43 protein-coding genes, 8 tRNA genes and 2 pseudogenes (1 of these 53 only partly in view) are annotated in these 57,671 nt (G+C 60.1%); 16 read left to right on the top strand and 37 right to left on the bottom strand.

The window, feature by feature from the left end; translation table 11 throughout:
* The 6 genes from HX818_RS24240 to HX818_RS24215 all read left to right on the top strand — a co-directional run.
* A protein-coding gene (locus HX818_RS24240) for an APC family permease (protein ID WP_177020887.1) crosses the window boundary here: on the top strand, positions 1–746 show its 3' end. The gene continues 871 nt to the left of window position 1, outside the view; only the last 746 of its 1,617 coding nucleotides appear in the window; its start codon lies off the left edge, out of view; its stop codon occupies positions 744–746.
* A gap of 30 nt (positions 747–776) precedes the next feature.
* The gene (locus tag HX818_RS24235; RefSeq protein WP_177020886.1) at positions 777–1,703 is read left to right on the top strand and encodes a 4-hydroxyproline epimerase; all 927 of its coding nucleotides are present in this window, start codon (positions 777–779) and stop codon (positions 1,701–1,703) included.
* A 38-nt stretch (positions 1,704–1,741) separates the two neighbouring features.
* Positions 1,742–2,689 (top strand): dihydrodipicolinate synthase family protein, encoded by a 948-nt coding sequence (locus HX818_RS24230; RefSeq protein WP_177020885.1) that lies wholly within the window; start codon positions 1,742–1,744, stop codon positions 2,687–2,689.
* 179 nt (positions 2,690–2,868) lie between these two features.
* On the top strand, positions 2,869–4,440 hold the full coding sequence (locus HX818_RS24225) for an aldehyde dehydrogenase (NADP(+)) (protein WP_177020884.1): 1,572 nt from the start codon (positions 2,869–2,871) through the stop codon (positions 4,438–4,440).
* Positions 4,441–4,443: 3 nt separating this feature from the next.
* The gene (locus tag HX818_RS24220; protein ID WP_177020883.1) at positions 4,444–5,703 is read left to right on the top strand and encodes an FAD-binding oxidoreductase; all 1,260 of its coding nucleotides are present in this window, start codon (positions 4,444–4,446) and stop codon (positions 5,701–5,703) included.
* A 169-nt stretch (positions 5,704–5,872) separates the two neighbouring features.
* Positions 5,873–7,009, top strand: a complete 1,137-nt coding sequence (locus tag HX818_RS24215; RefSeq protein WP_177020882.1) for an alpha/beta fold hydrolase — start codon at positions 5,873–5,875, stop codon at positions 7,007–7,009.
* Between the two features lie 23 nt (positions 7,010–7,032).
* Here the strand turns inward: HX818_RS24215 and gltS are convergent, their stop codons facing one another.
* Entirely contained in the window at positions 7,033–8,244 is a 1,212-nt protein-coding gene (gene gltS, locus HX818_RS24210; RefSeq protein ID WP_008438737.1) for a sodium/glutamate symporter, read from the bottom strand.
* A 439-nt stretch (positions 8,245–8,683) separates the two neighbouring features.
* The gene (locus HX818_RS24205; protein WP_177009384.1) at positions 8,684–9,724 is read right to left on the bottom strand and encodes a hypothetical protein; all 1,041 of its coding nucleotides are present in this window, start codon (positions 9,722–9,724) and stop codon (positions 8,684–8,686) included.
* Between the two features lie 818 nt (positions 9,725–10,542).
* Here HX818_RS24205 and HX818_RS24200 point away from each other — a divergent pair.
* Entirely contained in the window at positions 10,543–11,871 is a 1,329-nt protein-coding gene (locus HX818_RS24200; protein ID WP_177020881.1) for an O-antigen ligase, read from the top strand.
* 222 nt (positions 11,872–12,093) lie between these two features.
* Here the strand turns inward: HX818_RS24200 and HX818_RS24195 are convergent, their stop codons facing one another.
* From HX818_RS24195 to HX818_RS24180, 3 genes and pseudogenes are all read right to left on the bottom strand, one after another.
* Positions 12,094–13,131: a right-handed parallel beta-helix repeat-containing protein gene (locus HX818_RS24195; RefSeq protein ID WP_177020880.1), complete on the bottom strand. Its 1,038-nt coding sequence runs from the start codon at positions 13,129–13,131 to the stop codon at positions 12,094–12,096.
* Positions 13,132–13,330: 199 nt separating this feature from the next.
* Positions 13,331–14,456, bottom strand: a pseudogene (locus HX818_RS31305) (IS3 family transposase); the annotation flags it as partial.
* A 120-nt stretch (positions 14,457–14,576) separates the two neighbouring features.
* Positions 14,577–14,653, bottom strand: a tRNA-Val gene (locus tag HX818_RS24180).
* A gap of 183 nt (positions 14,654–14,836) precedes the next feature.
* Here HX818_RS24180 and HX818_RS24175 point away from each other — a divergent pair.
* Positions 14,837–16,120 carry an FAD-binding oxidoreductase gene (locus HX818_RS24175; RefSeq protein WP_177020877.1) on the top strand — a complete coding sequence of 428 codons (1,284 nt, stop codon included), beginning with the start codon at positions 14,837–14,839 and terminating at the stop codon, positions 16,118–16,120.
* A 166-nt stretch (positions 16,121–16,286) separates the two neighbouring features.
* On the opposite strand, the gene HX818_RS24170 is transcribed toward HX818_RS24175, so the two are convergent.
* The 19 genes from HX818_RS24170 to leuC form a co-directional block, all read right to left on the bottom strand.
* Positions 16,287–16,363: transfer RNA gene (locus HX818_RS24170), tRNA-Asp, on the bottom strand.
* A gap of 105 nt (positions 16,364–16,468) precedes the next feature.
* A tRNA-Asp gene (locus HX818_RS24165) sits at positions 16,469–16,545 on the bottom strand.
* Between the two features lie 55 nt (positions 16,546–16,600).
* Positions 16,601–16,676 (bottom strand) — tRNA-Val (locus HX818_RS24160).
* A 107-nt stretch (positions 16,677–16,783) separates the two neighbouring features.
* A complete protein-coding gene (locus tag HX818_RS24155; protein WP_003212687.1) occupies positions 16,784–17,548 on the bottom strand; it encodes an SDR family oxidoreductase in 765 nt (254 codons plus the stop codon).
* An 11-nt stretch (positions 17,549–17,559) separates the two neighbouring features.
* Positions 17,560–18,771, bottom strand: a complete 1,212-nt coding sequence (locus tag HX818_RS24150; RefSeq protein ID WP_008438742.1) for an O-succinylhomoserine sulfhydrylase — start codon at positions 18,769–18,771, stop codon at positions 17,560–17,562.
* 66 nt (positions 18,772–18,837) lie between these two features.
* Positions 18,838–20,343 (bottom strand): amidophosphoribosyltransferase, encoded by a 1,506-nt coding sequence (purF, locus tag HX818_RS24145; RefSeq protein WP_003212683.1) that lies wholly within the window; start codon positions 20,341–20,343, stop codon positions 18,838–18,840.
* 41 nt (positions 20,344–20,384) lie between these two features.
* Positions 20,385–20,942, bottom strand: coding sequence for a CvpA family protein (locus HX818_RS24140; protein ID WP_003212681.1), 558 nt, complete (start codon positions 20,940–20,942; stop codon positions 20,385–20,387).
* A gap of 254 nt (positions 20,943–21,196) precedes the next feature.
* Positions 21,197–21,856 carry an SPOR domain-containing protein gene (locus tag HX818_RS24135; RefSeq protein WP_102606395.1) on the bottom strand — a complete coding sequence of 220 codons (660 nt, stop codon included), beginning with the start codon at positions 21,854–21,856 and terminating at the stop codon, positions 21,197–21,199.
* A complete protein-coding gene (folC, locus tag HX818_RS24130) occupies positions 21,840–23,147 on the bottom strand; it encodes a bifunctional tetrahydrofolate synthase/dihydrofolate synthase (protein WP_177020876.1) in 1,308 nt (435 codons plus the stop codon). The genes HX818_RS24135 and folC overlap by 17 nt, the downstream gene beginning before the upstream one ends.
* The gene (accD, locus tag HX818_RS24125) at positions 23,144–24,064 is read right to left on the bottom strand and encodes an acetyl-CoA carboxylase, carboxyltransferase subunit beta (protein WP_003212675.1); all 921 of its coding nucleotides are present in this window, start codon (positions 24,062–24,064) and stop codon (positions 23,144–23,146) included. Before accD ends, folC begins: the two co-directional genes overlap by 4 nt.
* A 243-nt stretch (positions 24,065–24,307) precedes the next feature.
* Positions 24,308–24,940 carry a phosphoribosylanthranilate isomerase gene (locus HX818_RS24120; protein WP_003212673.1) on the bottom strand — a complete coding sequence of 211 codons (633 nt, stop codon included), beginning with the start codon at positions 24,938–24,940 and terminating at the stop codon, positions 24,308–24,310.
* Positions 24,941–25,003: 63 nt separating this feature from the next.
* Positions 25,004–25,828, bottom strand: a complete 825-nt coding sequence (gene truA, locus HX818_RS24115) for a tRNA pseudouridine(38-40) synthase TruA (protein ID WP_003212671.1) — start codon at positions 25,826–25,828, stop codon at positions 25,004–25,006.
* A 156-nt stretch (positions 25,829–25,984) separates the two neighbouring features.
* Entirely contained in the window at positions 25,985–28,522 is a 2,538-nt protein-coding gene (locus HX818_RS24110) for a FimV family protein (protein ID WP_177020875.1), read from the bottom strand.
* A gap of 160 nt (positions 28,523–28,682) precedes the next feature.
* Complete coding sequence (locus tag HX818_RS24105; protein WP_003212668.1) at positions 28,683–29,693, bottom strand: aspartate-semialdehyde dehydrogenase; 1,011 nt, start codon at positions 29,691–29,693, stop codon at positions 28,683–28,685.
* A 248-nt stretch (positions 29,694–29,941) separates the two neighbouring features.
* The gene (gene asd, locus HX818_RS24100; protein ID WP_003212667.1) at positions 29,942–31,054 is read right to left on the bottom strand and encodes an aspartate-semialdehyde dehydrogenase; all 1,113 of its coding nucleotides are present in this window, start codon (positions 31,052–31,054) and stop codon (positions 29,942–29,944) included.
* A gap of 64 nt (positions 31,055–31,118) precedes the next feature.
* The gene (leuB, locus tag HX818_RS24095; RefSeq protein ID WP_134326074.1) at positions 31,119–32,201 is read right to left on the bottom strand and encodes a 3-isopropylmalate dehydrogenase; all 1,083 of its coding nucleotides are present in this window, start codon (positions 32,199–32,201) and stop codon (positions 31,119–31,121) included.
* Between the two features lie 53 nt (positions 32,202–32,254).
* Positions 32,255–33,019 carry a class I SAM-dependent methyltransferase gene (locus tag HX818_RS24090; RefSeq protein ID WP_003212662.1) on the bottom strand — a complete coding sequence of 255 codons (765 nt, stop codon included), beginning with the start codon at positions 33,017–33,019 and terminating at the stop codon, positions 32,255–32,257.
* Positions 33,020–33,165: 146 nt separating this feature from the next.
* Positions 33,166–33,810, bottom strand: coding sequence for a 3-isopropylmalate dehydratase small subunit (gene leuD / locus HX818_RS24085; protein ID WP_003212660.1), 645 nt, complete (start codon positions 33,808–33,810; stop codon positions 33,166–33,168).
* Positions 33,811–33,820: 10 nt separating this feature from the next.
* The gene (leuC, locus tag HX818_RS24080; protein ID WP_008438759.1) at positions 33,821–35,239 is read right to left on the bottom strand and encodes a 3-isopropylmalate dehydratase large subunit; all 1,419 of its coding nucleotides are present in this window, start codon (positions 35,237–35,239) and stop codon (positions 33,821–33,823) included.
* 145 nt (positions 35,240–35,384) lie between these two features.
* Here leuC and HX818_RS24075 point away from each other — a divergent pair, with 145 nt between their 5' ends.
* From HX818_RS24075 to HX818_RS31545, 3 genes and pseudogenes are all read left to right on the top strand, one after another.
* On the top strand, positions 35,385–36,275 hold the full coding sequence (locus HX818_RS24075; RefSeq protein ID WP_003212656.1) for a LysR family transcriptional regulator: 891 nt from the start codon (positions 35,385–35,387) through the stop codon (positions 36,273–36,275).
* 64 nt (positions 36,276–36,339) lie between these two features.
* Entirely contained in the window at positions 36,340–39,645 is a 3,306-nt protein-coding gene (locus tag HX818_RS24070; RefSeq protein ID WP_008438761.1) for a bifunctional diguanylate cyclase/phosphodiesterase, read from the top strand.
* A 107-nt stretch (positions 39,646–39,752) separates the two neighbouring features.
* A pseudogene (locus HX818_RS31545) lies at positions 39,753–39,830 on the top strand (Hsp70 family protein); the annotation flags it as partial.
* Positions 39,831–40,216: 386 nt separating this feature from the next.
* On the opposite strand, the gene HX818_RS24060 reads toward HX818_RS31545, so the two are convergent.
* The 3 genes from HX818_RS24060 to HX818_RS24050 form a co-directional block, all read right to left on the bottom strand.
* Positions 40,217–42,181: a hypothetical protein gene (locus HX818_RS24060; protein ID WP_177020873.1), complete on the bottom strand. Its 1,965-nt coding sequence runs from the start codon at positions 42,179–42,181 to the stop codon at positions 40,217–40,219.
* A 221-nt stretch (positions 42,182–42,402) separates the two neighbouring features.
* A complete protein-coding gene (locus tag HX818_RS24055; RefSeq protein ID WP_256346359.1) occupies positions 42,403–43,371 on the bottom strand; it encodes a hypothetical protein in 969 nt (322 codons plus the stop codon).
* A 64-nt stretch (positions 43,372–43,435) separates the two neighbouring features.
* Positions 43,436–44,539 carry an adhesin gene (locus HX818_RS24050; protein ID WP_177020872.1) on the bottom strand — a complete coding sequence of 368 codons (1,104 nt, stop codon included), beginning with the start codon at positions 44,537–44,539 and terminating at the stop codon, positions 43,436–43,438.
* A gap of 162 nt (positions 44,540–44,701) precedes the next feature.
* Between HX818_RS24050 and HX818_RS24045 the strand changes: the two genes are divergently transcribed.
* Positions 44,702–44,908 carry a hypothetical protein gene (locus HX818_RS24045; protein ID WP_134326072.1) on the top strand — a complete coding sequence of 69 codons (207 nt, stop codon included), beginning with the start codon at positions 44,702–44,704 and terminating at the stop codon, positions 44,906–44,908.
* 176 nt (positions 44,909–45,084) lie between these two features.
* Here HX818_RS24045 and HX818_RS24040 read toward each other — a convergent pair whose 3' ends face one another.
* From HX818_RS24040 to gltX, 9 genes are all read right to left on the bottom strand, one after another.
* Entirely contained in the window at positions 45,085–46,050 is a 966-nt protein-coding gene (locus HX818_RS24040) for a tRNA-dihydrouridine synthase (RefSeq protein ID WP_003214454.1), read from the bottom strand.
* Between the two features lie 40 nt (positions 46,051–46,090).
* Positions 46,091–46,540 (bottom strand): thioesterase family protein, encoded by a 450-nt coding sequence (locus HX818_RS24035; protein WP_177020871.1) that lies wholly within the window; start codon positions 46,538–46,540, stop codon positions 46,091–46,093.
* A gap of 50 nt (positions 46,541–46,590) precedes the next feature.
* Complete coding sequence (locus HX818_RS24030) at positions 46,591–47,424, bottom strand: alpha/beta hydrolase (protein ID WP_177020870.1); 834 nt, start codon at positions 47,422–47,424, stop codon at positions 46,591–46,593.
* 28 nt (positions 47,425–47,452) lie between these two features.
* Positions 47,453–47,992, bottom strand: coding sequence for a TetR/AcrR family transcriptional regulator (locus HX818_RS24025; protein ID WP_177020869.1), 540 nt, complete (start codon positions 47,990–47,992; stop codon positions 47,453–47,455).
* Between the two features lie 184 nt (positions 47,993–48,176).
* A tRNA-Glu gene (locus tag HX818_RS24020) sits at positions 48,177–48,252 on the bottom strand.
* Between the two features lie 80 nt (positions 48,253–48,332).
* A tRNA-Ala gene (locus HX818_RS24015) sits at positions 48,333–48,408 on the bottom strand.
* A 50-nt stretch (positions 48,409–48,458) separates the two neighbouring features.
* A tRNA-Glu gene (locus HX818_RS24010) sits at positions 48,459–48,534 on the bottom strand.
* 80 nt (positions 48,535–48,614) lie between these two features.
* Positions 48,615–48,690, bottom strand: a tRNA-Ala gene (locus HX818_RS24005).
* Positions 48,691–48,837: 147 nt separating this feature from the next.
* Positions 48,838–50,319 carry a glutamate--tRNA ligase gene (gene gltX / locus HX818_RS24000; RefSeq protein WP_003214464.1) on the bottom strand — a complete coding sequence of 494 codons (1,482 nt, stop codon included), beginning with the start codon at positions 50,317–50,319 and terminating at the stop codon, positions 48,838–48,840.
* A gap of 196 nt (positions 50,320–50,515) precedes the next feature.
* Between gltX and HX818_RS23995 the strand changes: the two genes are divergently transcribed.
* Both HX818_RS23995 and HX818_RS23990 read left to right on the top strand, forming a co-directional pair.
* The gene (locus HX818_RS23995) at positions 50,516–51,562 is read left to right on the top strand and encodes an HlyD family secretion protein (protein WP_008438770.1); all 1,047 of its coding nucleotides are present in this window, start codon (positions 50,516–50,518) and stop codon (positions 51,560–51,562) included.
* Entirely contained in the window at positions 51,552–53,102 is a 1,551-nt protein-coding gene (locus tag HX818_RS23990; protein ID WP_102368517.1) for an MDR family MFS transporter, read from the top strand. Before HX818_RS23995 ends, HX818_RS23990 begins: the two co-directional genes overlap by 11 nt.
* Positions 53,103–53,340: 238 nt before the next feature.
* Here HX818_RS23990 and uvrB read toward each other — a convergent pair whose 3' ends face one another.
* Entirely contained in the window at positions 53,341–55,356 is a 2,016-nt protein-coding gene (uvrB, locus tag HX818_RS23985; RefSeq protein ID WP_008438773.1) for an excinuclease ABC subunit UvrB, read from the bottom strand.
* A 343-nt stretch (positions 55,357–55,699) separates the two neighbouring features.
* On the opposite strand from uvrB, the gene HX818_RS23980 reads away from it, so the two are divergent.
* Entirely contained in the window at positions 55,700–56,896 is a 1,197-nt protein-coding gene (locus HX818_RS23980) for an amino acid aminotransferase (RefSeq protein ID WP_177020868.1), read from the top strand.
* Positions 56,897–57,206: 310 nt separating this feature from the next.
* Positions 57,207–57,416, top strand: coding sequence for a hypothetical protein (locus HX818_RS23975; protein WP_017478782.1), 210 nt, complete (start codon positions 57,207–57,209; stop codon positions 57,414–57,416).
* The last annotated feature ends 255 nt before the right edge of the window (positions 57,417–57,671 follow it).

Here is a 57,671-nt window from a genome sequence, read left to right as displayed (position 1 = left end):
CGTACCTGGTGGTCGCCGACGCCGTGATCTCCCCCAGCGGCTGCGGCAATATCTACATGAACGCCACGCCACGGGTGATCTACGGCTGGGCGCAAACCGGAACCTTCTTCAAGATCTTCACCCGCATCGACGAAAAGTCCGGCATCCCGCGCCCGGCGCTGTGGCTGACCTTTGGCCTGTCGGTGTTCTGGACGCTGCCCTTCCCGTCGTGGGAGGCGCTGATCAACGTGGTGTCCGCCGCGCTGGTGTTGAGCTACGCCGTGGCGCCGGTATCCGTGGCCGCCCTGCGCCGCAATGCGCCTGACCTGCCGCGCCCGTTCCGGGTCAAGTGGATGGGCCTGCTCGGCCCGCTGTCGTTCATCATCGCCGCGCTGATCGTCTACTGGTCCGGCTGGAGCACCGTGTCGTGGCTGCTCGGCCTGCAAATCCTGATGTTCGTGGTGTACCTGCTGTGCGGCCGTTTTGTGCCGACCCTGCACCTGAGCCTGGGCCGCCAGGTTCGCTCCTCCGCCTGGCTGATCGGCTTCTACGCCGTGACCATCATCCTGTCGAAACTCGGCAGCTTCGGTGGCCTGGGCATCCTCAGCCACCCGTTCGACACCGTGGTCGTCGCCGCTTGCGCGCTGGGGATTTATTACTGGGGCGCGGCCACCGGCGTGCCGGCGCACCTGGTTCGCCTGGAAACCGAAGACGACGAAAGCGAAGCCCCTGAGCCCGATATCGGCCGGGCACAGCTGGCTTCCTGAGCCTCAGCCAACCACTGGATGGATTGTTCTATGAAACGAGTGCACATCATTGATTCCCACACCGGCGGCGAGCCCACGCGCCTGGTGATGACGGGGTTCCCGACGCTGGCCGGCGAGACCATGGTCGACAAACTCGACGACCTGCGCACCCGGCATGACCAATGGCGCAGGGCGTGCCTGCTGGAGCCCCGTGGCAACGATGTTCTGGTGGGCGCGCTGTATTGCGCGCCGGTCTCGGCCGATGCCACCTGCGGCGTGATTTTCTTCAATAACGCCGGCTACCTCGGCATGTGCGGCCACGGCACCATCGGCCTGGTTGCCTCGTTGCACCACTTGGGGCAGATCGCGCCGGGGGTGCACAAGATCGACACGCCGGTCGGCCCGGTGAGCGCCACGTTGCACGCCGACGGCGCGGTCACGTTGCGCAATGTGCCCGCCTATCGCTATCGCCAGCATGTCTCGGTGCAAGTGCCTGGACATGGCTTGGTCTACGGCGATATCGCCTGGGGCGGCAATTGGTTCTTCCTGGTTTCCGATCATGGCCAAGCGCTGGAAATGGACAACGTCGAAGCCCTGACCGACTACACCTGGACAATGCTCAAGGCCCTCGAAGCCCAGGGCATCCACGGCGAAGACGGCGCCCTGATCGACCATATCGAACTGTTCGCCGACCACCCCCAGGCCGACAGCCGCAACTTTGTCATGTGCCCAGGCAAGGCCTACGACCGCTCGCCCTGCGGCACCGGCACCAGCGCCAAGCTCGCATGCCTGGCGGCCGACGGGAAACTCGCCGCCGGTGAGCCGTGGATACAAGCCAGCATCACCGGCAGCCAATTCGAAGGCAGCTATGAATGGGAGGGCGAACGTGTGCGCCCTTCCATCACCGGCCGCGCCTACATGACCGCCGACAGTACCTTGCTGATCGACGAACAGGACCCTTTCGCGTGGGGCATCTGAACCGCCCCCGCCCCTTCAATCAAACTGGAGCTGAAACAATGAATACCACTATCTTCACCGGTTGCATCCCTGCATTGATGACGCCGTGCACCGCCCAGCGCAAACCGGACTTTGACGCACTGGTCGCCAAGGGCCGCGAACTGATCGATATCGGCATGAGCGCGGTGGTGTACTGCGGCTCCATGGGCGACTGGCCGTTGCTGACCGAGGCCGAGCGCCAGGAAGGCGTGGCGCGCCTGGTGGCCGCCGGTGTGCCGACCATCGTCGGCACCGGCGCGGTCAACAGCCGTGAAGCCGTGGCCCATGCAGCGCACGCGGCGAAGGTCGGCGCCCATGGTTTGATGGTCATCCCGCGGGTGCTGTCCCGTGGCGCATCGGCGACGGCGCAAAAGGATCACTTTGCAGCCATCCTCAAGGCCGCGCCAAACCTGCCGGCGGTGATCTACAACAGCCCTTACTACGGCTTCGCCACCCGCGCCGACCTGTTCTTCGAACTGCGTCGCGAGTACCCGAACCTGATCGGCTTCAAGGAATTCGGCGGTGCTGCAGACCTGCGCTACGCGGCCGAACACATCACCTCCAAGGACGATGACGTGACCTTGATGGTCGGCGTGGACACCCAAGTGGTGCACGGTTTCGTCAACTGCAACGCCACCGGCGCAATCACCGGCATCGGCAATGCACTGCCACGGGAAGTCCTGCAATTGGTGGCCCTGAGCAAGAAAGCCGCCAAGGGCGACGCCACTGCACGTCGCCAGGCGCGGGAGTTGGAGTCGGCGCTGGCGGCGCTGTCGTCCTTCGACGAAGGCTGCGACCTGGTGCTGTTCTACAAGCATCTGATGGTGCTCAACGGCGACAAGGAATACACCCTGCACTTCAACGACACCGATGCCCTCAGCGATGCCCAGCGTCGTTATGCAGAGAACCAGTACGCGCTGTTCCGCCAGTGGTACGCCAACTGGTCGGCCGAGCAGAACGTCGTTTAACACTATTCAAGGCAGCAAAGATCAAATGTGGGAGCTGTCGAGTTCCGGCGAGGCTGCGATGGGATCACTGCGGTGTACCTGCCAGACCGCAGCGCCTGCATCGCAGCCTCGCTGGGGCTCGACAGCTCCCACAGTGGATTCTCTTCGCCAAGCCCATCTTTACTTTCCAGGACTACGCCATGACTCTGACGGGCACCATGCTGATTGGTCAGCACTCCATTCCAGGCAGCCGCGAGGCCATCCGGGCGATCAATCCTGCCACCAACCTTGCGTTGGAACCCGCCTACGCCGGCGGCACCGCCGAACATGTCGAACACGCCTGTGCGTTGGCCTGGAGCGCCTTCGATAGCTATCGCGAAACGCCGTTGGCCGCTCGCACCGAATTCCTTGAAACCATCGCCAACGAAATCGAAGCCCTGGGCGATGAACTGATTGAACGGGCAATGGCCGAGACAGGCCTGCCCCGCCCACGCATCCAGGGCGAACGCGGGCGCACCTGCCAGCAATTGCGCACCTTTGCCCGCACCGTGCGCGCGGGTGAATGGCTGGATGTGCGGGTGGATACTGCACAACCGGACCGCCAGCCGCTGCCTCGCTCGGACCTGCGTCAACGCCACGTACCGCTGGGGCCGGTGGCCGTGTTCGGCGCGAGCAATTTTCCGCTGGCATTCTCGGTGGCGGGCGGTGATACAGCGTCGGCACTGGCGGCCGGTTGCCCGGTGATCGTGAAGGCACACGGCGCGCATCCTGGCACCAGCGAACTGGTGGGCCGCGCGGTGGCCCGGGCCGTTCAGCAATGTGGCCTGCCTGAGGGTGTGTTTTCGCTGTTGTATGGCTCGGGCCGCGAGGTCGGTATCGCGCTGGTCTGCGATCCGCGCATCAAGGCCGTGGGTTTCACCGGCTCGCGCAGCGGCGGTATTGCCTTGTGCCAGGCGGCCCAGGCGCGCCCCGAGCCGATCCCGGTGTATGCAGAGATGAGTTCGATCAATCCGGTCTACCTGTTTCCCGCTGCGCTGAGCGCACGCGGTGAAGCATTGGCACAAGGTTTTGTCGCGTCCCTGACCCAGGGTGCCGGCCAGTTCTGCACCAACCCCGGGCTGGTGATTGCCGTTGCAGGGCAAGCGCTGGACCACTTCGTCGGCACGGCTGCCAACCTGCTTCGATACAGCACTGCCCAGACCATGCTGACACCGGGGATCTTCAAGGCTTACGAAGACGGCGTCAGCGCCCTGACCCGGCATGCTCAGCTCGCAGGTACCGGTCTGCCGGCCGAAGGGCCGAACCAGGGACAGGCCCATTTGTTCGTGACCCAGGCCCGGGACTTTCTCGCCAATCACAGCCTGCAAGCCGAGATATTCGGCGCCACGTCATTGATCGTGCAATGTGCCAACGTCGATGAGGTCCGCCAGGTCAGCGAACACCTGGAGGGCCAACTGACCGCAACCCTGCATCTGGATGACGACGACCTGGCAACTGCCCGCGCGCTGCTGCCGACCCTGGAACGCAAGGCCGGCCGCCTGCTGGTCAACGGCTGGCCGACCGGCGTTGAAGTGTGTGATGCGATGGTGCACGGCGGACCATTCCCGGCCACCTCGGACTCACGCACCACCTCGGTGGGCACCGCCGCGATCCTGCGATTCCTGCGGCCGGTGTGCTACCAGGATTTCCCGGATAGCTTGCTGCCGACGGCCCTGCAACACGGCAACCCATTGCTGCTGCGGCGCTTGCTCGACGGTCAGAGGGAAGCCTAGAACATGTCCGATAACGTCATGCCAGACGTCGCCGTAGTGGGCGCCGGCATCATCGGCGTCGCCTGCGCGCTGCAACTGGCGCGCCAGGGCCGGCGGGTGGTCATCATCGATCAGCAGGAACCCGGCCACGGCGCCTCGTTCGGCAATGCCGGCCACCTGGCGACCGAGCAAGTGTTCCCCATCGCGGATGCGTCGATCCTGTCGCGTTTGCCCGCCATGCTCATGGACCCGATGGGCCCGCTGCGCCTGGACTGGAAATACCTGCCGCGTGCACTGCCATGGTTTACCCGGCTGCTGCTGAACCTGCGCCCGGCGCCCTTCCAGCGCACCGTCGCCGGGATCCGCGCGCTCAATGAAGGCAGCCTGGGCGCCTGGCACCGGCTGCTGGGCAGCATCGAGCGCCCGCACCTGATGCGCGAAGACGGCTCGTTGCTGGTCTTCGAGCGCGCCGAGTCGCGACAGGCCATTGATGCATTGCAGGCACGCATGAGTCAGCAGGAAGTGCCGGTGGACCACTGGCACGCCAGCGTGGTGCAGGACGCGGCGCCACAACTCAGCAAAGGGATTCAGGGCGGGTTGTTCTTTCCTCGCACCGGGCATTTTCTCGATCCCTATGGGGTGGTTTGCGAGCTGATGGAAGCGGCCAAGGCCAGCGGGGTGCAATTTCTCAAGCGCCAGGTCGTGGGCGGGAAGCTGGACGAGCACGGTGTTTCATTGCGGACCGACCAAGGCACCGTGGCCGCGCGCCAGGTGTTGATCGCATGCGGTGCGCACTCAGCCAGCCTGACCGGCGCACTGACTGGCAAAAAGGTCCCGCTGGATACAGAGCGCGGCTATCACCTGATGTTGCCCCATGAGCATGGACGGTTGCCGTTTGCGGTCACGTCATTGGAGCGCAAGTTCATCATGACGCCAATGGACGGCGGATTGCGGCTGGCAGGTACCGTGGAGTTCGCCGGCCTTGATCGCCCACCGAACATGGAACGCGCGTGGCAGTTGCATCGACTGAGCCAGGGGCTGTTTCGTCGTGACTTGAGTGCCGAGGACGCGACGCCGTGGATGGGGTTTCGCCCTTCCCTGCCGGACTCGCTGCCGATTATCGACAAGGTGTGCGAGGGCAAGGTGCTGCTTGCCTTTGGGCATCAGCATCTGGGCCTGACGCAGGCTGCGGTGACGGCGGAGTTGATTGCACGGCTGGCATCGCCTGCGGCCGCGTCCAACGGGCTGCCGGCGCTTGAGCCCTACCGGCTGGATCGTTTCTGAGATCATCGGAAACGTCTTGCTACTGTTTCGCACTTTCGGCGATACAAGGCAGGTCATTATCGTGCATGACCTTACGGTTACGCTCCGTTGAGAACCTGCCTTGAACAACCACACCTGTATGCAGCCCCGTCCATCGATGCGCAGAACGCTCCGAAGCGTTGCTTGCGGCATGCTCGCCCTATTGCTCTGCACGACAGCCCTGGCAGAACCGGGCATGCCGCTTGGCCAGAAATCATTCGAAGCGTATCGCACCGCTACCTTGCAATGGCTGCGGGACCATCGTGATTTCCAGGGCATCGACAAGGATGCCGAACTCAACTGGAACGCCCCGCAGGAATGGCGCCCGGCTGGTGCCCCCAAGCGCGGGATCATTCTCGTGCATGGCCTGGGCGACTCACCCTGGTCTTTCCACGATATCGGCAGCGCACTGGCCGCCCGCGGCTTCCTGGTCAGGACCGTGCTGCTGCCTGGCCACGGCACGCAACCGGCCGACATGCTGCAGGTGCGCATGGAAGACTGGCGCCGGGTGGTGGACGAACAGGCTGCGATCCTTCGCGCAGAGGTGGGAGAAATCTACCTCGGCGGCTTTTCCACCGGCGCCAACCTGGTACTCGACTACGCCTACAAACACGACGACGTCGCGGGGCTGCTGCTGTTCTCTCCCGCGTTCCAGTCCAGCATGACCTACGACTGGCTGACACCCCTGATCAGTTGGGCGCGCCCCTGGCTGCTGGCGCCAGACGCCAGCCGGCCACAACAGAGCCTGGTGCGCTACATGACAGTGCCCACCAACGGTTTTGCCCAGTTCTACCGCAGCAGCCGGCTAGCCCGCCAGGACCTGGAGCGGCGCCCCTATGACAAGCCGGTATTCATTGCCGTCGCAGCCCACGACTCAGTACTCGATACGCACTACGTGCTGGAGACCTTCCAGCAACGCTTCAGCAACCCCCATAGCCGCCTCGCCTGGTACGGCACATTGCCAGAGAGCGCCTGGGATACCCGCCGTGTAAAAGCGCGTACCGACTACCTGCCGGAGTTGCGGATCAGCCAGTTCTCCCACATGGGGTTGCTGTTCTCACCCGACAACGCTCTGTATGGCGAACAGGGCAGCCTGCGGTTTTGCTGGAACGGCCAGACGGACGACGCAACCCGCGCCTGCGAACAAGGGGCCGACGTGTGGTATTCGGACTGGGGCTACCGTGAGCCGGGCAAGATGCACGCGCGGTTGACGTTCAATCCGTATTTCACCTGGCAGCTTGGGGTGATTGACGAGGTCCTGGGCAAGCAGGACCTGGCGAGTCATTAAACGGCAAATCCGGTAAACCGCGTTTATCCCGCGACGCCCAGGAACGGCAGCGCCAGGTACAACTTGATCACGATCGCATTGGTGATATCGATGAAAAAGGCGCCCACCATCGGCACCACCAGAAATGCAATCTGCGATGGCCCGAAACGCTGGGTCACCGCCTGCATGTTCGCAATGGCAGTTGGCGTGGCACCGAGCCCGAAACCGCAGTGCCCCGCCGCCAGGACCGCCGCGTCATAGTTGCTCCCCATCACCCGGAACGTCACGAAAATCGCAAACAGCGCCATCATCAACGCCTGCGCAGCCAGCAGGATGAAAATCGGCAGGGCCAGCGCGGCGAGGTCCCAGAGCTTGAGCGACATCAATGCAATCGCCAGGAACAACGACAGGCTGACATTCCCTAGCACCGAGACTTCGCGCTCGAATACCTGGTGCCAGCCCAGCGCCGACAGGCCATTACGCAACACCACACCGACAAACAAGACACACACAAACGTCGGCAGCTCAAAGGCCGTGCCCTGGATAAAACCGCTGAGGAACGTGCCCACTTGCAGGCTGATGGCGAGCAGCGCCAGGGTCTCGATAAAGGAGAAGGAGGTGATCATGCGCTCTTGATTCGGCTGCTCGAATCCTTTTGGCCCACGCGGTTGTACCGGCGCCAGGGCGGGCGTCTGGACGCGCTTGATCAGCAGGCGAGCGACCGGGCCGCCAATCAGGCCGCCGAGCACCAGGCCAAAGGTCGCGGAAGCAATGGCCAGTTCGGACGCCGACGCCACGCCATACTTCTCGCTGAACACCGCGCCCCAGGCCGCGCCGGTCCCGTGCCCACCCGACAGCGTAATGGAGCCCGCCAACAACCCCATCAACGGATCGAGCCCCAGCGCCTTGGCCAGCGCAATCCCCATCGCGTTCTGGACCACCAGGAGCGCCGTCACCACCAGCAGGAAAATCCCCAGCACCCGCCCGCCTTTCTTCAGGCTGGCGAAATCCGCATTCAAACCAATGGTGGCAAAGAAAGCCAACATCAGTGGCGTCTGCAGCGACGAATCAAACCGGACCTCAATGCCAGCGAGCATACGCAGGACCAGGAGCAGCACCGCCACCACTAAACCGCCGGCCACCGGCTCCGGAATATTGTAAGTGCGCAGGAAACCGACTCGAGCGACCAGCCCGCGCCCAAGTAAAAGCACCAGGGAGGCGGCGACCAGCGTTGAATAGAAGTCGAGTTGAAGCATGGGGCAGCTCTCTGTAGTTATTTATGACGAATCGGGGCAGGCCTATCGATCCTTCGGAACAACACAGGAAGAGTAGTAGTACGACGCCATCTTTAACCTCGGAAAAGTCCTAACGTTGCCGAACGGAATCCCCAAGACATTCAGGCGAAAGACTTGCGAAGCGCAATCTGAAGGGGCAAGACGAGAAAATCGAGTGCATGACAAGGGCTGCAGAACTGCGTCTGGACGGGCGCTTTACAGGTCCGCGGCATCCTGCCGACTCAGCGCCCATTCGAATCTGCCCTACCTGGCCGTGCTTCTGTGTTGGCCAATGATTACCAAGGGACAATTGCGGCCGCTCTGTTGCTGGGCGTCGCAACGGCGCTGGCCGCGAACCTATACCCTGGGAATAAATATTCCCAATAAAAAAGCCCGCTCAATGCGGGCTTTTTTTCCATGATTATCCGGAAAAAGGTATGGGTTCAACCATATAGCAATCAACGCAGTCTGAAGTGATGACGTTATCCAGGATCAGAGGGGATTCGGTCGCAGGTCGAAGGAACCCCGTACGAATGGATGCGGTATAGACCCCAACGTTTACTGTATTGAGGCGAGCCCTTGCGTTAATCGACACACAATCAATGCTGTAATTCATCCCCATCCCCAAGCCGCAATTTTCACCACCTGAATTAATCACGCGGGTAGAGTCCTGCCCCTCGATGACGACACCCCAGGCGGTCTGTTCAGGATCGACACCTGGCTCTGTAGCCGTGCAATAACTATCAAGAATGGTGTTGTACTCACCACCGTTGTCCAGCAGCAGCATGCAGCGCCCAGTCCAGTCGACCGACGTGATGTTCTCGATCACACAGTGTTGTGCGTAGTGCAGATGCAGCCCTACCGCAGCGTCCCCGGTGAATTCAAGGTTGCGGATGTACACGTTTTTAATCGGGTCACATAAAGCCACGATTGCGCCCTGGGGATGATCACGTTTGATTACGCGATTAACAATCAATGAGTTAGCCAGCACATAAATAACCTGGCGAACCTCCAGCGGGCCGTCGAGTGGCATCGGGTAGGTTGCAAAATCGGTTGAAGCATCCGAGATGACGATCCAGGAACCGTTTGTGTACGGAGTGGTATCAGCCACGGAGATTTCGGTCGTATTGACGTAGGCCGGCGCGGTCAGATAACTGCCCGGGCGAACATTACCCTGGTAGTCGATGGCGGCATAACTCGGATCTGTTGGGTCCAGCGGGTTACGACCGATCCCTGAAACGTCGATAGTGACCTTATCGATCCCTGGTGCTGGCTCGATGATCTGCCCACTGTAGGGCCAATTGTCATCACGGTTTAGCAGGACTGTTGTCCCGATTGGGCAGTCAGTGCCATTGATTTGAATCCAGCGGTATCCGGCCTTCATCACCGACTGGAGTTGAGGACCGTTATCCGCAGAGGGATCCGGCGTAAAAACATAAGGGGTATCGCTGTAAATTGACATATGACTTCTCCTGATTTCCCATGGCCATTTTTTGGCGAAACAACTGTACATGCATACAGCTAAAAATTCTACGAAAGCAGCACCCTCTAGCTATTGCCCACCGACGCCGACATACGCATCACGCGTATCGGGCGCGTGATCTACGTTGTGGCGTTCAGGGAGGCTCATGGGAGACGGGAAAAGAAGATGCCGAAGCACGCTCGAAAGAAGCACAACGGGATAAATCGACAAGCCAGGAAGGGACGCCGAATTGTCATTTTGAGGAGGTAGGTTGCAAAGGCTTCGCAAATCGCAACAAAAAAGGGCGCACCTTTCGGTGAGCCCTTCCAGACCGCCCAGCAAAGCGGATTCTGTTTGGTCGGCGCGATAGGACTCGAGCCAGCGCCCCCCACCATTTGAAGGTGATCCCGAGAAATCTGCAACCGATTGATCCATAGGGGAAAATTCGCCCTTTGAAAGGCTACGAATTTCCCGTTTAACCTTACAAGAATCATTAACTTAGCGTTGTCTATTCCTACAGTAATCAACCATTCACAGTGTCCTGCCGAACCGAGCAACTCGAAATCCTCTCACTACACCGAAACACGTCTACAATTTCAGCAATTCGAACGGATCTTCGATTACCGCGATACAAAGGAACCATCATGCCACTTATCAATTTTCGAACACGTTTCGCGCTTTCGGCAAGCTTGCCATGACAAGTTGACTATTCTGGCGCGCAGATGGGCGGCATGATGCTGCCTCAAAAGGCGCTCAAGACAATAAATAATGCATGAAGTGTGCTTTTTTAAGTTTTGTTACTACAGGGATAGTCGAACATGCTTTTATTTTTATCAGCTGTTTTACTGTGCATTCCACTAAGAATATTCGTGCCTGCTCTTGGCGTTGAAATTGCGCCGTCTGACTTGCTATGCCTACTTATCCTCCCTTACATACTAATCATTCACCACAAGATAAATAAGTGGCTTCTGCTCAGCATAATTTTCTCTTTCATCTCACTTATATACATACAATTATTTATCCAGCCGGGAAACATCGCCAGATCTATTTTATCCATAGCGTTTTTCTTCAAGCCATACCTGGTCTATTTGCTGGGTAGAAACATTGGAGAGTCAAGCATTCACCCTGACAGGTTCAACAAGACATTAATCTATCTACTCACGGCAACCGCGCTTGCAGCAACGGTTGACGCGATTTTCATGAAGGGCCACGTTACTATATTTACTGAATTTGAGCGTATCCCAGGCGAAGTCATTTACGGCGCCGTCTTCGACCCTACATTTTTCGGTATGAAATTTCATGGTAGCAATGGAATAAATGGAATAGCTGTATTTTTTTCGACGGCATTCATGATTTGTCTAGCGCTAGGCGTAATCATGAAACCCAAAAAAAGCATACGGATTATTTCGTACACTGGAATGTTGTGCAGCTTGATACTCGTCCTAGGCAGTGGATCTAGACAAGCTGCATTTGGTTTAATCGTTAGTTGCTTATGTTGCTTCTTCGCGGGAAAAATGACAGTCGGCAGGATATTTAGAGCTGCTCTATACATCACGCTTGCCATCGTTACATCTGCAACCATAATAGCGATTTTTTCAGACTACTTTATTGAATTATTCGCCAAAATACTTTTGATGACAGACAACATCTACTCTGGAAATTGGGATGGGGTTTCATCAGGAAGATTAGGCCTGTACATGATAATTATTGATGACTTAATAAGCAGCCCGATATTCGGTACTGGCTTTGGTGGCTATGGGCTTTTTAACTCTGAGCTTGGCTACTTCGATAACGATGTGAGCACATCAGGTTATACGCCACACAATCAATATTTAGGTGCCATTTGGAAAATGGGAGGTCTTGCTGGATTGTTCTATCTGATATTCCTGTGGAGCATCGTAAAACCTTTCTTCAAAATCCCTCAAAGCGATGAATTTCAAAAGAGATTTTACATTGCAATGATGGCAATGGTCATACCATTCTTTACTGTATTCAATGTATTTCAAGATGGTCTTTCTTCCCCATCTACAGGCCCTATATTTCTGCTGATAATGGGTTTCTACTGGCGACGCGCATTCAACTTAAGCTCAAAAAATAATTCAACAATGCCTGCCCAACCTCACGCTGCACTCCATCCGTTAAATTAAAATAAAAGCATAAGCGGTACTATGCGAACGTATAGTCTTTTTAGAGCGCCTCGCGAGAAGTTATGACTGCCAGTCTTAGGCAGCCTTCGTGTCGGGGGAAATAGAAAGCCATTCAGGGGTTAATTTTTGAGAGAAGAAGGCCAAGACTCGGCCTTCTTCGCACTACCTCTTAAATGACATTAAAACATTGAGAGGCGAACAAACTCATAACACAGCTAGAGCTTATGATAAACCCCGCTTGCTAAAGATAAAGCAATCAACGTTCTCTGGACTCTCGTATGTGTCAAGAATTAGAGGACGTTCCGTTCTCGGCCGGATATAACCACTTCGGATAGAGTGGGTATATACGCCGACATTTACATTATTCCTGCGTGCTCTTGCATCGACAGCTACGCTATCAATACAGTAATTCATTGCACTGCCATTACCGCAAAATTCACCGCCGCTATTCACCATCCGGGATGAATCCTGACCTTCCATGACTACACCCCAGGCATTTTGTGTTGGCCCACCACCAGCCTCTGTCCCGGTACAGTAGCAATCAATGACTGAGTTATTACTACCGCCGTTATCAATGAGAACAAGCGACCGCCCAGTCCAGTTAACAGAGGTAATATCTTGAATAGTGCAATGCTGGCCGTAGTGAATATGAACTCCGACAGCAGAGTTCCCAGTGAACTCCAGGCCTCGAATTATAACGTTACGAATCGGCACGCACGTAGCAACAATGGCTCCATCCGGATGTCCTTTTTTGAGAACATTGTTGATCACCAGCGACCCGCTGAATACTCGAATAACCTGCCGAACTTCCATAGGTCCATCAAGTGGAAGCGGCTGCTTATGGAAGTCTGTTGAAGCATCGGAAATTACAATCCAGTCCCCAGCCACATATTTTGTCGGATCATCGACAAAAATTTCATTCTGATTCAGAAAAGCTTCCCGCGTTAAAAAACTTGCAGGCCGGACCTTCCCTTGATAATCAAACGCTGCATAGCTCGGATCGGTAGGTACTTCCGGATTTCGACCAATTCCGCTTGAGTCAATAAGCACCTTCTCGATGCCTGGTGCGGGCTCAATGACCAGACCGTGAACCGGGGTTAGGTCGGCCTTATTCAAGGGCACGGTAGTCTTGATCGGGCATACGTCGCGGTTAATTTGAATCCAGCGATATCCGGCTTGAATAATTGATCTGAGCTGAGGCCCATTGTCGAGCGTGGCGCTTGGCGTGAATACATATGGTGTTGCGTAGTACATAGACATGACTTCTCCTGATTAGTGGCTATCCTTAACCACTCGATATACTGTACATACATACAGCATAAAATCAAAGCGAAGCAGCCATATTTTTGTTTCGAGATTTCTCCGGCGTACGCCTGCCAAGCCGCAGCGCGGTCACGGCGTTCCCCCCATTCGTCGGTGATGGCGATAATTCGTTGAGCATGCGCTGAGTAAAGTTTGGCTCTACGGACTGCATGAAATCCTGTTGTCGCTCAGGCAGAAGCGCCGCCTTCAAGATCCCGTTGACCCGCTCTGCCAAAGCATTTTGGTAGCAGTCATAGCCGCCCGTCATGGAACACCGGATGCCGTGTTTCGCGTGCTGTTCCTGGTACATTCCCAAGCGATACTGGCCGGCTCTGTCCGAGTGATGAACCAGTGGCTGCGCGGTTTGAGCCTGATTCACGGCTCGACGTAACCTGCACTACCGACTCGGTGTGCAGACTTTCATGGACCTGGTAACCACGACCTTTCGCGAAAAAGCATCCGTCACAAGTCTCAGATAGGCCACACCTTCCTGAACGGGCAGCTAGGTGATGTCAGCTACCCGGATTTTTTCCGGACCGATTGGAACAACCTGATCAGGACCCGGTTTAAGTAGGTGCGGATAGCGCAGAAAGCGATGATGACTGTCGGTCGTCTTGTGCTACGCCCGCTCGCGGACCACCAGTAAACGCCTTCGGTGCAGGATCGAAAACAGCCGATCTCGCCCCACTTGCAGTTCAGTTGAGGCTGGCAACGCAGCAAGTGGTGCGGCTTTCGGGTACCCAGACGCGGCCGACGCTGACTTTTTTGTTGAACGAAGTCGGCAACTTTCTGATCCAGAACCAGGCGAGTTGCATCGGTGCGATTGCGTTTGCAGTAAGCCTGTCGGCTTATCCCCAAGCACTGGCAAGCCCTGCTGATGCTCAGGTTCTGGATTGGTTTATGCGCGAGGAATTGCCGGGACGCTTTTTTTACGACAGAGAGACCATAGGCGTTTTTCAAGACAGCCACGACCGCCTCGAAAAACTGCGCTTTCTGATTGGAAAACGCCAACTGTTCTTCAAGCATCTTTGATGCGTTGCCATGGCGTTAGTGGTCGGTTTCTGTCGGGCACAGAACCCATCCCGGCGAGCCAATCGATGTGCCGGGGCTCCACTCTTGCCGACCACGCTTGCGTAACCACGTCAGAACGGTGGTTTTGCCTTGAATCCGGTAGCGCTCTTGAGCCTATTTGCAGCCCAGCTCGCCGTTTCGACTTGGTCGACGACCGACAATTTAAAGGTCAGCGTGTAGTCTCGATGGCTACGCCTTTTTCCTGTCTCCATTACGCCCTCCTGGAAATAGATCAGAAGGTGTAGACCTCATTCAGGACGAAACACAGGCAACAAAAAAGGGCCCACCTTTCGGTGAGCCCTTCTAGACCGCCCAGCAGAGCGGATTTTGTTTGGTAGGCGCGATTGGACTCGAACCAACGACCCCCACCATGTCAAGGTGGTGCTCTAACCAACTGAGCTACGTGCCTGCTGTGAGGCGGCATTCTACGGAATTCCCGAGGGGTGTCAACACCTTTTTTGCAGCTAAGCCTATGAATATGCGAATTTTTTATTTGTGGCCAGCACAACGGTATTTTCCGGCGGCTGGCAGCGGATTTTCAACTCAGGTAGGATCGGCGCACTCGTAAAAAATATAAAACAGAGGTTCCAGGATGGCGAACACCCCCTACCCCCAGTCGTATTACGCCGCGTCTGCGAATGCGGTACCTCCTCGCCCAGAGCTGCAAGGTGAAGTTGAAACCGATGTGTGCGTGATTGGCGCCGGTTATACCGGCCTGTCCAGCGCGCTGTTCCTGCTGGAAAACGGCTTTCGCGTGACAGTGCTGGAAGCTGCCAAGGTAGGCTTTGGCGCGTCGGGCCGTAATGGTGGGCAGATCGTCAACAGCTACAGCCGTGATATCGATGTGATCGAGCGCAGTGTCGGCCCCCAGCAGGCGAAATTACTCGGCGACATGGCATTTGAAGGCGGCAGGATCATTCGGGAGCGGGTGGCCAAGTATCAGATCCAGTGCGATCTGAAGGACGGCGGTGTGTTCGCGGCACTGAACAGCAAGCACATGGACCACCTGGAGTCGCAGAAGCGCCTGTGGGAGCGCTACGGCCACACCCAGCTGGAGTTGCTGGACGAGCGGCGCATTCGCGAGGTGGTCGCCTGTGACAACTATGTGGGCGGCCTGCTCGACATGAGCGGCGGGCACATTCACCCGCTGAACCTGGCGCTGGGCGAAGCGGCAGCCGTGGAGTCCCTGGGCGGCACCATTTATGAGCAGTCGGCGGCGACTCGCATCGAGCGCGGCGCCAATCCGGTGGTGCATACGGCGCACGGCAAGGTCAGGGCCAAGTTCATTATTGTCGCGGGCAACGCCTATCTGGGGAACCTGGTTCCGGAACTGGCGGCCAAGTCGATGCCGTGTGGTACGCAGGTGATTACCACCGCGCCACTGGGCGATGAACTGGCGAAGACACTGCTGCCACAGGATTACTGCGTCGAAGACTGCAATTACCTGCTGGACTACTACCGCCTGACGAGCGACAAGCGCCTGATCTTCGGCGGTGGCGTGGTGTACGGCGCGCGTGACCCGGCGAATATCGAGGCGATCATCCGGCCGAAGATGCTCAAGGCCTTCCCGCAACTCAAGGACGTGAAGATCGACTACGCCTGGACAGGCAATTTCCTGCTGACCTTGTCGCGCCTGCCGCAGGTCGGTCGCCTGGGGGATAACATCTACTACTCCCAGGGCTGTAGCGGCCATGGCGTGACGTATACCCACTTGGCGGGCAAGGTACTGGCGGAAGCGCTAAGAGGCCAGGCAGAACGTTTTGATGCGTTTGCCGGCCTGCCGCACTACCCCTTCCCCGGCGGACAACTGTTGCGCACGCCGTTTGCGGCGCTGGGGGCCTGGTATTACGGGTTGCGGGACAAGCTGGGATTCTGAGCCCGGACCACGGGGCTGGCTTGCCGGCCCCTGTACTTGCCGCGCCGGCACCCAATCGCAGACACAAAAAACCCCGGTCTTTCGACCAGGGTCTTTGCTATCGATCCAACCAAGCCAGCGGCTTGCTTTGGCGTCTCAGGGCGTTCAGTGGGCCCTGGAACAGATATGGCGCAGCGGACGGGACTCGAACCCGCGACCCCCGGCGTGACAGGCCGGTATTCTAACCGACTGAACTACCGCTGCGTATCGCTCAGACTGCTGAAGTGTCACCTTCAACCGCCTTCAAACATCTGACTGACCAACCTTGGCTGTTCAATCTCAAATCTGAAACATCAGACCTGGAAAATATGGCGCAGCGGACGGGACTCGAACCCGCGACCCCCGGCGTGACAGGCCGGTATTCTAACCGACTGAACTACCGCTGCGCGTCGGTGCAACCTTTAACGTTGCGTCTTGCCCTAGGGCAAAACTCTCAAGAAGTGGTGGGTGATGACGGGATCGAACCGCCGACCCTCTGCTTGTAAGGCAGATGCTCTCCCAGCTGAGCTAATCACCCTTTGCTTCGTTGAGGCCGCGAAATTTACGCAGGTAGCGGACCTAAGTCAATAGCCTGCTTGAAGTTTTTCTGAAAAAGACAAAATTGCTTCAGGACCGCGACCCGCCCTACTCGGTGTAAATCATCTTCTTGCTCATGCCGCCGTCGACGACGAACTCTTGCCCGGTGACAAACCCGGCATTGCGCGACAGCAACCACGCCACCATCGCCGCTACGTCTTCCACAGTGCCTACCCTGCCCGCCGGGTGCTGGGCGTGATCCGCATCCGTCAGCGGCTCGGCACGGCGTGCAGCCGGGTCACGGGCATCGATCCAGCCCGGGCTGACGGCATTGACCCGTACTTCCGGCCCGAGGCTGATAGCCAACGCGTGGGTCAGGGCCAGCAAACCGCCCTTGCTCGCCGCATAGGCTTCGGTGTCCGGTTCCGACTGGCGTGCCCGGGTCGACGCCAGGTTGACGATGGCGCCGCCGTGGGCCCGCAGGTAGGGCGCACAGTGCTTGGCCAGCAACATGGGACCACTGAGGTTCACCGCCAGTACACGATTCCAGTAAGCCAGGTCGAGACTTTCCAGGGTGATGTTGCGCGGGTCGGCCACGGCGGCATTGCACACCAGCGCATCCAGGCGCCCGAACTGGCCAAGTACCTCGGCCACGCCCTGGGCAACCTGCCGCTCATCGGCCACGTCCATGGTAATAAACCAGGCGTTGTCGCCGAGCACCTTGGACACCTTGGAACCGCGCTCACGGTCCAGGTCCGTCAATACCACCTGCCAGCCTTCGCTGATCAACCAGGCGGCAATCCCCAGGCCGATGCCCCGCGCCGCGCCGGTCACCAGCGCGACCCGCCCGTTACTGGCGCTCGCCGCCTCCATGGACCACTCGATCACAGGGCAGCCAACCCACGGGCCAGGTCGGCCTGCAGGTCAGCGACGTCTTCCAGGCCCACGGCAATGCGGATCAGGCTGTCACGAATCCCGGCAGCTTCACGCTCCTGCGGCGCCAGGCGGCCGTGGGAGGTGGTGCTCGGGTGAGTGATAGTGGTCTTGCTGTCACCCAGGTTGGCGGTGATGGAGATCAGGCGAGTCGCATCGATAAAGCGCCAGGCGCCCTCTTTGCCGCCCTTGACCTCGAAACTCACCACGGCGCCGAAGCCACGCTGCTGGCGCTGGGCCAACTCGTGTTGCGGGTGGCTCTTGAGGCCGGCGTAGTGGACCTTCTCGATACCGTCCTGCTGCTCCAGCCACTCGGCCAGGGCCTGGGCGTTGGCACAATGGGCCTTCATCCGCAGGCTCAGGGTCTCCAGGCCTTTAAGGAAGATCCAGGCGTTGAACGGGCTCAGGGTCGGGCCGGCGGTGCGCAAGAAGCCCACCACTTCCTTCATCTGCTCGCTGCGGCCGGCAACCACGCCACCCATGCAACGGCCCTGGCCGTCGATGAACTTGGTGGCCGAGTGCACAACGATGTCTGCGCCCAGCTTCAGCGGCTGCTGCAATGCAGGGGTGCAGAAGCAGTTGTCGACGATCAGCATCGCGCCCTTGGCGTGGGCCACTTCAGACAATGCGGCAATGTCCACCAGCTCGGCCAACGGATTGGACGGCGACTCGACGAACAGCAATTTGGTGTTGGCCTTGATGGCCGCGTCCCAGCCGGACAGGTCCGCCAGCGGCACGTAGTCGACTTCAATACCAAAACGCTTGAAGTACTTTTCGAACAGGCTGATGGTCGAACCAAACACGCTGCGCGACACCAGGACGTGGTCGCCGGCGCTGCACAGGCTCATGACTACCGCGAGAATCGCGGCCATGCCCGTGGCAGTGGCGACAGCTTGCTCGGCGCCTTCCAGCGCGGCGATACGCTCTTCGAACGCGCGCACGGTCGGGTTGGTGTAACGCGAATAAACGTTGCCCGGCACTTCACCGGCAAAACGCGCAGCGGCGTCGGCCGCAGTGCGGAACACATAGCTGGAGGTAAAGAACATCGGGTCACCGTGCTCACCTTCCGGGGTGCGGTGCTGGCCGGCGCGCACAGCCAGGGTATCGAAAGCTACGCCATCGAGGTCGCTGTCCAAGCGACCGGCATCCCATTCCTGACTCATGCTCTACTCCTCAACTCGAATGCTTTATCAAAGATACAAAACCGGCCCCTCAGGGCCGGTGTCTACTCAGTTGTTGTACAGGTCGATGATCGCGCTGACCGCCTGGGTCTTGATCTTCGAGGAATCGTTACGGGCCTGCTCGATCTTGTTCAGGTAGGCCTCGTCGACATCGCCGGTGACGTACTTGCCGTCGAACACCGCGCAATCGAACTCCTCGATCTTGATCTTGCCACCACCGACGGCTTCGATCAGGTCCGGCAGGTCCTGGTAGATCAGCCAGTCGGCGCCGATCAGGTCCGCAACGTCCTGGGTCGAACGATTGTGGGCGATCAGTTCGTGGGCGCTCGGCATGTCGATGCCGTACACGTTCGGGTAACGCACGGCAGGCGCGGCGGAACAGAAGTAAACGTTCTTCGCACCGGCTTCGCGGGCCATCTGGATGATCTGCTTGCAGGTGGTGCCGCGTACGATGGAGTCATCCACCAGCATCACGTTCTTGCCGCGGAACTCCAGCTCGATCGCGTTGAGCTTCTGGCGCACCGACTTCTTGCGCGCAGCCTGGCCAGGCATGATGAAGGTACGGCCGATGTAACGGTTCTTGACGAAGCCTTCGCGGAATTTCACGCCCAGGTGGTTCGCCAACTCCAGCGCAGCGGTGCGGCTGGTGTCCGGGATCGGGATAACCACGTCGATGTCGTGATCCGGGCGCTCGCGCAGGATCTTGTCCGCCAGCTTCTCGCCCATGCGCAGGCGCGCCTTGTACACCGAAACACCGTCGATGATCGAATCCGGACGCGCCAGGTAGACGTGTTCGAAGATGCACGGGGTGAGTTTCGGGTTCAGTGCGCACTGACGGGTGTGCAGCTTGCCGTCTTCAGTGATGTAGACCGCTTCGCCCGGCGCCAGGTCGCGAATCAGGGTAAAGCCCAGCACGTCCAGGGACACGCTTTCGGAAGCGATCATGTACTCGACGCCTTCGTCGGTATGACGCTGGCCGAACACGATCGGGCGGATGCCGTGGGGGTCGCGGAAACCGACGATACCGTAGCCGGTCACCATCGCCACTACCGCATAGCCACCGACGCAACGGTTGTGCACGTCAGTCACGGCAGCGAACACGTCTTCTTCGGTCGGCTGCAGCTTGCCGCGCTGGGCCAGTTCGTGGGCGAACACGTTCAGCAGTACTTCGGAGTCCGAGTTGGTGTTGACGTGGCGCAGGTCAGATTCGTAAATCTCCTTGGCCAGTTGTTCAACGTTGGTCAGGTTGCCGTTGTGCGCCAGGGTGATGCCATAGGGCGAGTTGACGTAGAACGGCTGGGCTTCGGCCGAGGTCGAGCTGCCCGCTGTCGGGTAGCGCACGTGGCCAATGCCCATGTGCCCGACCAGGCGCTGCATGTGGCGCTGATGGAACACGTCACGCACCAGACCATTGTCCTTGCGCAGGAATAACCGGCCGTCGTGGCTGGTCACAATACCGGCAGCATCCTGGCCGCGGTGCTGGAGGACGGTTAGCGCGTCATACAGCGCCTGATTCACGTTCGACTTACCGACGATACCGACGATGCCACACATGCGACGCAACCCCTACTTAATGAATCTTGACTGAACACAACTTACTGAGGCGTTTTGGCCGGCAAGAGGTGTTCCTTGAACGGAAGATCAGCGGGTACGCTGATCCCGCTGGCCAGCCACTGACTGCTCCACCCCAAAATGAGGTTTTTGGACCAATCTGCAACCAATAGAAATTTTGGCACGAGTACCGACTCCTGCCACCACGAATCCTGCTGTACCGGCCCCAGGCTCAACAGCCCGACCGCCACGACCACCAGCAAGCCGCCACGCGCGGCGCCGAAGGCCATGCCGAGAAATCGATCGGTCCCGGAGAGGCCGGTGACGCGTATCAATTCGCCGATAAGATAATTGACCATTGCCCCCACCAACAACGTGGCGATGAACATGATGGCGCAGCCCGCGATGACGCGAGCCGAAGGTGTCTCGATGTATCCGGCCAGGTAGACAGACAATGAACCGCCGAACATCCAGGCTACAACTCCTGCGATGATCCATGTCAGCAGCGACAATGCTTCTTTGACGAAGCCGCGGCTCAGACTGATCAAAGCGGAGATGGCGACGATTGCAACGATCGCCCAATCAACCCAGGTAAATGGCACAGTTCAGCCTACAGACGGATAAGGCGGCGCATTTTAGCAGAGCGCTGGGCTATCGGTAAGCTGTGATTGGCAGTGCATTTGAAATCAATGAGTTATAGGGGAAACCGGCCTGTTGCGGCACACCCAAAACACTTGTGGGAGCGGGCGTGCTCGCGAAGGCGGTGGGGCAGCCAATAAATCTGCTGACTGATACACCGCTTCGCGAGCAAGCCCGCTCCCACATTGACCGCATTCCAGCTTGAATCCTTGCAGCCTCAGCCTTTTTCGGGCTGGAAGCGAACCACAAAACCCTTGAGGTTCTGCTGGCGATCCAACAGGTCCCGCAAGCGATCGGCTTCAGCCCGCTCGATCAGCGGCCCGATGAATACCCGGTTCTTGCCATCGGCGCTGCGGATATAGGCGTTGTAACCCTGGGTGCGCAGCTTCTTCTGCAACGCATCAGCACTTTCGCGGTTAGCCAGGCTGGCCAGCTGGATCGACCAACTGATCGGCAAGCCATTCGGGTCAATACGGCTCTGGCCCACGTCCGGCTTGCCCGGTGCCGCAGGTTGCGGGGCCACAGGTTTTGGCGCTGGCGCCGGCGCCGCAGGCTTCGCAGCAACTGCAGGAGCAGGCGCAGGCTTAACCACCGGCACGCTCGGCTGCACCGGCATCGACGGCGCTTGCTGTGCAGCCACTTCGTCATCGGTCGGCACCGGCTCTTCTTCCGGCAGCGCTTGCGGCTCGGGAACCACCACCGGCTCAACCTGAACCTGAGGCACCGCAGGCGCCTGGGGCGCAGCTGGCGCTTCAACGGTCACTTGGCGCTGCTCATCCTGACGGGAAAACAGCATCGGCAGGAAAATCACCGCCAACGCCACCAGGACCAGGGCTCCAACCATTCGCTGCTTGTATGCGCTATCCAGTAATGCCATGTGCAGCTTCCTCCGTGGAGCGCCGGGCCAACCATTCGAGCGCCTCGGCAACACAATAAAATGATCCGAACAACAGAATCTCATCCTCAGGCGTCGCAACCGCGCACTGGGCTTCCAGGGCGGCTGTCACGCTTGCATGGGACGTCACGGACGCGCCAAGGTTCTGCAAGGCAACCTGCAACTCGATGGCAGGACGACTGCGGGACGTATCCAGCGGTGCAACCGCCCAGGCCTGGACGTCGCCCAGCAAGGGTGCAACCACGCCGTCCAGGTCCTTGTCGGACAACAATCCGAACACCGCGAGGCGGCGACCGGCGGGCGGCGTGCGTGCCAGGCGCCTGGCCAGGTATTCAGCGGCGTGAGGGTTATGCCCCACGTCCAGCAGCAGGTTCAGGCGCTTGCCCTCCCAGTCGAACGTGCGCCGGTCAAGGCGCCCCACCACGCGAGTAGCCTGCAACGTAGCGGCAATCTGCTCGGCATGCCAGGGCAAATCCAGCAACAGGTAGGCTTGCAGCGCGAGCGCGGCGTTTTCCATCGGCAGGTTCAGCAGTGGCAAGTCGCGCAACTCGACGGTTTGACCGCGCGCGTCAAGCCCGCGCCATTGCCAGAATCGGTCGCCAATCTCGAGATTGAAATCACGCCCACGCAGGAAGAACGGGCAATCCAGCTCGCGCACCTTGTCCAGCAAGGTATGCGGCGGATCCAGGTCGCCGCACAGTGCAGGCTTGCCCTGGCGGAAGATCCCGGCTTTTTCATAGGCCACGGACTCACGGGTGTTACCCAGGTAGTCCGCATGGTCGACACCAATACTGGTAATCAGCGCCAGGTCGGCATCCACCACATTGACCGTGTCCAGACGCCCACCCAGGCCGACTTCCAGCACCACTACATCCAGCTGCGCACGCTCGAACAGCCAGAACGCCGCCAGGGTGCCCATCTCGAAATAGGTCAGGGAAATCTCGCCACGCCCGGCATCAAGTGCGGCGAAGGCTTCGCAGAGTTGCTCGTCAGTGGCTTCGACGCCATTGAGCTGCACCCGCTCGTTGTAGCGCAGCAGGTGCGGCGAGTTGTACACGCCGACCTTCAGGCCCTGGGCTTGCAGCAAGGCCGCGACAAAGGCGCAGGTAGAGCCCTTGCCGTTGGTGCCGGTCACCGTGATCACACGCGGCGCCGGCCGGCCCAACCCGAGGCGGGCCGCTACCTGTTGCGAGCGCTCCAGGCCCATGTCGATGGCTGACGGATGCAACTGCTCAAGGTAGGCGAGCCATTCGCCCAGGGTACGTTGGGTCATATGTTTGCAGGCACCGGTGGCACGACAATCGGCTCGATTTTAGGCGCGACGTACACAGGTGTCGGCAGGCCCATCATTTGCGCCAGCAGGCTACCAAGGCGCGGACGCAGTTCGCCGCGCGGAATGATCAGGTCGATCGCGCCGTGCTCCAGCAGGAACTCGCTACGCTGGAAGCCTTCCGGCAGTTTTTCGCGAACGGTTTGCTCGATAACACGCGGGCCGGCAAAGCCGATCAGCGCCTTCGGCTCACCGACGATCACGTCACCCAGCATCGCCAGGCTGGCGGACACACCGCCGTAGACCGGGTCGGTCAGCACGGAGATGAACGGAATACCTTCTTCGCGCAGACGCGCCAGTACCGCGGAGGTCTTGGCCATTTGCATCAGCGAGATCAGTGCTTCCTGCATCCGCGCACCGCCGGAGGCGGCGAAGCAGATCATCGGGCAACGGTTTTCCAGCGCGTAGTTGGCGGCACGTACGAAACGCTCACCGACAATGGCGCCCATCGAGCCGCCCATGAAGGAGAATTCGAAGGCCGAAACCACCACCGGCATGCCCAGCAGCTTGCCGCTGACGGAAATCAGCGCGTCCTTTTCACCGGTCTGCTTCTGGGCCGCGGTCAGGCGGTCCTTGTACTTCTTGCCGTCGCGGAACTTCAGACGGTCAACCGGCTCCAGGTCAGCGCCCAGTTCGGAGCGACCATCGGCGTCGAGGAAAATATCAATGCGGGCGCGGGCGCCGATACGCATGTGGTGATTGCACTTGGGGCAAACGTCCAGGGTCTTTTCCAGCTCCGGGCGGTACAGCACCGCGTCGCAGGATGGGCACTTGTGCCAAAGACCTTCAGGAACCGAGCTTTTCTTCACCTCGGAACGCATGATCGAAGGGATCAGTTTGTCTACTAACCAGTTGCTCATGCTTTCTTTCTCCAGTACCGGTGGCTTGAACACAGCCCCGCGTATGCCCTTGAGCTAAATTCATATGTGGCGATGACACAAACTGGACGGGGTCAGACGTTCGACCAGCCATTTCCTGCCTGTGCCCTCAGCCTTCCAGACAACCTGCCGTGCAGGGTTGCCACTTCATTTCCGGGCCTCCCACAGGCGGCGCCGGGCTGTTTTACACAGTGGTAGTTATGGACGGCGGCAGACTGCCAGCCGTCACATCGTCCCGCTGCTGTCGCGCACGGCCTGCATGAATGCGCGAATCCTTGCGTGATCCTTGATGCCCTTGCCCTGCTCTACCCCGCCGCTGACGTCCACGGCATACGGCCGAACCTGCTGGATGGCACTGGCCACGTTGTCCGGATTCAGGCCGCCCGCGAGGATAATCGGCTTGCTCAACCCTTCGGGAATCAACGACCAGTCAAACGCCTCGCCCGTACCACCGGGAACGCCTTCGACGTAGGTGTCGAGAAGAATCCCGCGAGCCCCGCCATAGGCAGCGCATGCCGCAGCAATATCGTCCCCGGCCTTGACCCGTAGCGCCTTGATGTACGGGCGCTGGTAGCTCTCGCACTCGTCCGGACTCTCATCGCCATGGAACTGCAGCATGTCCAGTTGCACGGCGTCGAGGGTTTCATTGAGCTCGCAGCGGCTGGCGTTGACGAACAACCCCACGGTGGTCACGAACGGCGGCAACGCGGCAATGATCGCCCGCGCCTGCAACACATTCACCGCCCGCGGGCTTTTGGCATAAAACACGAAACCGATGGCATCGGCCCCCGCCTCGACCGCCGCCAACGCGTCTTCTATGCGGGTAATCCCGCAAATCTTGCTGCGAACGGCAGACATGTCGATGAAACCTCAGGGCGTGTCCGGGAAAGTCCCGGATGGTAACAAATGCTTTTGAGGGCGTCAGCCGCCAAGTTCGCTGAAACCTGTGAGGAAGTGTGGCCCGATGAATCGCTGGGGCAATTCGAACTCGTCGCGGTACTCCACATCCACCAGGTACAGGCCGAACGGATGCGCCGTGACGCCGCCGGTACGGCGAATCCGGCTTTCCAGCACTTCCCTGGCCCATTCCACCGGGCGTTCGCCGGTACCGATGGTCATCAGCACCCCGGCGATATTGCGCACCATATGGTGCAGGAAGGCGCCGGCGCGGATATCCAGCACGATCATCTTGCCGTGGCGCGTCACCCGCAGGTGATGGACTTCCTTGATCGGCGACTTGGCCTGGCACTGGCCGGCACGGAACGCGCTGAAATCGTGGATACCTACAAGATGCTGGGCCGCCTCGGCCATGCGCTCGGCGTCCAGCGGGCGGTGGTTCCAGGTGATTTCTTCGTTGAGATGGGCCGGGCGGATCTGATCGTTGTAGATCACATAGCGATAACGCCGGGCGATGGCCTTGAAGCGCGCGTGAAAGTCCGCCGGCATTACCTTGGCCCAACTGACGCTGACGTCGTGGGGCAAGTTGATATTGGCGCCCATCACCCATGCCTTCATCGAGCGCTCGGCCTGAGTGTCAAAGTGCACCACTTGCCCGCAAGCGTGCACGCCGGCATCGGTCCGCCCGGCGCACATCAGCGACACCGGTGAGTCGGCGACTTTCGACAGGGCCTTCTCCAGGGTTTCCTGCACCGTCGGCACACCGGAGGCCTGGCGTTGCCAGCCACGATAGCGCGAGCCTTTGTATTCCACGCCCAGGGCGATTCTGAAAAAGCCTGCGGCCGCCATTTCGGCGGCCGCGTTATCTATATTTGCCAAGAACTGAGAGCCTGATGAGTTGCGCAAAGGCGGCCATTATAAGGCCGTGCGCCTGGGACGCCATGGGTTTGGTGCCTGGATGGCAAAACGGCAGCCCGAAGGCTGCCGTTGTATTTACCGCGCGTATCAAGCCAGCCGGCTGAGCATTTCCTTGGCCTCGCCCTTCTGACCGTCATCGCCTTCCTTGAGCACCTCGCCAAGAATGTCCCGCGCACCGTCGGCATCGCCCATGTCGATGTAGGCCTGCGCCAGGTCGAGCTTGGTGGCCACTTCGTCGGTACCGGAGAGGAAGTCGAATTCCGGCTCATCGCCACCCAACGCCGCGTCGTCGGCGGTGAAGGACGGTTCGATTGGCGGATGTTCCAGGCTTTGCGACAGGCGATCCAGCTCGGCGTTGACATCATCAAGCTCCGACGCAAACGCGTCCGGCTTGGCCGCTGCAGGCGCCTCGGGCTCGTCGGCCAGGGACAGGTCGAAATCCTCCGGCAGGTCGAGGTCGTCCAGGTCGGCCGGCGTCAGTGTCGGCGGCTCTACCGGCGGCAGGTCCTTCATCTGGTCTTCAAGGCCGGAGAGGAAGTCGTCGTCGGACTGGGCCGACGAGGGTGGATCGAGTTGCAGGTCCAGGTCGAAATCCGACAGGTCTTCCGCACTGGCCTTGGCCTCGGTCTGCTGTTGCAGCACCGATTCAAAGCTAAGGTCGTCGTCCGACGTCGGGCGGACCACAGCTGGCGAAGCAGCCTCCAGATCGTCCAGGCTGAGGTCGAAGTCAGTGTCAAACGCGTCCGGCGCAGGCTCAGGTGCAGGCGGTGCCGGTTCGTCCTTGAGCAGGTCCTTGACGTATTGGGCGTCGAGAGCGGCAGCGGCAACGGCAGCGCTGACGCCTGCTGCGAACACGGCCATGGCCGGGAAGCGGCTTTTCAGCTGTTCGACCTGGGCATGGTTGTCGCCATTGGCGACCAGTTGGCGCTCCTGGGTGACAAACCCGTCCTTGTTGCCCTGCAAGCCGTGGACTTCCATCAGCTTGAGACGCAGGTCACTGCGGGCGGGCTCTTGCTTGATTGCATCTTCCAGCACTTCCGCAGCCTGGTTCAGGTGGCCACGGTCGATATGCGACTGGGCTTGCGCCAGGGCGTCGGTCGGACGCTGCGCAGCAACAGGTGCGACCACCGGCGCAATCACCGGGGCAACCACCGCCGCTGGAGCTGGAGCTGGAGCCAGCTTGACGTTCGGCGGCGGCACATCAAGGCCTTCGAAACTGTCAGATGGCAGGTCGTGATCAATGTTCGGCGCAAATTCCGGCTCTTCAGCCAGGGCCCGTGCCATGCGCAGGTGCTTTTCTTCTTCAAGGCGCGCATTGCGATGACGGGCCCACAGCAGCAGAAGCAACAGCACCAGCAAACCCGCTGCGCCGCCGATCACCCCCAGCACGATCGGGTTGGTCAGCAGGTCGTTGAATTTACCTTCAGTGCTGGCAGGTGCCGCATCCGGCTTGACCGGGGTCTCGACCGGCGCAGCCGCAGGGGTTGCTGCCGGAGCTGCCGGTTGTGCAGCCAGCTCGGCCGGCATCGCCGCCGTTGCAGCAGGCTGCGCCGCAGCGCCACCCGGGGTCTGCAACTTGGCCAGTTGGTTGTTCTTGAGCTCGATCAGCCGCTGCAGCTTGTCCAGCTGACTTTGCAGGTCAGCCATGCGGCTTTTCAGTTCTTCATTCTCGCGACGGGTCGAATCCAGGCTTTCCTGGGTCACCGCCAGCTTGTTGTTCAAGGCCCGGCTGTCGCCCGCCGCGCCCTTCCCGCCTTTCCTGGCCGCTTCGGCCGAGACCAGGCTCAAATTGTCCTTGGTATTGGTCTGCGACGGCGCATTACCCGCCTGGGTACGCTTGGTCGCGTCCAGCTGCGCCTTGCCGGCGAGCTGATTGCCGCCACGGCGGCCCTCGCGCCACGCCGCGTTTTGCGCCGTCACTTCAGCAATCGCCTCGGGCTGCGGCAGGCTGGTGCTTTGCCCCGAATCCGGCAGGCGCAGGACCTGGCCGGTTTTCATGCGGTTGATGTTGCCGTCGATAAAGGCGTCAGGGTTCAGCGCCTGAATGGCCAGCATGGTCTGCTGCACCGAGGCGCCATTGCGGTTTTTCGCGGCGATTTCCCACAAGGTGTCACGGGAAGTCGTGGTGTGTTCCTTGGCCTTGGTAACTGCCGGAGCCGTCGTCGCGGGCGCACTCAAGCGTGGCGCGGGTGCAGGTGCACCGGCGGCCGGGGTCGACTGGTCGAACTTGGCCGGGTCCAGCAGCACGCTATAGTCGCGCATCAGGCGGCCGTTGGGCCATTGCACCTGCAGCAGGAAACGCACGTAGGAATCCGGCAGCGGCTTGCTGGAGGTGACACGCACCACACTGCGGCCGTTGGGATTGACCACCGGGGTAAAGGTCAGGTCGTTCAGGAACGCCTGGCGATCGACGCCCGCATCCACAAAGGCCTGGGACGACGCGAGGCTGGGGGTGATCTCGGAGGCGGTCAGGCCACCGACATCGAGCAACTCGATTTCCACCGACAGCGGCTGGTTCAGCTTCGACTTGAGGGTCATCTCCCCAAGCTGCAGTGCTTGCGCCATACCGGAGGACAGCGCCGAGGCGGCCGCTATTGCTAACACCAGTTTGCGAACTTGAACCATAGCCTCATCCTTTTTGAACACTCCCCGGCCGGCGAGAAGGTGGGTAACCGCTGCCATTAGGCATGGCGAGCCGATAGGTCACCGACGCGCAATTTTTCCAGCTTGGGGCCAAGCATAGCGCTTGGCTAGAATCAATCTACAAATTGCCGCCAAGTATCTTTTACACAAGGCCTTTTATCAACAACTGCGCCAGCTGTACGGCGTTCAGTGCCGCCCCTTTGCGTACGTTATCTGACGCCAGCCACATATTTAGTTCCGCGGGGTCATCAACACCGGCACGAACCCGGCCCACGTAGACCACGTCCTGACCGACCGCATCGCCCACAGCCGTGGGGTAATCGCCCTCTTCCACCAACTCGACACCCGGTGCCGAGTCCAGGGCACGGTTGACGGCAGCGAGATCCACCGCTGCCCCCAATTGCAGTGACACAGTCAGGCTATCGCCAAAAAACACCGGGGCTTGAACGCAAGTGACGGAAATCTTTAGCAAAGGCATTTCCAGCACGGCGCGCAATTCGTGCACCAGGCGTTTTTCCAGGGCGGTGTGGCCTTGCGCGTCAGGCTTGCCGACCTGGGCCAGCAGGTTAAAGGCCATTTGCCGGTCGAAGAACTTCGGCTCCAGCGGGCGCACATTCAGCAACTCGGCGGTCTGCCGGGCGAGTTCGCTGACAGCCTCACGGCCCTGGGCGGAAACGGCGAGGTTGGCGGTGACGTTGACGCGCTGAATGTCCAGCAAGCCGCGCAGTGGCGCCAGCACCACGGCCAGGGCAGTGGCCGACGGGCTTGGGCTGCTGACCTGATAAGGTTTTTTCAGGCCATCGAGGATCTGTGCGTTGGCTTCCGGCACTACCTGCGGCGCCTGATCGGCCGGCAAGGCGCCGGACAAGTCGATCAGGGTGCAGCCCGCAGCGGTGGCGCGCGGGGCAAAACTCAAGGTGACCGCAGGGCCGGCGGCGAAGAACACCAGTTGGACTTTGCTGAAATCGAATTCATCGACTTCCCGCACCCGCACGTTCTTGCCACGAAACGGCACCGAATGCCCGGCCGACTCGCTGCTGGCCAACAGGTGCAGGCTGCCTACCGGGAAGTCCTGCTCTTCGAGGATCTGCACCAGGGTTTCGCCAACGGTGCCGGTGGCGCCGATCACGGCAATATCAAAGGTCTGGGTCATGGGGGCTGCCTCGGGCATTGCGGGGGGAGCGGCACTTTACCGGGTGGCTGGGGGTGAGGCAATTAACCTGGGGGTTGTGGTGTGGCTGATGGCCTCTTCGCGAGCAAGCCCGCTCCCACATTCGAGCGAGTTTCTTCAGTTGAAATGCGATCAAATGTGGGAGCGGGCTTGCTCGCGAAGAGGCCCGAGCGCGCAATAAAAAACCCGCGCCTGTCACCAGAACGCGGGTTTCTTATTACCAGCAGCGATTACCGCTCCAGCAAGATCCGCAGCATGCGACGCAACGGCTCAGCCGCGCCCCACAGCAGTTGGTCGCCGACGGTGAACGCGCCCAGGTACTGCGTACCCATGTTCAGCTTGCGCAGACGGCCAACCGGCACATTCAGGGTACCGGTCACCTTGTTCGGGCTCAGTTCCTGGATGCTGATATCACGGTTGTTCGGCACCAGCTTGACCCAAGGGTTGTGCTGGCTGATCAGCCCTTCGATATCGGCGATCGGCACGTCTTTGTTCAGCTTGATGGTCAACGCCTGGCTGTGGCAACGCATGGCGCCGATGCGCACGCAGATACCGTCCACCGGGATCGGGCTCTTGAAGCGACCGAGGATCTTGTTGGTCTCGGCCTGGGCCTTCCACTCTTCACGGCTCTGGCCGTTAGGCAGTTCCTTGTCGATCCACGGGATCAGGCTGCCGGCCAATGGCACACCGAAGTTCTCGGTCGGGTAGGCCTCGCTGCGCATGGCCTCGGCCACACGGCGGTCGATGTCGAGGATCGCGCTGGCCGGGTCAGCCAGTTGATCGGCGACAGCGGCGTGGGTCGCGCCCATCTGCTTGATCAGTTCACGCATGTTCTGCGCGCCGGCACCGGAGGCCGCCTGATAGGTCATGGCGCTCATCCACTCCACCAGGCCGGCTTCGAACAAGCCGCCCAGGCCCATCAGCATCAGGCTGACGGTGCAGTTGCCGCCGATGTAGTTCCTGGTGCCCGCGTCCAGTTGCTGGTCGATCACCTTGCGGTTGACCGGGTCCAGCACGATCACCGCGTCATCCTGCATGCGCAGGCTGGAAGCGGCGTCGATCCAGTAACCCTGCCAGCCGGCTTCGCGCAGCTTGGGGAAGACTTCGCTGGTGTAGTCGCCACCCTGGCAGGTCAGAATGACGTCGAGGGTCTTCAGTTCTTCAATGTTGTAGGCGTCCTTGAGCGGAGCAATGTCCTTGCCCACGGACGGCCCTTGACCACCTACATTGGAGGTGGTGAAAAACACCGGCTCAATAAGATCGAAATCCTGCTCTTCCAGCATCCGCTGCATGAGCACGGAACCGACCATACCGCGCCAACCGATCAGACCTACACGTTTCATCGCAACTACACCTTGTTCAAAAGTGGGCCGCCTTGCAGCAACATCTGCAAGCGGGCCCGAGAGATTACAGATTCCGCAGCGCGGCGACTACTGCGTCGCCCATTTCTTGCGTACCGACCTTGGTGCAACCCTGGGACCAGATGTCGCCAGTGCGCAGGCCCTGGTCGAGCACCAGGCTCACGGCCTGCTCGATGGCATCCGCGGCATCGGTCAGGTTGAAGCTGTAACGCAGCATCATCGACACCGACAAAATGGTCGCCAACGGGTTGGCAATGCCCTGCCCGGCGATGTCCGGCGCCGAACCGTGGCACGGCTCGTACATGCCCTTGTTGTTGGCATCCAGGGAGGCCGACGGCAGCATGCCGATGGAACCGGTGAGCATCGAGGCCTGGTCGGACAGGATGTCGCCGAACAGGTTGTCGGTGACGATCACGTCGAACTGCTTCGGTGCACGCACCAGCTGCATGGCGGCGTTGTCGACGTACATGTGGCTCAGCTCGACGTCCGGGTAGTCCTTGGCGACTTCTTCGACGATTTCACGCCACAGCTGGCTGGACGCCAATACGTTGGCCTTGTCCACCGAGCAGACCTTCTTGCCACGCACACGGGCCATGTCGAAACCGACACGGGCGATACGGCGGATTTCACTCTCGCTGTACGGCAGGGTGTCGTAGGCCTGACGCTCGCCATTCTCCAACTCGCGCACGCCCCGTGGCGAGCCGAAGTAGATACCGCCGGTCAGTTCGCGGACGATCAGGATGTCCAGGCCCGCGACGATTTCCGGCTTGAGGCTGGAAGCGTCCGCCAGTTGCGGGTAAAGGATCGCCGGGCGCAGGTTGCCGAACAGGCCCAGTTGCGCACGGATCTTCAGCAGGCCGCGCTCAGGGCGGATGTCACGTTCGATCTTGTCCCATTTCGGGCCACCCACGGCGCCCAGCAGCACGGCGTCGGCTGCGCGGGCACGCTCCAGGGTTTCGTCGGCCAGAGGCACGCCGTGCTTGTCGATGGCCGCGCCGCCGATCACGTCGTGGCTCAGTTCGAAGCCCAGGCTGTACCTGGTGTTGGCCACTTCCAGCACCTTGACCGCTTCGGCCATGATTTCCGGACCAATGCCGTCGCCAGGGAGAATCAGAATCTGCTTGCTCATGCGTTCCTCATTTCATCAAGCGACCCGCCCGTGGGCAGGTCGGGAAAAATTAATCAGCGTTCGGCCCACACCACCAGCACGTCGGTGCTGAAGGTGCCGTCGGCTTGAATCTCGAAGTAATCGCGCACTTCCTGGCCCATTGCCTTTTGCAGCTCCAGGATCGCGGCACGCAATACCTCTGGGGTGCGCATGCGCTCGACCCACGAGGTGTATTCCAGGCGCAGGCGCTGGCGGCTGCTGTTGCGCACATGCAAACCGGCTTCGCTGAGCTGGCGCATCCACTCGCCGGCGGAATAGTCACGCACGTGGCTGGTGTCGCGCAGCACTTCGACGGTTTGCAGGTAAGTGTCCAACAGCGGGCTGCCCGGTGACAAGACGTCCACGAAAGCGGCCACGCCACCCGGCTTGAGCACCCGGCGCACTTCACGCAGGGCCAGGCCCAGGTCGCTCCAATGGTGCGCCGAGTAGCGGCTGAACACGAAGTCGAATTCGCCATCGGCAAATGGCAGGCGCTCGGCGGCGCCGTGCACGGTGCGGATGTTGTCCAGGCCACGGTCCACGGCAGCGGCGGCGACCACGTCAAGCATCTGCTGGGACAGGTCGTACGCCACCACTTCTTTAACCAACGGTGCAACGTTGAAACTCACGTGACCCGCGCCGCAACCCAGGTCCAGCAGTCGTGCAGCGCCCTGCCCGGCCAGTTCGGCCTGGAGCAGCGCGAACTCGGTGCCTTGAGCATGTACTGCGCTGCTCAGGTAGGCCGAGGCCTGTTCGCCGAATTGTTTTTGCACGACTTGGGTGTGGGCAGTGCTGGTCATGATGATGTCCCTGGTTTTTGTGTTGCTGTTGCTGGCCCTTTCGCGAGCAAGCCCGCTCCCACATTCGACCGAGTTCCTTCAGTTGAAATGCAATCAAATGTGGGAGCGGGCTTGCTCGCGAAGGGGCCAGTCCGGTCTACATGGAATCAAGCGTCGCGAAACAACCAAGGCTGGCTGGCCCGGTGTTTGGTTTCAAACGCGGCAATCGCATCGCCGTCCTGCAAGGTCAGGCCGATGTCGTCCAGGCCATTGATCAGGCAGTGCTTGCGGAAGGCGTCCACTTCAAAGTGATACACCTTGCCGTCCGGACGGGTCACGGTCTGCGCCGCCAGGTCGATGGTCAACTGGTAGCCCACATCGGCTTCCACCTGCTGGAACAACTCATCCACTTCGGCATCGCTCAAGATGATCGGCAGCAAGCCGTTCTTGAAGCTGTTGTTGAAGAAGATGTCGGCGTAGCTCGGCGCGATGATGCTGCGAAAGCCATATTCTTCCAGGGCCCACGGCGCGTGCTCACGGCTGGAGCCGCAACCGAAGTTTTCCCGGGCGAGCAACACGCTGGCACCCTGGTAACGCTCGGCGTTGAGCACAAAGTCCTTGTTCAGCGGGCGCTTGGAGTTGTCCTGGTAGGCGTAGCCCACGTCCAGGTAGCGCCACTCGTCGAACAGGTTCGGACCAAAACCGGTGCGCTTGATCGATTTCAAGAACTGCTTGGGAATGATCTGGTCGGTGTCCACGTTGGCACGGTCCAACGGCGCGACTAAACCGGTGTGTTGAGTAAAAGCTTTCATCGGGTATTCCTCAGATCAATTCGCGAACGTCGATGAAACGACCGTTGACGGCAGCCGCAGCAGCCATGGCCGGGCTGACGAGGTGGGTACGGCCACCGGCGCCCTGACGCCCTTCGAAGTTACGGTTGGAGGTGGACGCGCAGTGCTCGCCCGACTCCAAACGGTCCGGGTTCATCGCCAGGCACATCGAGCAACCCGGCTCACGCCATTCAAAACCGGCCTCGAGGAAAATCTTGTCGAGGCCTTCGGCTTCAGCCTGGGCCTTGACCAGGCCCGAACCTGGCACCACGATCGCCTGCTTGATGGTCGAGGCGACTTTGCGGCCCTTGGCGATCACCGCCGCAGCGCGCAAATCCTCGATCCGCGAGTTGGTGCAGGAGCCGATGAACACGCGATCCAGCTGGATGTCGGTAATCGCCTGATTGGCTTTCAAGCCCATGTACTTCAAGGCGCGCTCGATGGAACCACGCTTGACCAGGTCGGTTTCCTTGGCCGGGTCCGGCACGTTCTGGTCAACGGCCAACACCATTTCCGGCGAGGTGCCCCAGCTGACTTGCGGCTTGATCTGGGCGGCATCGAGAGTAACCACGGTGTCGAACACCGCATCGGCGTCGGAAACCAGGTCTTTCCAGGCTTCGACAGCGGCGTCCCAATCAGCACCGGCAGGTGCGAACGGGCGACCCTTGACGTAGGCAATGGTCTTTTCGTCCGCCGCCACCATGCCCACGCGGGCACCGGCTTCGATGGACATGTTGCAGATGGTCATGCGGCCTTCGATGGACAGGTCGCGAATCGCGCTGCCGGCGAATTCGATGGCGTGGCCGTTACCGCCGGCAGTGCCGATCTTGCCGATCACGGCGAGGACGATGTCCTTGGCAGTGACGCCGAAAGGCAATTCACCTTCCACCGACACCAACATGTTCTTCATTTTCTTGGCGACGAGGCACTGGGTGGCGAATACATGTTCCACCTCGGAGGTACCAATACCGTGGGCCAGGGCGCCAAACGCACCGTGGGTAGAGGTGTGGGAGTCGCCGCAAACCACGGTCATGCCGGGCAAGGTAGCGCCCTGCTCCGGGCCGATCACGTGAACGATGCCCTGGCGCACGTCATTCATCTTGAATTCGGTGATGCCATATTCGTCGCAGTAATCATCGAGGGTCTGCACCTGGAGGCGCGACACGGTGTCGACGATGGCGTCGATCCCGCCTTTACGCTCCGGGGTGGTCGGCACGTTGTGGTCCGGGGTGGCGATGATCGAGTCGACGCGCCAAGGCTTGCGCCCGGCCAGTCGCAGGCCTTCGAACGCTTGGGGCGAGGTCACTTCATGGATGATGTGACGGTCGATGTAGATCAGCGACGACCCATCATCGCGCCGTTTCACTTCATGGGAATCCCAAAGCTTGTCGTAAAGCGTTTTGCCGGCCATCACGCGGTCCTCATCAGGTGTTTCTATGCCCCGGGCCTTGAACGATTCAATAACCCTTTGGCTTGTGAGGCTGATGGTATGGCGCTACATTAAATAACTCAAATTCATATTTTTTATGCTTTGGATTACCAACTGGAATAGCACAATGGACCTGGCCAACCTCAATGCCTTTATCGCCATCGCCGAGACCGGCAGCTTCTCCGGTGCCGGTGAACGCCTGCACCTGACCCAACCGGCCATCAGCAAGCGCATCGCCGGCCTGGAGCAACAATTAAAGGTGCGCCTGTTCGACCGGCTGGGGCGTGAAGTCGGCCTCACCGAAGCCGGACGGGCGCTGCTGCCCCGGGCGTATCAGATTCTCAATGTACTGGACGACACCCGCCGCGCCCTGACCAACCTGACCGGCGAGGTCAGCGGTCGTCTCACTCTGGCCACCAGCCATCACATCGGCCTGCATCGCCTGCCGCCCGTACTGCGAACGTTTACCCGGGAATACCCGAACGTCGCCCTGGATATTCAGTTTCTCGATTCGGAAGTGGCCTACGAAGAAATCCTCCATGGCCGCGCCGAAGTGGCCGTGATCACTCTGGCGCCGGAACCCCACACGCTGGTGCGGGCCACCCCGGTGTGGGACGACCCGCTGGATTTCGTGGTGGCGCCGGAACACAGCCTGATCAGCAACGGCAGCGTCAGCCTGGCGGACATCGCCCGGCACCCGGCGGTGTTTCCCGGCGGCAACACCTTTACCCACCATATCGTGCAGCGGCTATTCGAGGCCCAGGGCCTGACGCCAAACATCGCCATGAGCACCAACTACCTGGAAACCATCAAGATGATGGTCTCCATTGGCCTTGCCTGGAGCGTATTGCCGCGCACCATGCTCGATGACCAGGTGGCACGCATCGCTTTGCCGGGCATACAGCTCAGTCGCCAGCTAGGCTATATCGTGCACACCGAAAGGACGCTGTCGAACGCTGCGCGGGCTTTCATGAGCCTACTGGATGCACAGGTCGATCTGCCAGGGAATCAGGCTTGAATCGCCGTGGCCCGTAGACCGTGGAACCCGCGCCGAACGCCCATCGAGCCAAGGCCCTTTGATAATGCGCAACCCCGTCGATACCGTGCCACCCCTGCCCCGCATCTACGCCCTGGACCCACAGGAGGCGGAGCAAAGCTGGGACAGCGCGCCGCAACTGCTCGCGGCGCTCAACGCTGCCCGGCTGGGCGCCTGGAGCTGGGAAATCGATACCGGCCGGATCAGCTGGTCCCGAGGCACTCAGGCCCTGTTCGGCTTCGACCCGCGCCAGCCGCTGCCTGAAGACCTGGAGTACCTGGACCTGCTGGCCCCCGAGGACCGCGCCAAGGTGGTCCGGGCCTTTCATGCGGTGCTGGCCGGCGAACCCGCTGTCCAGGCCATGCACCACCGTATCCAATGGCCCGATGGCAGCCTGCACTGGCTGGAAATCAACGGCAGCCTGCTACCGGACAAGGCCGGGCGTCGTCGAATGATCGGGGTGATCCGCGAAATCACCCACCAGCGCGAGCGCGAACACGCCCTCAGCCATTCGGAAAAGCGCTTCGCCACCCTGTTCCATTTGTGCCCGCTGATGGTCCTGCTGACCCGCCAGGCGGACGGCCTGATCAGCGAAGCCAACCAGTATTTCGAGAGCCTGTTCGGCTGGCCGTTGGCCGATGCCATTGGCCGCAGCACATTGGAGCTGGGCCTCTGGGTACACCCGGAACAACGCGCGCATCTGGTCAAGGCCACCCAGCGCAAAGGCGCCCCCATCACCATGGAAGTGCAGTTTCGCGCCAGCAACGGGCAGGTCCACGATGGCACCCTCAGCGCCCAGAAAGTCGAGCTGGACGGCGAGGACTACCTGATCAGCACCTTCCTCGACACCACCGAGCGCAAGAATGCCGAGCAGGCCCTCAAGGACAGCCAGGAACGCCTGGACCTGGCCCTGGACTCGGCGCAACTGGGCACCTGGGACTGGCACATCCCCAGCGGCATGCTCTATGGCTCGGCCCGCGCCGCCCAACTGCACGGGCTGGAACCCCAACCGTTCCACGAATCCTTCGAGGCCTTCTTTGAAGGCATGCCCCAGGAAGAGCGCGAGAGCATGCGCAACGCCTACCGCACCCTGCGCGAAGGCCCGGCGGGCAACTACCAACTGACCTACCGCGTACAACTGGAAGACGGCAGTTCGCGCTACCTGGAAAGCCGCGCCCGCCTGTATCGCGATGACACGGGCGTACCGTTGCGAATGGCCGGGACCCTGCTCGACATCACCGACCAGGTTGAACGTGAGCAGCGCCTGATCGCATCCGAAGAAAAATTCGCCAGCCTGTTCCTCGCCAGCCCCGATCCGATCTGCGTGACGCGCCTGGAGACCGGCCAGTTTATCGAGATCAACCCGGCCTTCACCCAGACCTTCGGCTGGACCGCCGCCGAGGTGCTCAACAACAACGCCGAGCAGATCGGCTTGTGGGAGGAGTCCAGCCAACGCCTGCAGCGCATCGAGCAGGTGATCCGCGAACAATCCCTGAGCAACGTGGCAATCACCGTTCATCACAAGAACGGCCAGACCCTGAACTGTGTGATATCCAGCCGCCTGATCCAGGTCAGCGACCAACCCTGCATCGTCACCACCCTGCGGGACATCACCCAACAGCAACGCTCGGAAGCGGCGCTCAAGGCCAGCGAAGAGAAGTTCGCCAAGGCCTTTCATTCCAGCCCCGATGCGGTGTCGATCACCGAGCGCGATACCGGGCGCTACGTGGAGGTCAATGACGGCTTCTGCCGCCTCACCGGCTACCGCGCCGAAGAAGCGATCGGCCTGACGCTGTACCAGATCGGCATCTGGGCCGATGAAAACCAGCGCGCGGCGTTATTGGCCGAGTTGCAGATCAAGGGCCGCATTCATCACCTGGAAATGCTCTGGCACAACAAACGCGGCGAAGTGCTGGCGGTTGAAGTGTCGGTGGAGCCCATCACCCTCAATGAAACCCCCTGCCTGTTGCTGACCGCCCGGGACGTCAGCCTGCTGAAAAACGCCCAGGCGCAGATTCGCCACCTGGCCTATCACGACCCGCTGACCAACCTGCCCAACCGCGCCCTGCTGATGGACCGCCTGAGCCAGCAGATCGCCCTGCTCAAGCGCCACAACCTGCGGGGCGCCCTGCTGTTTCTTGACCTGGACCATTTCAAGCACATCAACGATTCCCTCGGCCACCCGGTCGGCGACACGGTGCTGAAGATCGTCACTGCACGCCTTGAAGCCAGTGTGCGCATGGAAGACACCGTGGCACGCCTGGGCGGCGATGAGTTTGTGGTGCTGCTCAGCGGCCTGGAAGGCACGCGCCCGCAAGTCAGCACTCAAGTCCAGGAGCTGGCCGATACCCTGCGCGAACTGTTATCCGAACCGATGTTCCTGGATGGCCACCGCCTGCAAGTCACCCCGAGCATCGGTGTGGCGCTGATCCCCGATCACGGCTCAACCCCGGCAGATTTGCTCAAGCGCGCCGACATCGCCCTGTACCGGGCCAAGGATTCAGGGCGCAACACCATCCAGATGTTCCACAACAGCATGCAGAAAACCGCCAGCGAGCGGCTGCGCATGGAAACCGACCTGCGCCTGGCCCTGGCCCGCGGCGAGTTCAGCGTGCATTACCAACCCCAGGTGGATGCGCGCGGCAACACCATCGTCGGCGCCGAGGCCCTGGTGCGCTGGCAACATCCGCAGTTGGGCGCACAGTCCCCGACGGAATTCATCAAGGTCCTGGAAGACAGCGGCCTGATCCTTGAAGTGGGCACCTGGATCCTCGACGAAGCCTGCAGCACCTTCGCGCAGTTGATTGCCGAGGGGCTGGTAGACCCGCTGAACTTCAGCCTGTGCGTCAACATCAGCCCGCGGCAGTTTCGCCAGAATGATTTTGTCGAACGGGTAGAACGCAGCCTGCGCACCCACCACCTGCCTTATACCCTGCTGAAACTGGAAATCACCGAAGGCATCGTGATCCAGAATCTGGACGACACCATCAGCAAAATGCGCCGCCTGAAAAAGCTCGGCGTGAGTTTTGCGATGGATGATTTCGGCACCGGCTATTCGTCGCTGACCTACCTCAAGCGCCTGCCGGTGGATGCGCTGAAGATCGACCAGTCGTTTGTGCGCGACGCCACCCATGACCCCAACGATGCGGAGATCATCCGTGCCATTGTGGCCATGGCGCGCAGCTTGAACCTGGACGTCATTGCCGAAGGTGTGGAAACCCCTGAGCAACTGGCGTTTTTGCAGGGGCTTGGGTGTCATTTGTATCAGGGGTATCTGCACAGTCGGCCCTTGCCGGTGGAAGGGTTCAGGCAGGTACTGAAGCGAATGCCCCAGGCCACTTCATCGGAATAAGTTGCACCGGATTTTCCTGATGGGCAGCTGCTTTTTGAGCCTGTAGGTTCAGGTGCTTTCCATTTTCGGACACACCTACCATGCAGGATGCAAAGCACTCCCCGGCGCTGCTGGGCGGCGCGACGCGTATGCCTGCGGTGCAACGGATGGTTGCCGCATTGTTTGGCCGTCTCCCCTACCGTCACCCATTGATGGTAGGCCTCGTTGAGGTGACGTGCATGGCTGTTGTCCGCCAGGGACAACATGCCGAACAATTGGTCGCGATCATTGATTCCCCAGCTGCCGTCGAGATCAATAGGGGAAGGACCCGCATAGAAAGCCGGCTCGAGATAACCGGCGCCAGGGTTGATGGACACCATGGGAGCAGACAGGGCATACAGCCAATGCTGTTGAATTTCATCCATGACCAGGAGGTTCCAGAGTCGATGAGAGTAGCCGAGGCCAACTACGTATGCGGACACAGATTGCAAGGCATATGCAGCCGGCTACCATCGGACTTGTCTTTTCTGCGCGCAGAATAAAGACCACGAGATCTCGTGGCCTGTGTTTCTCAAACTCTGCACCTTTAAACCTAAACCAGCGTTAGCGCGGTGCCCTCTTCATCCATCCAGCTTGATGATTTCAGTGGGTGTTTATACCCGTAATCATCAAAAGCCCCATCAACGACGACAACAGAATGCATGAAGTTCGCCAACGTGCCGGTTGCACCATCTGCCAGCGCCTGGACGCTGCTGCTTCGGGTAAAGGCGAACAAACCCAGACGCCGCAGTGCATCACCGGGGGTCTCGCCATCATTGAGCGTGCTCATCGCCGCTTCAAAGCTCTCGCCGGCACGAAACTCGTGGTTCTCCATTTGCGCCCGCTTGGCGCTGACGGCGTACAGGAAATTCGCATCCTTGAGCAGGCCGGCGTCGGTGCCTTTGAAATTCGAGTGTTCCCGGGCTGTTTTCAGTTCTGCATGGGTCAAGCTGACCTTGCTGGAATCGCGCATCGTCACGGTGTAACCGTCGCGGGTCTCGGTGATGTTTTTATAGATGCCCCGGGGACTTTGCCCATACTTCATCATCGCCGCCTTGATCGCCGATACCGTGACACAGTTCCCCTCGACACCTTGATAGAATCCACTCCAGATATCCCCAGGCTTGACCCCGACCGGTACATTGGAAATAGGCGGGGGCCGCGAGCTTGAACCAACGGGCACTCCGTCCGGTACCTCCTCGGCGAGCATGTAGCCATAAGATTTGACGATAGATGGCTTGTCACCATTGCTGTGCTGCAGGCCATCCAGTACCAAGGCACTCGAATAGCCAAAAGTACTGACCACCCCCACCGCGCCCTGCTCCTGCATCTTGGCGGGTGGCACGATGCGCAAGAAGCCAGTCATGCCCAAGCCCTTCAACACGCGGTATTCCGTATCGCCTTTGAGCGTGTTCGATAAAACCTTTTGAAACGATGCCCCAGGGTCCTGGTCACCGCGGGTCATCTGCTTGCGCTTCGTGTACGCCGCCAGCATGAAGTTGGCCTGCTTCACCGCGTCGGGGTTGTTCCCAGCGAAACGCGAGGCCGTGGTCGCTTGCTGCAACTCTTGCCGGGAAAAATGCAGTTCGAAACCGTCCTTCATCGTGATGTCATAACCGTCTCCCGCCGGGGTGACTTTCTCGAACATATCCGTGGCGTCTGGACCAAACCTCATCATCATCATTTTTATGACGCAGGCATGGCTGCTGCCATCAACAACCTCACCGAATCCTCGCTCGGCCGCGTTAAATCCGCTGAGAATGTCAACGGGCTTGCGGCCACGCCGGGTGGACGGCGTATCGACGCGGGGGACATCGACCGGAGCAACCGGCACATCTCGCTTGACCGGCTTAGCCGTTTGCCCCTCCTTGTCCAGCACGTAGACGTAGGGACGGTCGGGGCGATATTGACGGTCAAACCGATGCGCCACCCCATCCCGAATCAACGCGGCACCGAAGTTATGCGCCTCCATGACGCCGACGGAGTTCCTGCCGACGAGTTGCTCCGAAGGGATCTGCTGCATAAAACGGCCCATGCCCATGCCCTTGAGCAGGTTCGATGCAGTCTCACCCTGTAAGGACGTGGTCAAGGCCGCGTTAAAGCTGCTGCTGATACGGCTGTCGGAACTGGACAATTGTTTGCGCTTGACGAAGACAGCCAATGCGAAATTCGCGTTTTCCACTGTACTGGCATCACCACCGACAAATCTCGACGCTGAGGCAGTGCCATGCACTTCATGATCGGAAACATGCAACTTATAACCGTCTTTCAGCGTAACGTCATACCCCGAGCCAACGCGCTTTACTTCATCAAATAGATCAGCGCGCGCAGGACCGAAGGTCGATATCATCATCTGGATAACAGCAGAATGGCTGCTCGTATCAAAATGCTCACCGAACTGTCGCTCGGTAGAATTCAAAGTACTTACACTGTCGACGGATTTATTTTCACCCCCGTATACACGCGCAGGATGATGGACCGCCGTACTCATTGCATAACCCGTATTCATCGTAATCATGGAGCACTCCTTTAAAGGGCGAACACACAATAGCCCGTGGTAAACGCTGCCACCTGCACGTTGCGTTCAGGCATAAAAAGAAAGTGCATGAACACGGCATACAGTATTTTCTGCACGCGATGAACTGCACTCAGTCAGATAATAAGTTCAACAAGATCTAATTATAGATTTAACGTGTTGCGCAGCAACGATCATCTTCTTATTGTTTTATGGACGCCCGGTTAGCCAACCAATGCAATAGCCCGTCCAAACCGCGGTCTTCCCGCTTTAGTCCCATACATCTCCTCACACCCATCAACCACTGCTACAGAGTGCCTGCTCCTGTTGACCATACCGATCAATGATTTATCAGCAAACGCACTGACCGGAACTTCTTTCATATGCTGGCGCAAGCCCAGACGCTTGAAGCCTTCCCCGGGCCCCGTTTCGTCCTCACCGTCGTTGAGGCTGTTAATCGCGGATTGAAAGCTCCTGCCTGCAGTCCCGTCATTGTTTTCCAGCATCGCTCGCTTGGCGCTGACGGCAAATAGAAAGTGCGCATCCTTGAGCATGCCGGGATCGCGCATCGGGACAAACTTCGAGCCACGCCTGGCTTGGGCCAATTCATCCTTGCTCAAATCCAGCGCGTACCCGTCACGCATGACAATGTGATAGCCATCACCCTTGGCTTGAACAGACTTGAAGATATCGGTCGGGCTTTGACCGAACTTCGCCATCGCCGCCTTGATCGCCGAAATGGTCACGCAATTACCGTCAGGGCCCTGGCGAAAACCGTTCCATATATTTGCCGGCTTGGCGCCGTTGCGCTTATCGGACAGATCAGGAAGCGGCTGCGGTGTTGGATCCGGCAGGGGTGCATCCGGCTTGGGCAGCACTGCCGGCAGGGGCGCAGGCGTTACCTTGGTCGCAACTGTATTCGCCAGTTCCTTGCCCGCCAGCAGGCCTTGCAACTGTGTAAAAAACTGGGTGAACAGTTCGAGGAGCTTTGCTAACAGCGGGGTGTCGCTGGCTGTGTTCCCTACGGTACTTTGATCGTTATTACCGAACGATGAGAGGACCTGGTTATTAACGAATACCGGCTGCACGGGAACCGATCGTCCTGGTGTGTTGCCGGTTTGCGAATGTTGATAATAGTTTCTGACCGCGCCCGCATTATTGATTTCTGAACAAGACATATAACCATCCTTCATCAAGGGCCCCCCGACGTTTTTGATCGGGAGCGCCTTGTTGAAAAAAACTGAGGAAGTGGCCGACTTACCTGCTTATCCGGCGGCCGGGATTAAACCGCCAGTCGTTGTCGAACGCTCGACGCCTGCCGCTGGTTTCGAACTCAAAGAAATCCTCAGACGGCCCTGGCGAAGTGATGTCCGGCTCCGGCTTATCCGGCTTCGGAGCATCTGGTTTAGGCGCATCCGGCTTCGGTGGGACCGGAGCGTCTGGCTTCGGCGGGACCGGTGCATCGGGCTTCGGTGGGACTGGCACGTCCGGCTTCGGCGGAACCGGTGCATCGGGCTTCGGCGGAACCGGCACGTCCGGCTTCGGCGGGACCGGTGCATCGGGCTTCGGCGGAACCGGTGCATCAGGCTTAGGCGGGACCGGTGCATCGGGCTTAGGCGGGACCGGCACGTCGGCCTTCGGCGGGACCGGTGCATCGGGCTTAGGCGGGACCGGCTTCGTTGCATCCGGGTGAGGACAATGGCAGTTCATCACTTGGACCGTGACGTTCACGTCGGAACTGCTCCGGCTGTTCGGCTGCACGTCCTTGCCCGATGCGGGGTCTGGCCTGCGGGGCTCTGGCAGGGGTTTAGGCGTTACCTTAACCTCGGAACTCGGGACCGCTGGATTGTTTGCTGGCTTGTCTTTCTGTACCGACACCTCAGGGTTGGGCCCGGACTTGTCCTTGAGTGCAGTGTTCAATACCGGCGAGTTGGTCTCGGCTTTGTCCTTGGCTACAGTGTTCGGCACTTGCGAGTCAGTCCCCGCCTTGTCCTTGGCCGCAGTGTCCGGCACATTCGATTTACTGTCCGCCTTATCCTTCACCGGAGTATCGCTACTCTTTTCGGGTTTAGGCAGCGGGCCAGCATCGGGTACCAACTTGGGCATCCCGCCCTGCCCGGACAGCATGTTCCGTATGGCCTTGAATGCATATTCAAACAACTCGAACAACTTCTCGAGTGCATCCTTGTTGAAGGTGACGGTTCCATCCGTCACCACGGCGGGATTGTTTTTCAATACTGTGCCGGGCGTATTCGCCCGGATTTCGCCGGCGCTCTTGTCGACAGACTTTGGCAGGTCTGCATTCTGCTGATTGAAGTCATTAGTCAAGCGAGGGAAATTATTGACCGACAAATTAGACATAAACAAATCCTTATTCAGTGATTGCCAAAACTCCTTCAGCGGTCTGCAAACAGACCGTCCAGGTTCTGGACTGGAAACAAACCCGAGTGCTGCACACTCCCTACTTTCGTGGGTGTTGCGAGCATCGGGTTCCGAAAATCGGCCTTCACATAAGGAAATCAAATGAAAATAGAGACTTTATCCTATGGACTTTCCGTAAAACATCATGCTTACCCGGTGGTCGCCGTGGGCAAAATGGATATATCAGGCAACAGTCAGCCGTTAAGGCAAATTGATGAAATCACTCACCCACGCCAGTCATTCATATCTGTGTTATTGCGCGCGCCCCTCATACTCCAACTAACAAAACTTAAAAATATGCGCCGCTGACACCGCAAGACTCTGTAGCAAACAAGAAACTTGCTCACATATATAAAGCAATCAAAAAGCTCTAGTCACGTGCCCACAAACACTCGCTGTTAACGATCCGTGGCCTTATTTCAAGCAAAAAAAAGGGCGCCCACGGCACCCTTTCCTACTGAATTGAAACGCTTATATATATGTACTCAATTTTGCAGCGCAACCGAATCAGGCACCCCTAACAATCGTCCTACCTGCTCCAGGTCGGTTTCCCGCCGCATCAGCGTAAATAGTTCAACTGCTTCGGGATAGTTGCGGGTCAGCATCGCCAGCCATTGCTTCAAGCGTCCCGGCGCCTGGCGCTCGGTCAATTGCTCAACGGATTGCCGCCAGAATTCCTGGAGCATGGGTTGCATCTGCGCCCAAGTCATCTCGACCACCTCTTCCCCGGCCCGCGCGGCAGCAATCTGCCGGGCCAGGTCGGGACGGGCCACCAGGCCGCGACCGAGCATGATGTCTTCGACACCACTGATTTCGCGACACCGCCGCCAGTCTTCAACGCTCCAGATATCACCGTTGGCGAACACTGGCACCTTGACCACCTCTTGCACACGCGGGATCCACTCCCAGTGCGCCGGAGGTTTGTAGCCATCAGCCTTGGTGCGGGCATGCACCACGATATGTGCTGCGCCGCCTTCGGCCAGGGCCGTGGCGCACACCAGGGCACCGTCGGGGCTGTCGAAGCCCAGGCGCATCTTGGCCGTGACGGGAATATGCGCCGGCACCGCACGCCGTACGTGTTCGACGATCTGGTTAAGCAGCTCCGGCTCCTTGAGCAGCACCGCACCGCCACGGGACTTGTTCACGGTCTTGGCCGGGCAACCGAAGTTGAGGTCAACCACCTGAGAGCCCAGCTCACACGCCAGGGCGGCGTTTTCCGCCAAACACACCGGGTCTGAACCGAGTAACTGCACACGCAGCGGCACGCCGGCAGCGGTCTTGGCACCGTGCAGCAACTCAGGGGCGAGTTTGTGGAAATAGGCAGGCGTCAGCAGGCGGTCGTTGACCCGGATGAACTCGGTCACGCACCAATCAATACCACCGACCCGGGTCAGCACGTCCCGCAGGATGTTGTCGACCAACCCCTCCATGGGCGCCAAAGCAATTTGCATGGAAAACACTCAACGAAAAACGTGGCGCAGTTTACTGGTTTCAGACGCTGGCAGGTAATTCGCCATGCAGCGCAGGGCCATAACCCTCAAGAAATTCCGACGGCATGCGCTTGGGCTTGCCGCTGGACAGTTCGATGCAGACAAAGGTGGTTTGCGCTCGCAGCAAGGTAGCGCCATCACGCGGGCGTACCAGTTGGAAGCGTCGGGTCATTTTCAGGCGCTGGTCCCAGTCGACGATCCAGGTCGCCAACTGCAGCTCATCGCCCTCGTAACCGGCGGCGAGGTAATCGATCTCATGACGCACCACGGCCATCGCGCGATCCAGCCTGCGGTACTCGCTAAGGTCCAGCCCCAGGCGCTGGGAATGGCGCCAGGCGCAGCGTTCGAGCCAGGACACGTAAACGGCGTTGTTGGCGTGCCCCAGACCGTCGATGTCTTCGGCACCGACCTGCAGATCAATGATAAACGGCGTTGCCAAATCCCAGCCCATGGGGTGCTCCCGGTCGATTAATGTCGGCGGCGAGCAGTGTAACCCATGGCTCAGGCGGTTTGGCGCTCCGGCATGTGGCGGCCGGCCAGCAGCGCCAGCACGCCCTCGATCACACGCGGATCCGCCAGCACTTTCTGGTGCCCGCCCTGCTCCAGGCGCAGCAGGCGGCTGTCGAACCAGGCGTCATGGATGACCTGGCAAGCCTTGACCGAGACGAAGGTATCGTCTTCGGCATGCACGATCAGGCCCGGGATATTCATTTGATAGTGGGCGACATCGAGGTGCTTGAGGGGCATGCCCATCGTCAGCTCGACCTCCTGGATAAACGCCGAACGCGCTCGCGCCGGCAAACCGACCATGCCGGCAAAGCCGCGCAGTACGTCGAGAAACCGCGAGGGTGCGGCGATACTGACCAACGCCTTGGTGCGCAAGCCCAACTGCACCGCCAACATCGCGCTGGCCCCACCCATGGAGTGACCGACAACCGCATGCAGCGGTGGCAGTTCGGCAGCCGCTTCCAGCATGGCACGGGCAAACAGCAGCACATGGGCTTCGCGCCCCGGCGAACGCCCGTGAGCCGGACCATCCAGCGCAACCACCGAATAACCCGCCTCCACCAATGCGCTGATCAGGCTGGCGAATTGCGTCGGGCGCCCTTCCCAGCCGTGCATCAACAGCACCGCAGGGCCCTGGCCCCACTTCAGCGCCGACAGGCCGAAACGCAAAGTGATGCGCTCGGACTGCGCCAGCAGCGGCAGCTCCCAGTCACGGGGCGGCAAATCGCGAGGCGTCATGAACACCCGACGCATCTTGCTGGCCACCGTTTGCGGCGCCAGCCGGCCCAAGGTGCCATTGACGCCACGAATCCATTTCAACGTGCCCATCGCTCATCCCTCAGGCCAGAAGCCGTTCTTAACGCACTGCGGACTTGGCCGCACGCAATACACGATCCGATAACTCACCCGGGCCCAGGGCGCGGGCCAGCGACAAGCCGCCGATCATCAGCGCCATGTCGGCCAGGGCCTTGTCGGTGTCTTCCGGGCTGGCGGCCAGCTGTGCTGCCATCAGTTCGCAGTGTTCGTTCAAGGCCTGGCGAAATTCGTCCGGCAGGCGGCTCATCTCGCCCACGGTGGCCGGGATCGGGCACGCCTGGGCGGTAGAGTCACGGTGCTTGCGCGACAGGTAGAACGCTGCCACCAGGGCGCGGCGCTCTTCACCGGTCAAGGTCGAGTCCATGTCATCGATGGACGCGCGACGCCGGGCCAGCAACTCGGTGAAGGCCTCCAGCATCAGTGCGTCCTTGCTTTCAAAGTGCGCGTAGAAACCGCCGACGGTAAGCCCCGCCGCGCCCATGACTTCGCCCACACTCGGCTCGGCCGGGCCGCGTTGTACCAGGGCGGCGCCGGCAGCTTGCAGAATGCGTTCGCGGGTTTGCGCTTTTTTATCGTTCATCGTTGCCTCCGAATCTCATGCTTCGAATATTATTACCATAATAATATTTCGCAAGCCACAGGCATGACCATTGGTCAGAAGAACATTCAGGGAAAAAGGAAGGAGGGTTGGCCAAACGCCAGACAAACAAAAGGGCCATTCAATAATTGAATGACCCTTAAAAATCCCGCAGAGCGGGTAATCGTGGCGTCCCCTAGGGGACTCGAACCCCTGTTACCGCCGTGAAAGGGCGGTGTCCTAGGCCACTAGACGAAGGGGACACAAACCTTCTGTACAACTGATCAGCGCTGAGAACTGATCGAATTCAAGGACGGTGTGGCCAGACCTTGAACCTGTAAATTGGTGGAGCTAAACGGGATCGAACCGTTGACCTCTTGCATGCCATGCAAGCGCTCTCCCAGCTGAGCTATAGCCCCGGATTTTTCGCCTCGCGGCGCAGCAGACCTTTCGAACTGCTTGTTGAAACTGGCGTCCCCTAGGGGACTCGAACCCCTGTTACCGCCGTGAAAGGGCGGTGTCCTAGGCCACTAGACGAAGGGGACACAAACCTTCTGTACAACTGATCAGCGCTGAGAACTGATCGAATTCAAGGACGGTGTGGCCAGACCTTGAACCTGTAAATTGGTGGAGCTAAACGGGATCGAACCGTTGACCTCTTGCATGCCATGCAAGCGCTCTCCCAGCTGAGCTATAGCCCCTCGTCGGTGAGGACGGGGCGAATCTTAATGGCGTATTCGAAACGTGTCAAATTTATTTTCAACAATTTTCAAAATTTTTTGCCGAGATAACAATCACTTACCGAGCAAACCCCGGAGAACCGGGGTTTGGCCGTTACAACGGCGTGCTTAAGCGATAGCGCCCAGCAGCTTTTCCCATTCCTTGTTTTCTTTCTTCGACACACCACCAAGCAAATCAAGGGCTTGGCGAAGACGGAAGCGAGTCAGGTCCGGGCCCAGAATTTCCATCGCATCGAGCACCGACACCGAACTCGCCTGCCCGGTGATCGCGGCAAACATCAGCGGCATGGCATCGCGCAATTTCAGTTCCAGGGATTCAACCACCGCCTGGATAGTCGCGGTAATCGCATCCTTCTCCCACTGGCGCAGGCTTTCGAGCTTCCACAGGATCAACTGCATCAACTGGCGAACCTGGTCACCCGAGAGTTTCTTCGACTCAAACAGCTTCACGTCCGGGTTCACGCCACCGGCAAAGAAGAAACTCGCCAACGGTGCGACCTGGCTGAAGGTCTCCACCCTGCCCTGCACCAGCGGCGCGATCTTCATCATGTACTCGGGGTTCAACGCCCACTGCTGCACGCGGCTGGCGAACTCTTCCACCGGCAGGTCACGCAGCCACTGGCCGTTGAGCCACGACAGCTTCTCGATGTCGAAGATCGGCCCACCCAGGGACACACGGGACAGGTCGAAGTTATCGACCATTTCCTGCAACGAGAACTTCTCGCGCTCGTCCGGCATCGACCAGCCCATGCGGCCCAGGTAGTTGAGCATCGCTTCGGGCATGAAGCCCATGCGCTCGTAGAAGGTCACCGAGGTCGGGTTCTTGCGCTTGGACAGCTTGCTCTTGTCCGGGTTACGCAGCAGCGGCATGTAGCACAGCTGCGGTTGTTCCCAGCCGAAGTACTCGTACAGCAGGATCAGTTTCGGCGCCGATGGCAGCCACTCTTCGCCACGCAGTACGTGGGTGATGCCCATCAGGTGGTCGTCCACCACGTTGGCCAGGAAGTACGTCGGCAGGCCGTCGGTCTTCATCAGCACTTGCATGTCCATGCGGTCCCACGGGATCTCGACGTCACCGCGCAACATGTCCGGCACCACGCACACGCCTTCGCTCGGCACCTTCATGCGGATAACGTGCGGCTCGCCGGCAGCCAGGCGCCGGGCCACTTCTTCCTTCGACAGCAGCAGTGCGCGGCCGTCATAGCGCGGGGTTTCACCACGGGCCTGTTGCTCGGCACGCATCTGGTCCAGCTCTTCGGCGGTGCAGAAGCACGGGAAGGCGTGGCCCATGTCGACCAGTTGCTGGGTGTACTGCTTGTAGATGTCGCTGCGCTCGCTCTGGCGATACGGGCCGTGGGGGCCGCCAACGTCCGGGCCTTCGGCCCAGGTAATGCCCAACCAGCGCAGGGCATCGAAAATCTGCTGTTCCGACTCGCGCGTGGAGCGCAGTTGATCGGTGTCTTCGATCCGCAGGATGAATTCACCGCCATGCTGCTTGGCAAAGCAGTAGTTGAACAAGGCGATGTAAGCAGTACCTACGTGGGGATCCCCAGTAGGCGATGGCGCGATGCGCGTGCGGACGGTGGTCATGGCGGGTCTCGAATTGGCGATAAAACTGAAAATGAAACAAGGGGCGAATGGTAACAGCCCCAAGCCCTTGGGCTCCAGCGTGGGGAGGCGAACAAAGGGCATATGAGACAAGCTCCGGTCTCAAGTCTCGACATGGCTATTTGCCAGACCGTTCGCTGGCTATATTCCATTACCTTTTGTCGACGACATTATTGCCATGCCTGCCCCGCTCAAACGCCGCCTGTTTATCTTCCTGTTTATCGTGGTCCTGATCGCCGGGGGCTTTTTCGCCCAGTGGTTCTTCAAGGGCCGTTTTTATGAAAGCACCGACAACGCCTACGTCCAGGGCGAGATCACCCGGGTCTCCAGCCAACTGGGTGCGCGCATCGTCGAGGTGCTGGTGGGCGACAACGAGCACGTGGAAAAAGGCCAACTGCTGGTCAAGCTCGAAGGCGACGACTTCCACCTCGCCGTCGACCGCGCCAACGCCGCCCTGGCCATGCGCGAAGCCGAGCGTGTGCAGGCCCAGAGCAAACTGACCCAGCAAGCCAGCCTGATCGCCGCCGGTGCAGCCAAGGTCTCGTCCAGCCAGGCCACCCTCGGCCGCTCGCAGATCGACCTGAACCGCGCACAAACCCTGCGCAAACCCGGCTATGTCTCCGAAGAACGGGTCACCACCCTCGACGCCGACAACCACATCGCCCGCTCCCAGGTGACCATGGCCCAGGCCGACCTGCAGGGCCAGCGCCAGCAGGTCAACGCCCTGAACGCCGAGATCAAGCGCCTCGACGCGATGATCGCCAACGCCAGGACCGACCTGGCCCAGGCCGAACTGAACCTGACCCGCAGCGAAATCCACGCGCCCATCAGCGGCCTGATCGGCCAGCGTGCCGCGCGCAACGGTCAATACGTACAGGCCGGCGCCTACCTGCTGTCGATCGTCCCGGACCAGGACATCTGGGTGCAGGCCAACTTCAAGGAAACCCAGATCGGCCATATGCAGCCTGGGCAAAAAGCCGAGCTGACATTCGACGCCTACAGCGATACTCCAATCGAAGGCCGCGTGGCCAACCTGTTCGGCGCTTCCGGCGCGCAATTCAGCCTGCTGCCGCCGGACAATGCCACGGGCAACTTCACCAAAGTCGTACAACGGATTCCGGTCAAACTGACCTTCGCCACCGACAACCCGCTGCAGGGCAAAATCCGCCCGGGCATGTCGGTGACGGTCAAAGTGAACATCCAAGACCCGCACGATGGCCGGTGATCAACTGCTGCCGCCGGTAGGCGAACCGAGCCGGCGCGACTGGATCGCGGTCATGAGCGTGATGCTCGGCGCCTTCATGGCAGTGCTCGACATCCAGATCACCAACTCGTCCCTCAAGGACATCCAGGGCGCGCTGTCGGCCACCCTGGAAGAAGGTTCGTGGATTTCCACCTCCTACCTTGTGGCCGAAATCATCATGATCCCCCTCACCGCCTGGCTGGTGCAGCTGCTGTCGGCGCGTCGGCTGGCGGTGTGGGTCTCGGGCGGGTTCCTGATCGCCTCGCTGATGTGCTCCATGGCCTGGAGCCTGGAAAGCATGATCGTATTCCGCGCGCTGCAGGGCTTTACCGGCGGCGCGCTGATCCCCCTGGCGTTCACCCTCACGCTGATCAAGCTGCCCGAACATCACCGCGCCAAAGGCATGGCCATGTTCGCCATGACCGCCACCTTCGCCCCGTCCATCGGCCCGACCATTGGCGGCTGGCTCACGGAAAACTGGGGTTGGGAATACATCTTCTACATCAACATCCCACCGGGCCTGATCATGATCGCCGGGCTGCTGTACGGCCTGGAGAAAAAGGACTCCAACTGGGACCTGCTCAAAAGCACCGACTATCTCGGTATCCTTACCATGGCCGTGGGCCTTGGGTGTTTGCAGGTGTTTCTGGAAGAAGGCCATCGCAAGGATTGGCTGGAATCCAGCCTGATTGTCAGCCTGGGCACCGTCGCCCTGTTGAGCTTGATCACCTTTGTGATCGTGCAGATGTCCAAGCCCAACCCGCTGATCAACCTGCGGATCCTCGGCAATCGCAATTTCGGGCTATCGAGTATTTCGAGCCTGGGGATGGGCGTGGGGTTGTATGGCTCGATTTATCTGCTGCCGCTGTACCTGGCGCAGATCCAGAACTACAACGCCCTGCAAATCGGCGAAGTGATCATGTGGATGGGGGTTCCGCAGCTGTTTTTGATTCCGCTGGTGCCCAAGCTGATGAAGTACGTGTCGCCCAAATGGCTGTGCACCCTGGGGTTCGGGCTGTTCGGGTTGGCGAGTTTTTCATCGGGGGTGCTGAACCCGGACTTTGCCGGCGACCAGTTCAACCGCATCCAGATCATCCGTGCGTTGGGGCAGCCGTTGATCATGGTGACAATTTCGCTGATTGCCACGGCATACATCATGCAGAAGGACGCGGGGTCGGCGTCGAGCCTGTTCAATATTTTGCGAAACCTGGGCGGGGCGATCGGGATTGCGTTGCTGGCGACGCTGCTGGATGCGCGCACCAAGACCTACTTTGATTACCTGCGTGAGGCGATTGTGCCGACCAATCCACAGGTGGCAGAGCGCATGGCCAGGCTGACGGAGACGTTTGGCAGTGAGACGGCGGCGTTGGGCAAGTTGAGTGAGATAGCGCATCAGCAGGCGCAGATCATGGCCTATAACGATGCGTTCCATTTTGTAGGGTTGGCGTTGGGGATCAGCATGGTGGCGATCTTGTTGACCAAGGCGTTGCCGGCGGGGCTTAAGGCTGGGGAAGCCCACTGAAATAACCTGTGGCGAGGGAGCTTGTTGTGGCGAGGGAGCTTGCTCCCGCTGGGCTGCGAAGCGGCCCCAAAATTCTGGGAGCGCTTCGCACTCCAGCGGGAGCAAGCTCCCTCGCCACAAAGAGCTTGAAGATCGTTCCCACGCTCTGCGTGGGAATGCCTCACTGGACGCTCCGCGTCCGCTCTTGGGACGCAGAGCGTCCCGGGCTGCTTTCCCACGCAGAGCGTGGGAACGATCATCAGACCGCCAGTAACCGCTCCCGCAACTTGCCGATCTCATCGCGCATCTGCGCCGCCGCTTCAAACTCCAGATCCCGCGCCAACTGGTACATCTTCTCTTCCAGCTGGCGAATACGCTTGGTGATCTCGCTCGGTGAACGCAATTCCGCTTCGTACTTGGCATTCTCCTCCGCAGCCTTGGCCATGCCCTTGCGCTTCTTGCTGCGCGAGCCCGGCACCGTTGCGCCTTCCATGATGTCGGCGACGTCCTTGAACACACCCTTCGGCGTGATGCCATGCTCAAGGTTGTAGGCAATCTGCTTGTCGCGACGACGCTCGGTCTCGCCAATCGCCCGTTCCATGGAACCGGTAATCCGGTCCGCATACAGAATCGCCCGGCCATTCAGGTTGCGCGCCGCCCGGCCAATGGTCTGGATCAACGAACGCTCAGACCGCAGGAAGCCTTCCTTGTCCGCATCCAGAATCGCCACCAGGGACACTTCCGGCATATCCAGGCCTTCACGCAGCAGGTTGATCCCCACCAGCACATCGAACGCCCCCAGGCGCAGGTCGCGGATGATTTCCACGCGCTCCACGGTGTCGATGTCCGAGTGCAAATAGCGCACGCGCACGCCGTGGTCGGCCAGGTAATCGGTCAAGTCTTCGGACATGCGCTTGGTCAGCGTGGTGACCAGCACCCGCTCTTCCAGGGCCACGCGCTTGGTGATTTCCGAAAGCAGATCATCCACCTGGGTCAGCGCCGGGCGGATTTCGATTTGCGGGTCCACCAGGCCGGTCGGGCGCACCAGTTGCTCAATCACACGCCCGGCATGTTCGGCCTCGTAGTTACCCGGCGTGGCCGAGACAAAAATCGTCTGCGGGCTGATGCCTTCGAACTCGTCAAAACGCATCGGCCGGTTATCCAGCGCCGATGGCAGGCGGAAGCCGTATTCCACCAGGGTCTCTTTACGGGAACGGTCACCTTTGTACATCGCGCCCACCTGCGGCACGCTGACGTGGGACTCGTCGATCACCAGCAAGGCATCGTCCGGCAGGTAATCGAACAAGGTAGGTGGCGCCTGCCCGGACTCGCGGCCCGAGAGGTAGCGCGAGTAGTTTTCGATGCCGTTGCAGTAGCCCAGCTCGAGGATCATCTCCAGGTCGAAGCGGGTGCGCTGTTCCAGGCGCTGGGCTTCCACCAGCTTGTTGTTGGAGCGCAGGTATTCCAGGCGCTCCACCAGCTCAGCCTTGATGCCCTCGATGGCGCCCATCAGGGTTTCGCGCGGGGTCACGTAGTGGCTTTTCGGGTAGAAGGTGAAGCGCGGCAGCTTGCGGATCACTTCGCCGGTCAACGGGTCGAAGGCCGACAGGCTCTCGACTTCATCGTCGAACAGCTCGATGCGGATCGCTTCCAGGTCGGATTCCGCCGGGTAGATGTCGATCACATCGCCGCGCACGCGGAAGCTCGCCCGGGCGAAGTCTATGTCGTTGCGGGTGTATTGCAGGCTCGTCAGGCGACGCAACAGTTCGCGCTGGTCGAGTTTGTCGCCGCGGTCGACGTGCAGCACCATCTTCAAATAGGTTTCCGGGCTGCCCAGGCCGTAGATGCACGACACCGTGGTGACGATGATCGCGTCCTTGCGTTCCAGCAGCGCCTTGGTCGCCGAGAGTCGCATCTGCTCGATGTGGTCGTTGATCGAGGCGTCTTTCTCGATAAAGGTGTCGGAGGACGGTACGTAGGCTTCGGGCTGGTAGTAGTCGTAGTAGGAAACGAAGTACTCCACCGCGTTGTTCGGGAAGAACGCCTTGAACTCGCCATACAACTGCGCGGCCAGGGTCTTGTTCGGCGCCAGCACCAGGGTCGGGCGGTTCACCTGGGCGATCACGTTGGCGATGCTGAAAGTCTTGCCGGAGCCGGTCACCCCGAGCAAGGTCTGGTGCGCGAGGCCGGCCTCAATGCCTTCGACCATCAGGCGGATGGCTTCCGGTTGATCGCCGGCGGGCTCGAAGCGGGTGACTAGCTGGAAATCCGACATAACGTACCTCTTGAGTCACCCCGGGGCCGGAAACAGCAACGGGGACGAAAAAGACCGCGACCCGCGACTGTTCGGCGCAGGTTGCAGGAAAAAACCATGATAGCTGTAGAAGTGGAGGCGAATGTGACGGGTTTCAAGGCAATCGTCCTACATGCCGTTGGTCACCCATGTTGCAATAAGACTAACGGTCGGTAAATAAACCGAAAAACTTGGCCGAAAAGCCGTTTCGGCTGTCGCCGTGAGCAGTGATGGCCTCTATACTAGCTCCCCGTTTGTGCACCGCTCTAGTGCATTCGGCTGGAGCGCGACACGTCCCTCCACTCTCTATAGAGCTGCCGCAAAAATGAGCCTGTTCTCCGCTGTCGAAATGGCACCACGCGATCCAATCCTGGGCCTCAACGAAGCATTCAACGCCGATACCCGAACCACCAAGGTGAACCTTGGCGTGGGCGTTTACTGCAACGAGGAGGGGAAGATTCCACTCTTGCGTGCCGTTGCCGAAGCGGAAGCCATTCGCGTGGCGCAACACGCCGCCCGTGGCTACTTGCCGATCGACGGTATTGTCGCCTACGACCAGGCCGTGCAAAAGCTGCTGTTCGGCGCGCAATCGCCGCTGATCAGCTCCGGCCGCGTCATCACCGCCCAAGCGGTCGGCGGCACCGGCGCCCTGAAAATCGGCGCTGACTTCCTCAAGCAACTGCTGCCCAACGCCGTCGTCGCCATCAGCGACCCGAGCTGGGAAAACCACCAGGCGCTGTTCGAAAAAGCCGGCTTCCCGGTGCAAACCTATCGTTACTACGACGCCGCCACCCACGACGTAAACCGCGCCGGCCTGCTGGAAGACCTCAACGCCCTGCCGCCACAGTCCATCGTCGTGCTGCACGCCTGCTGCCACAACCCGACCGGCGTCGACCTGAGCCCGGCCGACTGGCAACAAGTGCTGGACGTGGTCAAGGCGAAAAACCTCGTACCGTTCCTCGACATGGCCTACCAGGGCTTTGGCGACGGCATCGACGAAGACGCCGCTGCGGTGCGCCTGTTCGCCGAGTCGGGCCTGACCTTCTTTGTGTCCAGCTCGTTCTCCAAGTCGTTCTCGCTGTACGGCGAGCGCGTGGGCGCCCTGTCCATCGTCACCGACTCCAAGGAAGAAAGCGCGCGCATCCTGTCCCAGGTCAAGCGCGTGATCCGCACCAACTACTCCAACCCGCCGACCCACGGCGCGGCGATCGCGGCAGCGGTGCTGAACAACCCTGAGCTGCGCGCCCAGTGGGAAGCGGAACTGGCGGAAATGCGCCTGCGCATTCGCGGCATGCGCGAGCAGATGGTGGCTGACCTGGCCAAGGCTGCTCCGGGCCACGACTTCAGCTTCGTCGGTCGCCAGCGCGGGATGTTCTCCTACTCCGGCCTGAGCGTTGAACAAGTGACACGCCTGCGCAACGAGTTTGGTATCTACGCGCTGGATACCGGCCGTATCTGTGTGGCGGCGTTGAACCAGAAAAACATTGATGCAGTGACCAAGGCCATCGTTCAGGTGCTGTAAGCCTGTTGTGATGCAAAAAAAGGGGAAGCCAATGGCTTCCCCTTTTTCATTCTGAAAACCGCGCCCCCTGTGGCGAGGGAGCTTGCTCCCGCTGGGATGCGAAGCGGCCCCAAAACCTGCCACCGTGAACTTTATGAATGAATGCGGTGCCTGAATTGGGGCTGCTGCGCAGCCCAGCGGGAGCAAGCTCCCTCGCCACAGGGTGGGTGGTTTGCCTTCAAGAGCGGGTGTTCAGCCCCTAAAAATTCGCTGCTTTCAGTCCGCTGCCCCTAGACTGACAGCAAGACAGTCCCTTTCCCTTGAGTATCCTATGAGAAACGACGACCTGGACCTGCGTGCCGACCGCGACGAACTGGACCACTTCACCCCGCGCCCACCACCCGCCAAGCGCCAGAAAAGCCTGGTGCTGCAAGTCGCGCTCGGCGTATTCCTCGGTGGTTTGGCCTTATGGCTGGTGCAACTGGGCGCCGGCGCCCTGATGGCCAAGCTGGCCATGGGCACCTTCCAGTTCGGCGGCTGACAAAGATCAAATGTGGGGGCCGTCGAGCTTTAGCGAGGCCGCGATAGCGGTGGGTCAGGCACCCTCAATATCGACTGTGCCGACGCCATCGCAGCCTCGCTGAAGCTCGACAGCTCCCACAGGGGATCTACTCCCGCCTTCAGTCCGCGCTCGTGTGGCTGGTTCAACTCGATCCAAGCAGTCCCCCTGCAATTTGGCGGCTGACAAAGACCAAATGTGGGAGCCGTCGAGCTTCAGCGAGGCCGCGATAGCGGT

It is taken from the genome of Pseudomonas sp. F9001 (assembly GCF_013385435.1).
Taxonomy (GTDB): Bacteria; Pseudomonadota; Gammaproteobacteria; order Pseudomonadales; family Pseudomonadaceae; genus Aquipseudomonas.
This window is presented reverse-complemented; position numbering and strand designations above follow the sequence as displayed.

Coding starts and splice junctions, on each gene's coding strand:
- HX818_RS24230 (WP_177020885.1), top strand. CDS start 1,742: ATGAATACCACTATCTTCACCGGTTGCATCCCTGCATTGATGACGCCG.
- HX818_RS24040 (WP_003214454.1), bottom strand. CDS start 46,050: ATGCAAATTGCTTTGGCGCCCATGGAGGGGTTGGTCGACAACATCCTG.
- HX818_RS24035 (WP_177020871.1), bottom strand. CDS start 46,540: ATGGGCTGGGATTTGGCAACGCCGTTTATCATTGATCTGCAGGTCGGT.
- HX818_RS24075 (WP_003212656.1), top strand. CDS start 35,385: ATGGACCTGGCCAACCTCAATGCCTTTATCGCCATCGCCGAGACCGGC.
- HX818_RS24110 (WP_177020875.1), bottom strand. CDS start 28,522: ATGGTTCAAGTTCGCAAACTGGTGTTAGCAATAGCGGCCGCCTCGGCG.
- purF (WP_003212683.1), bottom strand. CDS start 20,343: ATGTGTGGCATCGTCGGTATCGTCGGTAAGTCGAACGTGAATCAGGCG.
- HX818_RS24105 (WP_003212668.1), bottom strand. CDS start 29,693: ATGACCCAGACCTTTGATATTGCCGTGATCGGCGCCACCGGCACCGTT.
- HX818_RS24215 (WP_177020882.1), top strand. CDS start 5,873: ATGCTCGCCCTATTGCTCTGCACGACAGCCCTGGCAGAACCGGGCATG.
- leuC (WP_008438759.1), bottom strand. CDS start 35,239: ATGGCCGGCAAAACGCTTTACGACAAGCTTTGGGATTCCCATGAAGTG.
- HX818_RS24060 (WP_177020873.1), bottom strand. CDS start 42,181: ATGATTACGATGAATACGGGTTATGCAATGAGTACGGCGGTCCATCAT.
- HX818_RS24055 (WP_256346359.1), bottom strand. CDS start 43,371: ATGAAGGATGGTTATATGTCTTGTTCAGAAATCAATAATGCGGGCGCG.
- HX818_RS24030 (WP_177020870.1), bottom strand. CDS start 47,424: ATGGGCACGTTGAAATGGATTCGTGGCGTCAATGGCACCTTGGGCCGG.
- gltX (WP_003214464.1), bottom strand. CDS start 50,319: ATGACCACCGTCCGCACGCGCATCGCGCCATCGCCTACTGGGGATCCC.
- asd (WP_003212667.1), bottom strand. CDS start 31,054: ATGAAACGTGTAGGTCTGATCGGTTGGCGCGGTATGGTCGGTTCCGTG.
- HX818_RS23995 (WP_008438770.1), top strand. CDS start 50,516: ATGCCTGCCCCGCTCAAACGCCGCCTGTTTATCTTCCTGTTTATCGTG.
- gltS (WP_008438737.1), bottom strand. CDS start 8,244: ATGCTTCAACTCGACTTCTATTCAACGCTGGTCGCCGCCTCCCTGGTG.
- accD (WP_003212675.1), bottom strand. CDS start 24,064: ATGAGCAACTGGTTAGTAGACAAACTGATCCCTTCGATCATGCGTTCC.
- HX818_RS24050 (WP_177020872.1), bottom strand. CDS start 44,539: ATGTCTAATTTGTCGGTCAATAATTTCCCTCGCTTGACTAATGACTTC.
- HX818_RS24070 (WP_008438761.1), top strand. CDS start 36,340: ATGCGCAACCCCGTCGATACCGTGCCACCCCTGCCCCGCATCTACGCC.
- HX818_RS24200 (WP_177020881.1), top strand. CDS start 10,543: ATGCTTTTATTTTTATCAGCTGTTTTACTGTGCATTCCACTAAGAATA.
- uvrB (WP_008438773.1), bottom strand. CDS start 55,356: ATGTCGGATTTCCAGCTAGTCACCCGCTTCGAGCCCGCCGGCGATCAA.
- HX818_RS24235 (WP_177020886.1), top strand. CDS start 777: ATGAAACGAGTGCACATCATTGATTCCCACACCGGCGGCGAGCCCACG.
- HX818_RS24205 (WP_177009384.1), bottom strand. CDS start 9,724: ATGTCAATTTACAGCGATACCCCTTATGTTTTTACGCCGGATCCCTCT.
- HX818_RS24025 (WP_177020869.1), bottom strand. CDS start 47,992: ATGAACGATAAAAAAGCGCAAACCCGCGAACGCATTCTGCAAGCTGCC.
- HX818_RS24120 (WP_003212673.1), bottom strand. CDS start 24,940: ATGTCTGCCGTTCGCAGCAAGATTTGCGGGATTACCCGCATAGAAGAC.
- folC (WP_177020876.1), bottom strand. CDS start 23,147: ATGACCCAACGTACCCTGGGCGAATGGCTCGCCTACCTTGAGCAGTTG.
- HX818_RS24225 (WP_177020884.1), top strand. CDS start 2,869: ATGACTCTGACGGGCACCATGCTGATTGGTCAGCACTCCATTCCAGGC.
- leuB (WP_134326074.1), bottom strand. CDS start 32,201: ATGAGCAAGCAGATTCTGATTCTCCCTGGCGACGGCATTGGTCCGGAA.
- HX818_RS23990 (WP_102368517.1), top strand. CDS start 51,552: ATGGCCGGTGATCAACTGCTGCCGCCGGTAGGCGAACCGAGCCGGCGC.
- HX818_RS24045 (WP_134326072.1), top strand. CDS start 44,702: ATGAAAATAGAGACTTTATCCTATGGACTTTCCGTAAAACATCATGCT.
- truA (WP_003212671.1), bottom strand. CDS start 25,828: ATGGCGGCCGCAGGCTTTTTCAGAATCGCCCTGGGCGTGGAATACAAA.
- HX818_RS23980 (WP_177020868.1), top strand. CDS start 55,700: ATGAGCCTGTTCTCCGCTGTCGAAATGGCACCACGCGATCCAATCCTG.
- HX818_RS24155 (WP_003212687.1), bottom strand. CDS start 17,548: ATGGAGGCGGCGAGCGCCAGTAACGGGCGGGTCGCGCTGGTGACCGGC.
- HX818_RS24195 (WP_177020880.1), bottom strand. CDS start 13,131: ATGTCTATGTACTACGCAACACCATATGTATTCACGCCAAGCGCCACG.
- HX818_RS24175 (WP_177020877.1), top strand. CDS start 14,837: ATGGCGAACACCCCCTACCCCCAGTCGTATTACGCCGCGTCTGCGAAT.
- HX818_RS24150 (WP_008438742.1), bottom strand. CDS start 18,771: ATGAGTCAGGAATGGGATGCCGGTCGCTTGGACAGCGACCTCGATGGC.
- HX818_RS24135 (WP_102606395.1), bottom strand. CDS start 21,856: ATGGCATTACTGGATAGCGCATACAAGCAGCGAATGGTTGGAGCCCTG.
- leuD (WP_003212660.1), bottom strand. CDS start 33,810: ATGAAAGCTTTTACTCAACACACCGGTTTAGTCGCGCCGTTGGACCGT.
- HX818_RS23975 (WP_017478782.1), top strand. CDS start 57,207: ATGAGAAACGACGACCTGGACCTGCGTGCCGACCGCGACGAACTGGAC.
- HX818_RS24090 (WP_003212662.1), bottom strand. CDS start 33,019: ATGACCAGCACTGCCCACACCCAAGTCGTGCAAAAACAATTCGGCGAA.
- HX818_RS24220 (WP_177020883.1), top strand. CDS start 4,444: ATGTCCGATAACGTCATGCCAGACGTCGCCGTAGTGGGCGCCGGCATC.